At 64.4% G+C, this 55,804-nt stretch carries 56 protein-coding genes (2 of these 56 running past the window's edge); 38 read left to right on the top strand and 18 right to left on the bottom strand.

The features are described 5' to 3' along the window. From G572_RS25470 to G572_RS0111085, 11 genes are all read left to right on the top strand, one after another. Nucleotides 1–669: the 3' portion of a class I SAM-dependent methyltransferase gene (locus tag G572_RS25470; RefSeq protein ID WP_051242193.1), read on the top strand. It extends 129 nt beyond the left edge of the window; the window shows 669 of its 798 coding nt (coding positions 130–798); its start codon lies off the left edge, out of view; the stop codon is at nucleotides 667–669. Between the two features lie 183 nt (nucleotides 670–852). Continuing rightward, on the top strand, nucleotides 853–1,683 hold the full coding sequence (locus G572_RS25925) for an FkbM family methyltransferase (protein WP_084650050.1): 831 nt from the start codon (nucleotides 853–855) through the stop codon (nucleotides 1,681–1,683). A 358-nt stretch (nucleotides 1,684–2,041) separates the two neighbouring features. Beyond that, nucleotides 2,042–3,580 (top strand): ABC transporter substrate-binding protein, encoded by a 1,539-nt coding sequence (locus tag G572_RS0111045; RefSeq protein WP_029058528.1) that lies wholly within the window; start codon nucleotides 2,042–2,044, stop codon nucleotides 3,578–3,580. Between the two features lie 24 nt (nucleotides 3,581–3,604). After that, entirely contained in the window at nucleotides 3,605–4,612 is a 1,008-nt protein-coding gene (locus G572_RS0111050) for an ABC transporter permease (protein WP_029058529.1), read from the top strand. Continuing rightward, entirely contained in the window at nucleotides 4,609–5,520 is a 912-nt protein-coding gene (locus G572_RS0111055; RefSeq protein ID WP_029058530.1) for an ABC transporter permease, read from the top strand. Before G572_RS0111050 ends, G572_RS0111055 begins: the two co-directional genes overlap by 4 nt. Before the next feature lie 2 nt (nucleotides 5,521–5,522). Continuing rightward, nucleotides 5,523–6,527 carry an ABC transporter ATP-binding protein gene (locus G572_RS0111060; RefSeq protein WP_037546538.1) on the top strand — a complete coding sequence of 335 codons (1,005 nt, stop codon included), beginning with the start codon at nucleotides 5,523–5,525 and terminating at the stop codon, nucleotides 6,525–6,527. Next, nucleotides 6,524–7,561: an ABC transporter ATP-binding protein gene (locus G572_RS0111065; RefSeq protein WP_029058532.1), complete on the top strand. Its 1,038-nt coding sequence runs from the start codon at nucleotides 6,524–6,526 to the stop codon at nucleotides 7,559–7,561. Before G572_RS0111060 ends, G572_RS0111065 begins: the two co-directional genes overlap by 4 nt. Beyond that, nucleotides 7,558–8,661: a C45 family autoproteolytic acyltransferase/hydrolase gene (locus G572_RS0111070; RefSeq protein ID WP_029058533.1), complete on the top strand. Its 1,104-nt coding sequence runs from the start codon at nucleotides 7,558–7,560 to the stop codon at nucleotides 8,659–8,661. The genes G572_RS0111065 and G572_RS0111070 overlap by 4 nt, the downstream gene beginning before the upstream one ends. Then, entirely contained in the window at nucleotides 8,628–9,680 is a 1,053-nt protein-coding gene (locus G572_RS0111075; protein ID WP_245566203.1) for a sigma-54 interaction domain-containing protein, read from the top strand. Before G572_RS0111070 ends, G572_RS0111075 begins: the two co-directional genes overlap by 34 nt. 156 nt (nucleotides 9,681–9,836) lie before the next feature. Then, nucleotides 9,837–11,219, top strand: a complete 1,383-nt coding sequence (locus G572_RS23500; RefSeq protein ID WP_037546540.1) for an acyclic terpene utilization AtuA family protein — start codon at nucleotides 9,837–9,839, stop codon at nucleotides 11,217–11,219. Then, nucleotides 11,216–11,545: a DUF4387 domain-containing protein gene (locus G572_RS0111085; RefSeq protein WP_245566204.1), complete on the top strand. Its 330-nt coding sequence runs from the start codon at nucleotides 11,216–11,218 to the stop codon at nucleotides 11,543–11,545. Before G572_RS23500 ends, G572_RS0111085 begins: the two co-directional genes overlap by 4 nt. Nucleotides 11,546–11,596: 51 nt before the next feature. Here the strand turns inward: G572_RS0111085 and G572_RS23505 are convergent, their stop codons facing one another. Continuing rightward, on the bottom strand, nucleotides 11,597–12,514 hold the full coding sequence (locus tag G572_RS23505; protein ID WP_051242197.1) for a LysR substrate-binding domain-containing protein: 918 nt from the start codon (nucleotides 12,512–12,514) through the stop codon (nucleotides 11,597–11,599). Between the two features lie 135 nt (nucleotides 12,515–12,649). Here G572_RS23505 and gabT point away from each other — a divergent pair, with 135 nt between their 5' ends. From gabT to G572_RS0111140, 10 genes are all read left to right on the top strand, one after another. Continuing rightward, the gene (gene gabT / locus G572_RS0111095) at nucleotides 12,650–13,927 is read left to right on the top strand and encodes a 4-aminobutyrate--2-oxoglutarate transaminase (protein ID WP_037546650.1); all 1,278 of its coding nucleotides are present in this window, start codon (nucleotides 12,650–12,652) and stop codon (nucleotides 13,925–13,927) included. Nucleotides 13,928–13,946: 19 nt separating this feature from the next. After that, nucleotides 13,947–15,398 carry an NAD-dependent succinate-semialdehyde dehydrogenase gene (locus G572_RS0111100; protein ID WP_029058537.1) on the top strand — a complete coding sequence of 484 codons (1,452 nt, stop codon included), beginning with the start codon at nucleotides 13,947–13,949 and terminating at the stop codon, nucleotides 15,396–15,398. A 4-nt stretch (nucleotides 15,399–15,402) separates the two neighbouring features. Further along, nucleotides 15,403–16,149 (top strand): gamma-glutamyl-gamma-aminobutyrate hydrolase family protein, encoded by a 747-nt coding sequence (locus tag G572_RS0111105; RefSeq protein WP_029058538.1) that lies wholly within the window; start codon nucleotides 15,403–15,405, stop codon nucleotides 16,147–16,149. Between the two features lie 110 nt (nucleotides 16,150–16,259). Further along, entirely contained in the window at nucleotides 16,260–16,736 is a 477-nt protein-coding gene (locus G572_RS0111110; RefSeq protein WP_029058539.1) for a DUF3830 family protein, read from the top strand. Nucleotides 16,737–16,814: 78 nt separating this feature from the next. Continuing rightward, nucleotides 16,815–17,849 (top strand): ABC transporter substrate-binding protein, encoded by a 1,035-nt coding sequence (locus G572_RS0111115; RefSeq protein WP_029058540.1) that lies wholly within the window; start codon nucleotides 16,815–16,817, stop codon nucleotides 17,847–17,849. A 99-nt stretch (nucleotides 17,850–17,948) separates the two neighbouring features. Next, nucleotides 17,949–18,773 (top strand): ABC transporter permease, encoded by an 825-nt coding sequence (locus tag G572_RS0111120; RefSeq protein WP_029058541.1) that lies wholly within the window; start codon nucleotides 17,949–17,951, stop codon nucleotides 18,771–18,773. Next, nucleotides 18,766–19,569, top strand: a complete 804-nt coding sequence (locus tag G572_RS0111125; RefSeq protein ID WP_029058542.1) for an ABC transporter permease — start codon at nucleotides 18,766–18,768, stop codon at nucleotides 19,567–19,569. The genes G572_RS0111120 and G572_RS0111125 overlap by 8 nt, the downstream gene beginning before the upstream one ends. Nucleotides 19,570–19,572: 3 nt before the next feature. Beyond that, nucleotides 19,573–20,616: an ABC transporter ATP-binding protein gene (locus G572_RS0111130; protein WP_029058543.1), complete on the top strand. Its 1,044-nt coding sequence runs from the start codon at nucleotides 19,573–19,575 to the stop codon at nucleotides 20,614–20,616. Nucleotides 20,617–20,704: 88 nt separating this feature from the next. Then, a complete protein-coding gene (locus G572_RS0111135; protein WP_029058544.1) occupies nucleotides 20,705–22,138 on the top strand; it encodes an aminobutyraldehyde dehydrogenase in 1,434 nt (477 codons plus the stop codon). A 46-nt stretch (nucleotides 22,139–22,184) separates the two neighbouring features. Then, nucleotides 22,185–23,117: a LysR family transcriptional regulator gene (locus G572_RS0111140; protein WP_245566205.1), complete on the top strand. Its 933-nt coding sequence runs from the start codon at nucleotides 22,185–22,187 to the stop codon at nucleotides 23,115–23,117. Between the two features lie 15 nt (nucleotides 23,118–23,132). Here the strand turns inward: G572_RS0111140 and G572_RS0111145 are convergent, their stop codons facing one another. The 4 genes from G572_RS0111145 to G572_RS0111160 form a co-directional block, all read right to left on the bottom strand. Continuing rightward, nucleotides 23,133–24,179: a fatty acid desaturase gene (locus tag G572_RS0111145; RefSeq protein WP_029058546.1), complete on the bottom strand. Its 1,047-nt coding sequence runs from the start codon at nucleotides 24,177–24,179 to the stop codon at nucleotides 23,133–23,135. 194 nt (nucleotides 24,180–24,373) lie between these two features. Continuing rightward, a complete protein-coding gene (locus G572_RS0111150) occupies nucleotides 24,374–24,583 on the bottom strand; it encodes a cold-shock protein (protein ID WP_029058547.1) in 210 nt (69 codons plus the stop codon). A gap of 263 nt (nucleotides 24,584–24,846) precedes the next feature. Continuing rightward, nucleotides 24,847–25,110: a PilZ domain-containing protein gene (locus tag G572_RS0111155; RefSeq protein ID WP_029058548.1), complete on the bottom strand. Its 264-nt coding sequence runs from the start codon at nucleotides 25,108–25,110 to the stop codon at nucleotides 24,847–24,849. Nucleotides 25,111–25,212: 102 nt separating this feature from the next. Then, entirely contained in the window at nucleotides 25,213–25,554 is a 342-nt protein-coding gene (locus tag G572_RS0111160; protein WP_029058549.1) for a TraR/DksA family transcriptional regulator, read from the bottom strand. A 180-nt stretch (nucleotides 25,555–25,734) separates the two neighbouring features. Between G572_RS0111160 and G572_RS0111165 the strand changes: the two genes are divergently transcribed. From G572_RS0111165 to der, 4 genes are all read left to right on the top strand, one after another. Further along, nucleotides 25,735–26,310, top strand: a complete 576-nt coding sequence (locus tag G572_RS0111165) for an NnrU family protein (RefSeq protein ID WP_029058550.1) — start codon at nucleotides 25,735–25,737, stop codon at nucleotides 26,308–26,310. 209 nt (nucleotides 26,311–26,519) lie between these two features. Next, entirely contained in the window at nucleotides 26,520–27,194 is a 675-nt protein-coding gene (locus G572_RS0111170) for a tetratricopeptide repeat protein (RefSeq protein ID WP_029058551.1), read from the top strand. Further along, nucleotides 27,191–28,519 carry an outer membrane protein assembly factor BamB family protein gene (locus G572_RS0111175; protein WP_342664766.1) on the top strand — a complete coding sequence of 443 codons (1,329 nt, stop codon included), beginning with the start codon at nucleotides 27,191–27,193 and terminating at the stop codon, nucleotides 28,517–28,519. The genes G572_RS0111170 and G572_RS0111175 overlap by 4 nt, the downstream gene beginning before the upstream one ends. A gap of 90 nt (nucleotides 28,520–28,609) precedes the next feature. Beyond that, nucleotides 28,610–30,034: a ribosome biogenesis GTPase Der gene (gene der / locus G572_RS0111180; protein ID WP_037546545.1), complete on the top strand. Its 1,425-nt coding sequence runs from the start codon at nucleotides 28,610–28,612 to the stop codon at nucleotides 30,032–30,034. A 15-nt stretch (nucleotides 30,035–30,049) separates the two neighbouring features. On the opposite strand, the gene G572_RS26230 is transcribed toward der, so the two are convergent. The 5 genes from G572_RS26230 to G572_RS23515 form a co-directional block, all read right to left on the bottom strand. Then, the gene (locus G572_RS26230; RefSeq protein ID WP_156884561.1) at nucleotides 30,050–30,478 is read right to left on the bottom strand and encodes a hypothetical protein; all 429 of its coding nucleotides are present in this window, start codon (nucleotides 30,476–30,478) and stop codon (nucleotides 30,050–30,052) included. A gap of 36 nt (nucleotides 30,479–30,514) precedes the next feature. Continuing rightward, nucleotides 30,515–31,195, bottom strand: a complete 681-nt coding sequence (locus G572_RS0111185) for a LutC/YkgG family protein (protein ID WP_029058554.1) — start codon at nucleotides 31,193–31,195, stop codon at nucleotides 30,515–30,517. Beyond that, nucleotides 31,192–32,613, bottom strand: coding sequence for a LutB/LldF family L-lactate oxidation iron-sulfur protein (locus tag G572_RS0111190; protein ID WP_029058555.1), 1,422 nt, complete (start codon nucleotides 32,611–32,613; stop codon nucleotides 31,192–31,194). The genes G572_RS0111185 and G572_RS0111190 overlap by 4 nt, the downstream gene beginning before the upstream one ends. A gap of 62 nt (nucleotides 32,614–32,675) precedes the next feature. After that, nucleotides 32,676–33,494, bottom strand: a complete 819-nt coding sequence (locus G572_RS23510; protein WP_084650052.1) for a (Fe-S)-binding protein — start codon at nucleotides 33,492–33,494, stop codon at nucleotides 32,676–32,678. Beyond that, nucleotides 33,491–34,321, bottom strand: coding sequence for an FCD domain-containing protein (locus G572_RS23515; protein ID WP_037546553.1), 831 nt, complete (start codon nucleotides 34,319–34,321; stop codon nucleotides 33,491–33,493). The genes G572_RS23510 and G572_RS23515 overlap by 4 nt, the downstream gene beginning before the upstream one ends. Nucleotides 34,322–34,652: 331 nt before the next feature. Here G572_RS23515 and G572_RS0111205 point away from each other — a divergent pair, with 331 nt between their 5' ends. The 4 genes from G572_RS0111205 to G572_RS23520 all read left to right on the top strand — a co-directional run bounded on the left by G572_RS0111205 (nucleotide 34,653) and on the right by G572_RS23520 (nucleotide 39,797). Beyond that, a complete protein-coding gene (locus G572_RS0111205) occupies nucleotides 34,653–35,690 on the top strand; it encodes a TRAP transporter substrate-binding protein (RefSeq protein ID WP_029058556.1) in 1,038 nt (345 codons plus the stop codon). A gap of 336 nt (nucleotides 35,691–36,026) precedes the next feature. Next, nucleotides 36,027–36,989, top strand: a complete 963-nt coding sequence (locus tag G572_RS0111210; protein ID WP_208979088.1) for a TRAP transporter small permease subunit — start codon at nucleotides 36,027–36,029, stop codon at nucleotides 36,987–36,989. Nucleotides 36,990–37,005: 16 nt separating this feature from the next. Next, entirely contained in the window at nucleotides 37,006–38,382 is a 1,377-nt protein-coding gene (locus G572_RS0111215) for a TRAP transporter large permease (protein ID WP_029058558.1), read from the top strand. Between the two features lie 83 nt (nucleotides 38,383–38,465). Continuing rightward, nucleotides 38,466–39,797 carry a DUF3422 family protein gene (locus G572_RS23520; RefSeq protein WP_051242199.1) on the top strand — a complete coding sequence of 444 codons (1,332 nt, stop codon included), beginning with the start codon at nucleotides 38,466–38,468 and terminating at the stop codon, nucleotides 39,795–39,797. Between the two features lie 132 nt (nucleotides 39,798–39,929). Here G572_RS23520 and G572_RS0111225 read toward each other — a convergent pair whose 3' ends face one another. After that, nucleotides 39,930–40,331 (bottom strand): c-type cytochrome, encoded by a 402-nt coding sequence (locus G572_RS0111225; protein ID WP_029058559.1) that lies wholly within the window; start codon nucleotides 40,329–40,331, stop codon nucleotides 39,930–39,932. A 159-nt stretch (nucleotides 40,332–40,490) separates the two neighbouring features. Further along, nucleotides 40,491–41,441 (bottom strand): LysR family transcriptional regulator, encoded by a 951-nt coding sequence (locus tag G572_RS0111230; protein ID WP_037546555.1) that lies wholly within the window; start codon nucleotides 41,439–41,441, stop codon nucleotides 40,491–40,493. A gap of 197 nt (nucleotides 41,442–41,638) precedes the next feature. Here G572_RS0111230 and G572_RS0111235 point away from each other — a divergent pair, with 197 nt between their 5' ends. Together G572_RS0111235 and glcE are read left to right on the top strand one after the other, a co-directional pair. Beyond that, nucleotides 41,639–43,135: an FAD-linked oxidase C-terminal domain-containing protein gene (locus tag G572_RS0111235; protein ID WP_029058561.1), complete on the top strand. Its 1,497-nt coding sequence runs from the start codon at nucleotides 41,639–41,641 to the stop codon at nucleotides 43,133–43,135. Nucleotides 43,136–43,147: 12 nt separating this feature from the next. Continuing rightward, on the top strand, nucleotides 43,148–44,359 hold the full coding sequence (gene glcE, locus G572_RS0111240; protein ID WP_029058562.1) for a glycolate oxidase subunit GlcE: 1,212 nt from the start codon (nucleotides 43,148–43,150) through the stop codon (nucleotides 44,357–44,359). Between the two features lie 109 nt (nucleotides 44,360–44,468). Here the strand turns inward: glcE and G572_RS0111245 are convergent, their stop codons facing one another. Next, nucleotides 44,469–45,107 carry a hypothetical protein gene (locus G572_RS0111245; RefSeq protein ID WP_029058563.1) on the bottom strand — a complete coding sequence of 213 codons (639 nt, stop codon included), beginning with the start codon at nucleotides 45,105–45,107 and terminating at the stop codon, nucleotides 44,469–44,471. A gap of 145 nt (nucleotides 45,108–45,252) precedes the next feature. Between G572_RS0111245 and glcF the strand changes: the two genes are divergently transcribed. Then, complete coding sequence (gene glcF, locus G572_RS0111250; RefSeq protein ID WP_029058564.1) at nucleotides 45,253–46,611, top strand: glycolate oxidase subunit GlcF; 1,359 nt, start codon at nucleotides 45,253–45,255, stop codon at nucleotides 46,609–46,611. Nucleotides 46,612–46,625: 14 nt separating this feature from the next. Here glcF and G572_RS25475 read toward each other — a convergent pair whose 3' ends face one another. The 4 genes from G572_RS25475 to G572_RS0111270 all read right to left on the bottom strand — a co-directional run bounded on the left by G572_RS25475 (nucleotide 46,626) and on the right by G572_RS0111270 (nucleotide 49,739). Then, a complete protein-coding gene (locus G572_RS25475; RefSeq protein WP_084650054.1) occupies nucleotides 46,626–47,117 on the bottom strand; it encodes a c-type cytochrome in 492 nt (163 codons plus the stop codon). A gap of 79 nt (nucleotides 47,118–47,196) precedes the next feature. Then, nucleotides 47,197–47,871: a helix-turn-helix domain-containing protein gene (locus tag G572_RS25480; protein WP_029058565.1), complete on the bottom strand. Its 675-nt coding sequence runs from the start codon at nucleotides 47,869–47,871 to the stop codon at nucleotides 47,197–47,199. A 162-nt stretch (nucleotides 47,872–48,033) separates the two neighbouring features. After that, nucleotides 48,034–48,762, bottom strand: coding sequence for a L,D-transpeptidase (locus G572_RS0111265; RefSeq protein ID WP_029058566.1), 729 nt, complete (start codon nucleotides 48,760–48,762; stop codon nucleotides 48,034–48,036). Between the two features lie 242 nt (nucleotides 48,763–49,004). Beyond that, nucleotides 49,005–49,739 carry a DUF2927 domain-containing protein gene (locus G572_RS0111270; protein ID WP_208979089.1) on the bottom strand — a complete coding sequence of 245 codons (735 nt, stop codon included), beginning with the start codon at nucleotides 49,737–49,739 and terminating at the stop codon, nucleotides 49,005–49,007. A 249-nt stretch (nucleotides 49,740–49,988) separates the two neighbouring features. Between G572_RS0111270 and G572_RS0111275 the strand changes: the two genes are divergently transcribed. The 6 genes from G572_RS0111275 (at nucleotide 49,989) to G572_RS0111300 (ending at nucleotide 55,569) form a co-directional block, all read left to right on the top strand. Then, on the top strand, nucleotides 49,989–50,708 hold the full coding sequence (locus tag G572_RS0111275) for a protein phosphatase CheZ (RefSeq protein WP_029058568.1): 720 nt from the start codon (nucleotides 49,989–49,991) through the stop codon (nucleotides 50,706–50,708). A 203-nt stretch (nucleotides 50,709–50,911) separates the two neighbouring features. Then, entirely contained in the window at nucleotides 50,912–51,577 is a 666-nt protein-coding gene (locus G572_RS0111280; RefSeq protein ID WP_029058569.1) for a DNA-3-methyladenine glycosylase I, read from the top strand. A 164-nt stretch (nucleotides 51,578–51,741) separates the two neighbouring features. Further along, nucleotides 51,742–52,752, top strand: coding sequence for a TRAP transporter substrate-binding protein (locus G572_RS0111285; protein ID WP_029058570.1), 1,011 nt, complete (start codon nucleotides 51,742–51,744; stop codon nucleotides 52,750–52,752). 104 nt (nucleotides 52,753–52,856) lie between these two features. Beyond that, the gene (locus G572_RS0111290) at nucleotides 52,857–53,360 is read left to right on the top strand and encodes a TRAP transporter small permease (RefSeq protein ID WP_037546557.1); all 504 of its coding nucleotides are present in this window, start codon (nucleotides 52,857–52,859) and stop codon (nucleotides 53,358–53,360) included. A gap of 10 nt (nucleotides 53,361–53,370) precedes the next feature. Then, a complete protein-coding gene (locus G572_RS0111295; RefSeq protein ID WP_029058572.1) occupies nucleotides 53,371–54,645 on the top strand; it encodes a TRAP transporter large permease in 1,275 nt (424 codons plus the stop codon). A 54-nt stretch (nucleotides 54,646–54,699) separates the two neighbouring features. Then, nucleotides 54,700–55,569, top strand: a complete 870-nt coding sequence (locus G572_RS0111300; RefSeq protein WP_029058573.1) for an isocitrate lyase/PEP mutase family protein — start codon at nucleotides 54,700–54,702, stop codon at nucleotides 55,567–55,569. Between the two features lie 207 nt (nucleotides 55,570–55,776). Here the strand turns inward: G572_RS0111300 and G572_RS0111305 are convergent, their stop codons facing one another. Beyond that, on the bottom strand, nucleotides 55,777–55,804 hold the 3' portion of the coding sequence (locus G572_RS0111305) for an amidase (RefSeq protein WP_029058574.1). Its footprint extends 1,421 nt past the window's final position; 28 of the gene's 1,449 nt are visible here — the last part of the coding sequence; its start codon lies beyond the right edge, outside the window; the stop codon is at nucleotides 55,777–55,779.

Below are 55,804 nucleotides of genomic sequence, written 5' to 3' on the forward strand. Positions count from 1 at the left end.
CGTGAAGCAGGGCGGCGACACAGACGCGCACGGGATGATTTCAGACGGTCGTCGCGACATCTCGACTTCGACGACGACTGGTTCAGCGGAAGCGTTCCGACCTTGTTGCGCGCGGTCGACAAGGCCGGTCTTGGACAGCGGGAAGGCCTGAACTGTCTGGAGATCGGCTGCTGGCAGGGGCTTTCGACCAATTTCTTCCTGACGACCTTGAGCGGGTCGCGATGGACATGCGTGGACACCTGGGCGGGGTCCGACGAGCACAAGAGCGGTCGTTGCGCCACGCAACAGGTGCTGGCGCAGGTGGAAGACACCTTCGATGCCAACCTGTCCGGCTTCCGGGGCCGGTATGCAAAACACAAGGGGACGTCGCTGTCCTTCTACAGTCTTTCCGCAGAGAGGGGTCCCTATGACCTGATCTTCATTGACGGGTCGCATCACAGCGACGATGTCATCGTCGACGCGGTCAAGTGCTTCGAAATGTTGCGAGATGGGGGGCTTCTGATTTTCGACGATTACTTCTGGACGTACTACGAGCGCGAGATGGACAATCCGGCGGCCGCCATCAATGCGTTTCTGCGCCTGAAGCGTCAGTGTCTGGAGATCGTCTGCTTCGATTACCAGTTGATCGTGAGGAAGCTGTCGAGTTCCTCGCGTCGGGATTCGGGTTGAACCGTTGCACGTCTGCCCACGTGCAGCCGAACCGCCGGCATTTCGGCACGGGCCTTTCCCGGGCGCGCGGACCTTCCTCGCAGGCGGCGTGAAACGGCCGTGATCAGAACCACCTGAGTGGTCCGGATTGATTTTGCTGAAGGAGGCTAAAAGGCGCTCTTTCTAAAGTGGCGGGTCAAGAAAATGAAATACGATCCAAATCTAATTTACGATCTTGGGTTACATAAGGGCGAGGACACCGAGTATTATCTGAAGCGTGGCTTTAGAGTTGTGTCGGTGGAAGCTGACGAGGACTTGGTGAGGAGAAGCCAAGTTGAGTTTCGAGAGTATATAGAAGATGGGAGGCTTGTAATCATTCACGGCGCGATAAGTGATGCGGCGGAGGATTGGATTACCTTCTATAAAAATCCGAAAGTCTCTGTATGGGGAACTGTGGTTAAGAGTTGGGCGGAACGAAACTCAAATCTTGGTGCGGATTCTGTCGAGGTTACTGTGCGAGTTGTCAAACTCAAAAGGCTTTTTGAAGATTATGGAATCCCTTATTACTTAAAAATTGATATTGAGGGAATGGACTTATTTGCTCTTAAAACTCTTCTTCTGTGTGCTGAAAGGCCCAAGTATGTCTCTATAGAAAGTGAAAAGGTTGATTTCGACAAGCTCATTGAAGAATTCAAAGTGTTGGAAGAGTTGGGATTCGATTCGTTTTTCTTGGTTGAGCAATCTGGCGTCTCAAAACAAAAAATCCCAGAAAACTCCACTGAAGGAAAAATGATAAAATTCGAATTCAAGCAAGGATCGTCAGGTCTATTTGGAAGCGATCTGGGTGATGCATGGATCTCAAAGGAAGAAGCTGTCGATAGATACAGGGATGTATTTCGAATGTATCGAATTTTTGGCGACAGATCCTTATTTACAAAAGTATATCCATTGCGGGTTGCTAAGGGAATTCTGCAAAAGCTGATGCGGAAGCAAATACCTGGATGGTATGACACGCATGCAAGGTTGAGGGACTGAGCGTTTGAATGAGCGAATGGCGCGGTAATAAATGGCGCGGTAATAAAAAGACGCCCAACAGCCGTGCACGACCGCAGCTCGAGGACCTGGAAGACACCCGCTGACCTGTGATCCGACGTCCCGCCAGCCTTCGCTCGGCCGGCGCGTGGAGTTTTCACAGTCGCGTGAGAATCACGCATAACTTCCGGCCTTTCGGGTTCTGCTTCGGAAGCTTTCTTATAACTAGCTGATAAATAAGATAAAAAACATCCTGTTCTGGATGGTGGTATCTGGCATGCCGCTTGCTTTGATGGCGGTGCCGGCATAGTGAGGCCTGCCGAGGCAGGGCCGGATACGACAGGAACGGGAGGATGTTTTGATGGTTAGAGTAAGACGAGTTCTGTTTGCGACGGCGGCGGCCCTGGGTCTGTCGCTGTCGGCGGCGCAGGCTTCGGAGCTTCGCGTCGGTTTCACGCTCGATGCCATGACGCTGGATCCGGCCAATCACCGCAATCGCGAAACCGAGACCATCATTCGCAACATGTACGACGGCCTGGTCACCCGTGACGGCGACATGAAGGTCGTTCCCCAAATCGCCGAATCCTTCGAGATGGTGTCGCCGACGGTCTATGATTTCCGGATCCGGGAGGGCGTCACCTTTCACGACGGTTCGTCGCTGACGGCGGAAGACGTGCGCTTCACCTTCGAACGCCTGACGGCCGAGGGCGCAATGGGCGATGGCCAGACCAGTCCGCGCAAGAGCCTGCTCGGGCCGGTCGAATCCGTCGAGGTGCGCGACGGCAATACGGTGCGTATCACGCTGTCGGAACCCTGGCCGATCCTGCCGGCGATGCTGCCCTTCCAGGAGGTCGTGTCCAAGGCCTTCGTGGAAAAGGTCGGAACGCAGGGACTTGCGACGCAGGCGAACGGCACCGGCCCCTTCAAGCTGGTCGACTGGCGCAAGGGCGATGCCATCATCATGGAGCGGTTCGAGGACTATTACGGCGGCGCGCCCTCCATCGAGCCGGTCGGCGAGGCCTGCGTCGAGCGTGCCATCTTCAAGATCATTCCCGAATCGGCGTCGCGCGTGGCGGCGCTGCTTGCCGGTGATGTCGACATCATCAACGAACTGCCACCCTTCTCCGTCGAGCAGGTGAAGAGCAATCCCGGCACCGACGTGATGACCGTCAACGGCACCCGGAGCTTCTTCGTCGCCATGAACATGGAAGGCGATCTGTTCAGCGATCCCAGGGTTCGCCGCGCCGCGGCCCATGCGATCGACAAGGACCTGATCATCGATCGCATTCTCGGCGGCAACGCCGCGCGGATCGAGGGCATCCTGTCGCCGGACGCCTTTGCTGCCAGCACCGATCTTCCGGTTTATGAATACGATCCGGAAAAGGCGCGCGCGCTGCTCGCCGAAGCCGGATATCCGGATGGCGTCGAGATCACCATGGACACCGTCGGCGCCTACAAGGACATCGCCGAGGCGGTCGCATCGCTGCTGACCAAGGGCGGGTTCAACACAAGGGTCGCGGTCGGCGAGGGCGCGCAGATGACCCAGAAGTGGCGCACCAAGGGCGGGCCGAAGTCCGGTGACATGTATTTCACCTCCTGGGGCAACGGCTCGCTCGATCCCTTCGACATCTTCACCCCGACCCACCGGACCAACGACCGCGGCAACTCCGCCGGCTATGCCAACCCCGAGGTTGACCGGCTGCTGGACGCAGCTGCGATCGAACCCGACACGCAAAAGCGCGCCGCGCTCTACCGTGAGGCCGAGCAGATCGTCAATGGCGACCTGCCGTATGTCTACCTCTGGGTGCCCCAGGACATTTACGGCGTGTCCAAGCGCCTGACGGGATGGCGTCCGAGCGCGGACAGCCGCATCAACCTGCACGACGCTTGCGTCGACTGACCACAGAACGGACGGGACAAGCATATGTCGTTGGGCAAGCTCGCCGAAAGGCTGCTCCATCTCGTCCCCGTTTTGCTCGGTGTGAGCGTCATCGTCTTCCTGATGATGGCGCTGACCCCGGGCGATCCGGTGGACATCATGATCGGAGACCAGAACGTCACGCCGGAGCAGGAACAGGCGATGCGCGAGGATCTGGGCCTGGACCTTCCGGTCCATCGCCAGTTCTTCGTGTTCCTCGGAAACGCGGTGCAGGGGGACTTCGGCACCAGTTTCTACCATCGCCGGCCCGTGCTCGACGTTATCGTCGAACGGCTGCCCGCGACCATCGAGCTCAGTCTCGTTGCCCTGATCATCGCGCTGGTGACGGCGATCCCCCTCGGCGTCCTGGCCGCGATCCGGCGCAATTCCATCCTCGACAAGATGGCCACCGTGGGCTCGCTGCTCGGTGTCTCGCTGCCCGGCTTCTGGTTCGGCATCCTGCTCCTGATGCTCTTTGCCGTTCACCTGCAATTGCTGCCGGTCTCCGGCCGCATCGGCTTTTCCAGCGAGATCGAGCCGATAACCCATTTCCTGCTGATCGACACATTGCTGCGCGGACGCCCGGATGCGTTCTGGGATGCGCTGAAGCACATCCTGCTGCCGGCGATTACGCTGGGGCTGCCGATGACCGCCATCCTGATGCGGGTCACCCGCACCTCCATGCTTGAGGTGATGCGGCAGGACTACATCGTCTTCGCCGAGGCCAAGGGGCTGAAGCGCGGACGGATCCTTTTCCGCCATGCCCTCAAGAACGCGCTGATCCCGACCGTCTCCGTGGCCGCCATCGAGACCGGATCGCTGCTCGGCGGCAACATGATCGTGGAGACCGTGTTCGGCTGGCCCGGTCTCGGGCGGCTGGTGGTGGAAAGCGTCTTCCTGCGCAACTACCCGCTCGTTCAGGCTGCGGTGCTGTTCTACGCGGTGACCTATGTGCTGCTGAATTTCATCGCCGACATTCTCTACACGACGCTCAATCCGAGGGTGAAGCTGTGACGAGTGCCGCAATCCATTCCCCACCGGTCGCCAAGGCGTCCGGCGCCGGGCAGACGATCTTCCAACGCAACCTTCGACAGTTCGCCGCAAACCGCCTGGCGATGGCGAGCGTCGGGGTTGTTCTCCTCTTCGTGCTCCTGGCGATCTTCGCGCCCTTCATCGCGCCGCACGATCCCAACGAGACAGACCTCTTCCGCCGCCTGCAGCCGCCGGCCTGGCAGGCGGGCGGCGAATGGGCCTATCTGCTCGGCTGCGATGCGCTGGGGCGCGATATCCTCTCGCGCATCATCTACGGTTCGCGGATCTCCATCTTCATCGGCGCCGCCGTGATCTTCGTCGCGACCACCGTCGGCATCGCCGCGGGCCTCGCGGCCGGCTACTTCCGTGGCTGGGTGGATGTGGCGATCTCGCGCCTGGTCGATATCCTGCTGAGCTTTCCCTATCTGATCTTCGCCATCGGCCTGATGGCGATGATGGGGCCGGGCCTCGTCAACATCATCCTGGCGCTTGCCTACAAGGAATGGGTGATCCCCTGCCGGGTGGTGCGCGGCGAGACGCTGGCAACCCGCGAGCTGGAGTATGTCGAGGCCGCGCGGGCGCTTGGCGCGTCTTCCGCGCATATCATGGTCAAGGAGATCCTGCCCAACATCCTGTCGCCGGTGATCGTGGTTTCGACCATCCGCATCGCGCATGTGATTATCCTCGAGGCCAGCCTCAGCTTCCTCGGCCTCGGCGTTCAGCCGCCGACGGCTTCCTGGGGGTCGATGGTCGCCGATGGCCGCGCCTTCATTCTCGGCGCGTGGTGGGTCAGTACCTTTCCCGGTCTCGCGATCCTGCTGCTCGTGCTTGCCATCAACGTGGCGAGCCAGGGCTTGCGCGATGCCTTCGACCCGAGGTTTCAGGAGTGACCATGTCTCACAATGAAAATCTGCTTGAGGTCGACGGCCTGCGCACGGTCTTCGACACGAGCGAGGGGATGGTGCGCGCGGTCGACGGTGTCGACGTGACGGTCCGGCGCGGCGAATGCCTCGGCGTCGTCGGCGAATCCGGATCCGGCAAGAGCGTCACCTTTTCCTCCGTGATGGGGCTGGTCCGCTCTCCGGGGCGGATCGAGAGCGGCTCCATCCGCTTCGAGGGCCGGGATCTGACCCGCCTGTCCCCGCGCGAGATGCGCGCCATTCGCGGTCGCGACATCTCCATGACCATGCAGGACGCCCTGACGGCGCTCAATCCGGCGCTCACCGTTGGCGAGCAACTCTCCGAGATGCTGGACGCGCATGACGAGGATCTGCCTGCGCGCGGTGGGGCGCGCCGGCGGGCGATCCGCGACAAGTCGGTGGAGATGCTGCGGCTTGTCGGCATTCCCTCGCCCGACAGCCGTCTCGACCAGTATCCGCACGAGTTCTCCGGCGGCATGCGTCAGCGCATCATGATCGCCATCGCGCTTGCGCCCGGACCCAAGCTCCTGATCGCCGACGAGCCGACCACGGCGCTCGACGTGACCATCCAGGCGCAAGTGCTGGAACTGATCTCCGAGATTCGCGCAAGGCTCGGCATGAGCGTCGTGCTCATCACCCACGATCTCGGCGTGGTGGCCGAACATTGCGACCGCGTGATGGTGATGTATGCCGGGCAGGTCGTGGAGGAGGGGGCGACGGTGGATGTCATTTCCAATCCGCAGCACCCCTACACGCGCGGGCTGCTCGGCTCCATTCCGCGCCTGTCGCTGCGCGGCAAGCCGATCCGGCCGATCCAGGGGCAGGTGCCCAATCTCGTCGGGCTGCCGCCGCAATGCCGGTTCTATTCCCGCTGTCCCGACCGCACGGAGGCCTGTCTGCAGTTCGTCGAAATGCGCAATGTCGGGTCGGACCGCCGCGCGCGCTGCATTGCCCTCACGCAGGAGGAGGTCGCATGACATCGACGGCCAACCCGCTTTTGAACGTTGAAAATCTGTCCAAGGTCTACGAGGGGCGGCAAAGCCTCGCCAATCGGTTGGCCGGGGTTCAGCCCTTCTCGGTCCGCGCCGTCAACGACGTCTCGTTTCATGTCGAGCGCGGCGAGGTTCTCGGTCTGATCGGCGAGAGCGGCTGCGGCAAATCCACGCTCGGACGTGCGGTCCTGCGCCTGCACGAGCCGACCGCGGGCCGTGTGCGGTTCGATGGAGAGGACGTCACGGCGCTCTCCGCCGGTGCGCTGAAGGACATGCGCCGGCGCATGCAGATCGTCTTTCAGGACCCTTATGCCTCGCTCAATCCGCGCTCGACGGTCGCCGATATCGTCGGCCTGCCGCTCAGGCTTCACGGGCTGGCGAGAACCGGTGCCGAGGTACGCGAAAAGGTGGCGCGCATCCTGGAGCGCGTGGGCCTGAACGCGGCGCATCTCGACCGTTATCCGCATCAGTTTTCCGGCGGCCAGCGCCAGCGCATCGGCATCGCCCGGGCGCTGATCAGCCACCCGGAGTTCATCGTCTGCGACGAGCCGGTGTCGGCGCTCGACGTATCGATCCAGGCGCAGATCATTCAGCTTCTCCTGGAACTGAAGGACGAGATGGGGCTGACCTATCTCTTCATCTCCCACGACATTTCCGTGATCGGCTATCTCAGCGACCGCGTCGCGGTGATGTATCTGGGCGAGATCGTCGAGATGGGGCCGACGGATGATGTGCTCGCCCGGCCGCGCCACCCCTACACCCAGAGCCTGATGTCGGCTGTGCCCGATGTCGATGCCCCCGGCAAGCACCAGCGCGTGCGGCTCGCCGGCGAACTTCCCTCTCCGCTCGATCCGCCGAAGGGCTGCAAGTTTCATACGCGCTGCCCCCTGGCGATCGATGCCTGCAAACGCGAGGCGCCGGTCTCCGAGCAGGTCGCCCCGGGCCACCAGGTCGCCTGCCACCGGCTGGCGGAGGATCTCTCCGTCTGGGAGACCGGCGCCGAGGCGGGGACGCGATGATCGTGGCGATTGAGGAGGGCCAGGCGCGGGAGCTGCGCGGTGACGCCTGGCAACGCGGCCGCGCCCAGGCCTCTGCGCCGGGCAGCGATGCCGCGCGGGTTGCCGCCGCCACGGTGGCGCGCGTGATTGAGGCGCGCCGGGCCGGTGTCTTCGACGACAGGGCGCTTTCCTATCTGGCGGCGCAGCGGCGCTTCGTGGAGGAAAACGATCCTCACTCCCTGGCCGAGGTGTCCGGCATCGCCGAAGGGTTCGGGATGAAGGTGGACGATCTCTTCGCCCATCTGCATATGCGCATTGTCGGGGATCTCGGCGAGGGCGCGACGCTCGACGGCGCCCCGCTCGACGGCGACGGCTGCAGCGCCTTCGCGCTCGGTGCCGGCCGGGACGGGCCGCTCGTTGCCAAAAACCGGGATTTTTCCGGTGCGCATCTGGGAATCCAGACCGTGTTCCGCCACAGCGGGCCGGATATTGCCACCGGATCGATGCTTTGCGTCGGCAGCCTCGGCAGTCCGGGCGCCTATTCCAGCGGGATGAACGCGCGCGGGTTGATGCTGGCCGACACCCAGATCGGCGCCCGCACGCACCGCGTCGGCTGGCTGCGCTATTTCCTGATGACCCGGGTGCTGGCGCGTTGTTCGGATGTGGCCGAGGCGCTTGCCTTCATTCGCTCGGTCCCGCATGCCGGCGGCGGCTCGCTGATCCTCGCCGATGCCGCAGGCGCGGTGGCCGGCGTCGAACTGGGCGCCGCGTCGGTTGCGGTGGAAGAGGGCGAGCGCGTCCTGCGCACCAATCATTTTCTGTCCGAAGAGCTTGCCCGCGACACGCTGCCGCCGGACGACGACCGCATTGCCGCGAATTCCGAGCAAAGGCTTGCCTTCCTGTCGCACCGCCTGCCGGCACTGACCGGCGAGGTTGCCGAGGCGATGGAGCTGATGGCCCGGCACACGGATGACGCGGGAGAACCTGCACCCGTTTGCCAGCATGCACAGGGGGCCGACGCGCAGACCCTGTCCTCGGTGGTTTATTCCGGGCGCGATCGGTGTCTATATTTCCACGAGGGGACCCCATGTCTTGGGAAGTGGAAACGGTTCGCCCTGTGAGCGTCGCCGGCGCTCCCAAGGGAGCGCAAGGGACGTGCATGCCGGGCTACCAGAACGACCTGATCGGCGATCATCCGAGCATTCTGGCGCTGCGGCGCCTGATCGAGCGGGTGGCCCGCTCGCCGGCGCAGAACGTGCTGATCTACGGGCCGACCGGCACCGGCAAGGGGATGGTCGCGCGCATGTTGCACCGCCTGTCCGCGCGGGCGTCGAAGCAATTCGTCGACATCAACTGCGCCGCCATTCCCTCCAGCCTGCTGGAGTCGGAACTCTTCGGCCACGAGAAGGGCGCCTTCACCGGCGCGGTGGAACGCAAGGTCGGGCTGGTCGAGGCGGCAAACCACGGCACTATCTTTCTCGACGAGATCCGCGAAATGGAGCCGATGCTCCAGACCAAGCTGCTCAGCCTGCTCGACACCCACGAGTTTCGCCGGGTCGGCGCGGTGAAGACCACTTCCGTCGACGTCCGCTTCATCGCGGCGACCAACAAGGTGCTGCTGTCGGAGGTCGTGGCAGGCAATTTCCGCGAGGATCTCTATTATCGGCTCCAGGTCGTTGCCATCAACATTCCGGCTCTTTCCGAGCGCGGCGACGATGTCTTGAAGCTGGCCGACTATTTCATTTCCCGGTTCAACGAGCGCTACAAGCGCGCGATCAAGGGGCTGTCGGCGGAGGTTGCCGAGATTTTCCTGCAGTACCAGTGGCCGGGAAACGTTCGGGAACTGGAGAACCTGATCGAGCGCATCTTCATCCTGGAGGATGACGATGTCATCGAGCCGCATCACCTGCCGGACCGGATCCTGCGCGCGGTGCGCGGCGGCAGCGGCGCCGGGCCGGCCTCCGCGCACGCCGATCTGTCGCCGGGCTTTCGCGCGGCCACCGAAGCTTATCAGCGCAAGCTGATCGAACAGGCGCTCGCCACCTCGAAGAACAATCTCAAGGATGCGGCCGCCCTTCTCAAGATCAGCCGTCATGCGCTGCGCCACCAGATGCTCAAGCTCGGGATGATCGATGCGTGAGAACCGCGCATGAGCGCGGGCAAAAAGCGCGCGTTCCGCGCCTTGCGACGGTTGCTTTGAATAAGTCTATGTAATTACAGTTATTTTTTCTTATCGTGGGATTGGCATGCTCCCTGCATTCGGTCGGTTGGAACATTCAGACCGGAGAACTCAGACATGACGAACTCGCTCAAGGTCATTTGCCCGAACGGGCATCTGGGCTTCGCGCCGCTCAAGACGGAGAGCTTTCAAATCGCCGTCGAGGCCGGCACCGACTATATCGCCGCCGACTCCGGCAGCGACGACATCGGTCCGGTTCCCCTTGGCAGCGACACATGCGCCAGCCCCCGCGCCTGGCAGGAGCACGACCTGGAGGTCATGCTGCTGGCGGCCCGGCGGACCGGGAAGCCGATGATCATCGGATCGGCCGGCGACACGGGCACCAACAGCCGGGTCGACATGTATGTGCAGATCATCCGCGATCTCGCCCGCAAGCATGACCTCGCACCGTTCCGCCTCGGCTGGTTCTACTCCGAGGTCGACAAGGAGACCGTGCGCGCCAGCATGCTGGGCGGATCGCCGGTACGCGGACTGGACGGCCGTCCGGACCTCGACGAGGCCGAGCTTGACGCGACCGACCGCATCGTCGCCATGGCGGGCGTGCATCCGTTCCGCGTCCTGCTGGAGGAGGGGTGCGACGTCATTATCGGCGGACGCTCGTCCGACAGCGCGATCTTCGCCGCAGCCGCCCTGCACGAGGGCTTTCCCGACGCCCAGGCCTACTATCTTGGCAAGGTCCTGGAATGTGCGTCCTTCTGCGCCGAACCCTATGGCGCGAAGGAAACCGTGATGGGCGAGATCACGCCGGAGTTTGTCGAGGTGACCGCGATGCACCCCGGGCAGCGCTGCACCGTCGCCTCGGTCGCCGGACATGCCATGTACGAGCGCTCCAACCCGTTCCACGAGTATGTCGCCGGCGGTCTTCTCGACATGACCGACTGCCGCTACGAGCAGGTCAGCGAGAAGACCACCCGCGTCGCGGGAATGAAATTCGTCCCGGCGGAAGAGTTCCGCGTCAAGCTGGAAGGCTCGGGGCGGCTCGGCGAACGCTTCGTCGGCATGGCCGGCATTCGCGACCCCTACACGATCGCCAATGTCGATGCGGTGATCGAATGGGCCCGCACGCAGGTGCGCGAGCGCTTCGGCGACGAGGGCTGGGAGCTGCACTACAACGTCTTCGGCCGCAACGGCATCATGGGCGAAATGGAGCCGTTGAAGGACAAGCCGGCCCATGAGCTTCTGATCGTCGTGCAGGGCGTGGCGCCGACCCGCGAGATGGCCGAGGAACTGACGATCACCGGCACGCGGCAGCTGTTCTATGCCCGCCTGCCCGAGGTCAAGGGCACGGCCGGCGGCGTTTCCTTCGTCTTCGACGAGGTGATGGAGGCAAGCCCCGGCTGTCGCTGGACCCTGAACCACACCATGGCGGTCAACGACCCGCTCGCCCTCTTCCCCACCCACAGCGAGATCGTCGGCTCCGACGTTCTGGAGACTGCATGATGACGACGAAAAAGCTCTCCGAACTGGCCAAGACCATCCGGTCGAAGAACGCGGGCACGGACAAGATCACCTTCGACGTGATCTTCCGCGAGCGCGATGTCTACGAGACGGTGAAGCGTTCCGGCGCGCTGACGCGGGAAAGCGTCAGCGCCCTGTTCGGCATCGGTGACAACCGCATCACCGATTTCGTCGAATACGATCCGGCCTATGCGATCAAGTTCACCATCCTGCGTCCGCGCCCGAGCGGAAGCCCGGGCGATCCGGATATCTTCGGCGCGCAGCAATATGCGCCGCTGCTGGATGTGGACGTGAACGTCGACGCCTGATCGGGCGTTTGGGGACGAAATCCGGCGGCGCGGAAAGACCCCGCGCCGTCGTCAGACCGCGTCGCCGGCCGTTTCGCCGGCCGCGTCGCACTTCAGCTCTTCCGCCAGCCAGGCGCGAAAGGCCAAAACCGGCGACTTGTTCTTCCGTTCGGGCGCCGCGAGCAGATAGTAGCTGCCGGTCGAAATGTCGGTGTCGAAGAGTTCCACCAGCTGGCCTTCCCGGATCTCGCGCGCGACGGAAAGCTGTGTAGCAAGGGCGATGCCCTGATGGGCGGCGGCCGCGTCCAGCCCGAGGCTCGCGGTCCACAGTTTCGGCCCGGAGAACGGCGCGGCCGGGTCGACGCCGGCGGCTTTCAGCCAGCGCCGCCACTGGCCGTGATCGCGCTCATGGATCAGCGACTGGCGCGCAAGTGCGCCCAGGCTTGCCGGACGGCCGTTGCGGGCCAGCCAGAGGGGGCTGGCGACCGGAAACATCCGCGGCGTGACGAGGTGTTCCGCACCCGCAGGCAGCTCGTCGTCGTGGCCGTAGCCGATGAAGAGGTCGGCTTCATGCGCCGCGAAATCCGGAGGCGTTTCCGTCGCCCGGATCGAGACGTCGAGACCGGGCAGGAGCCGTTCGATCTCCGCAAGCCGGGGGCCGAGCCAACGCCCCGCGAGACCCGGCATCGCCCAGACCCTGAGGCTCGTCGGCGCGCCGCGCGGGGCGACGGTTTCGAAGGCGCCCGCCAGGGCGGCAAACGCCGTCTCGCTGGCTGAAAACACCGCCTGTCCCTCCGTCGTCAGCCGCGCGCCGCGAGGGCCGCGTTCGAGAAGTTTCGCCCCCGCCCAGGCTTCCAGCGCCCGCAGGTGCCGGCTTACCACCGTATGCGATACCCCGAGTTCGGCAGCGCCCTTGCGGATGCTGCCGGTGTGGCCGACGGCATGAAGCGCGCGCACGAGATGAAGCGGAGGCAGGGCGGGAAGCGGCATGGCGGAAGGATCCGGGTGGCAAGAGTGGAAACCCTAGTGCACCAGGGTGGCTGGCGCAATCGCGGCTCCGCTTCCTGTCGTGCGCTGCTATTGCGATAGGCGACCCCGTGTTCCCGCATGACCGATGGAGCCATCATGACCGCCAAGACCAATGCCGCCTTGCTTGCCCGCCGCAACGCCGCCGTCCCGCGCGGCATCGCCAATGCGACCGCGATCTACGCCGAGCGCGCGCTGAACAGCGAGGTCTGGGATGTCGAGGGCCGGCGCTATATCGATTTCGCCGGCGGCATCGCCGTCTTGAACACCGGCCACCTGCACCCGCGCGTGATCGAGGCCGCGCGCGCCCAGATGGACGCCTATACGCATACGGCGTTCCAGATCATGCCCTATGAGCCCTATGTGGCGCTCGCGGAGAAGCTGAACGCAGTCGCTCCCATCGATGGCGAGCTGCGCAGCGCGTTCTTCTCCACCGGTGCGGAGGCGGTCGAAAACGCGATCAAGATCGCCCGCGCGGCAACCGGTCGCCCCGGCGCGATTGCCTTCACCGGCGGCTTTCACGGCCGCACGCATCTGACGATGGGCCTGACCGGCAAGGTCGCCCCCTACCGCGAGGGACTGGGCATCGGGCCGGCCGGCATCCACCATCTGCCGTTTCCCTGCGCCGCCGAAGGTGTCAGCGTCGCCGATACGCTGGCGGCCCTCGACCGGCTGTTTCGCGCCGACATCGCCCCGAAGGACGTCGCGGCGATCATCATCGAGCCGGTGCAGGGCGAGGGCGGCTTCCATGAGGCGCCGACAGAATTGCTCACAGCGCTTCGCGAGATCGCGACCCGCCACGGCATCGTGCTGATTGCCGACGAGATCCAGTCGGGCATCGCGCGCACGGGCAAGTGGTTCGCCATCGAGCATTCCGGCGTCGCGCCGGACCTGATCACCGTGGCCAAGTCGCTGGCCGGCGGCTTTCCGCTGTCGGGCGTCGTCGGACGTGCGGAGATCATGGACAAGGCCGCCCCGGGGAGCCTCGGTGGCACCTATGCCGGCAATCCGGTCGCCTGTGCCGCCGCGCTCGCCGTGCTGGAGGTGATCGAAGAGGAAGGTCTTCTCAAGCGCGCCGACACCATGGGCGGGCACATCAAGGAGCGGATTTCCGCCTTCGCGAAGACGCCGGCGGGTGCGCGGATCGACGCTCTGCGCGGCCCGGGCGCGATGATCGCCTTCGATCTGGTGGACGCGGACGGAAAGCCGGATGCGGCGGCGGCCAAGGCTGTGGCCGCGCGGGCGCTCGACGCCGGGCTGCTGCTGCTCACCTGCGGCATTCACGGCAACACGGTGCGCATCCTCGTGCCGCTGACGGTTTCGGACGCCGTGCTCGACGAAGGCCTCGGCCTGCTCGAACGCGCCCTTGAATCCTGAACGAAACGGAGCTGACGCAATGGCTGACACATCCTATGCAAGCGTTCTGGAAACCCGTTGCCTGGTCGCAGGCGCTTGGGAGGGCGCGGGCGAGACTCCGGTCACGGACCCGGCGCGCGGCGAGGTGATCGCCCATGTGCCGCACCTGGGTGCGGAGGCGGCCGGGCGGGCCGTGGACGCGGCCTCCGCCGCACTCGATGGCTGGGGCGCCGAACCTGTGAAGGCGCGTGCGCGCGTTCTGCGGGCCTGGTACGATCTGGTGATGGCGAACCGCGATGCGCTTGCCGCTTTGCTGACCGCGGAGCAGGGCAAGCCGCTGGCCGAAGCGCTCGGCGAGATCGACTATGCCGCCTCCTACATCGAGTTTTACGCAGAGGAAGCAAAGCGCATCCTGGGCGAGGTGATCCCGGCGGCGGCGGGAAACGCCCGCGCGATGGTGCTGCGTCAGCCGATTGGCGTCGTCGCGGTGATCACGCCCTGGAATTTCCCGGCGGCGATGATCACCCGCAAGGTCGCCCCGGCGCTCGCCTCGGGCTGCACCATCGTGCTGAAGCCGGCGCCCGAAACGCCGCTGACCGCGCTGGCGCTTGCCCGTCTCGCGGAGCGCGCCGGCGTGCCGGCTGGTGTTCTCAACGTCATCACCGGTGACGCCCCGGCCATCGGCGATGTGTTCCTGTCGCATCCGGACGTGCGTCTCGTCGGCTTTACCGGCTCGACGGCGGTCGGCAAGCATTTGATGCGCGGAGCCGCCGACGGCATGAAGCGCGTGGCGCTGGAGCTTGGCGGCAATGCGCCCTTCATCGTCTTCGACGATGCCGATCTCGATGCGGCCGTGACCGGCGTGATCGCTTCCAAGTTCCGCAACATGGGCCAGACCTGCGTCTGCGCCAACCGGATCTACGTGCAGGCGGGCGTCCACGACGCCTTCGTCGAGCGGCTTGCCGCCGCCGTTCGTGCGCTCAAGGTCGGCGACGGGCGCGCGCCCGGCGTGCAGCAGGGGCCGTTGATCAACATGGCCGCGGTGGACAAGGTCGAGGCCCATGTCGCGGATGCGCTGGAAAAGGGGGCTACGCTCGTCACCGGCGGCAAGCGGCACGCGCTGGGCGGAACCTTCTTCGAGCCGACCGTGGTGACCGGCATGCGCGCCGACATGCAGGCGGCCTGTTCGGAGACCTTCGGTCCGCTGGCGCCGGTCTTTGCCTTCGAGAGCGAAGCCGAAGTGCTGGCGGCTGCCAACAACAGCGACGCCGGGCTTGCCGCCTATTTCTTCACCCGCGACCTGTCGCGGACCTACCGGATGCTGGAGCGGTTGCAGTTCGGCATGGTCGGATGCAACACAGGCGTGCTGTCGTCGGAGCTTGCACCCTTCGGCGGCGTCAAGCAGAGCGGAAATGCGCGCGAAGGCTCGCATCACGGCATTGCGGAGTTCACCGAGCTGAAATATGCGGTGCTCGGTGGCCTGGAGCTTTGAACCGATGATCAAGACAAAACCCGTGATCGCCGTTATCGCTTGCGTCCGCGAGGTCGAGGGCGAGGCGGCAAGCATCGTCAAGCGGCGCTATCTCGATGCTGTTGCCCGTTTCTGCGATGCCGTTCCGGTGATCGCGCCTGCGATGGGGTGCGCGGAGGATGCCGCCGCCCTCGTCGCGCGGGTCGACGCCGTGTTGCTGACCGGCTCGAATTCCAACATCGAGCCGTCGCGTTACGCGCCGGAGATGGCCGGCTCGCCGCCCTACGACCCTGAGCGCGACGAAACCTCCGCCGCGCTGATCGCGGCGGCGATGGCTGCAAAAAAGCCGCTTTTTGGCGTCTGCCGGGGCTTGCAGGAGATCAATGTCGCGCTCGGCGGTACCCTGGTCGACGAGCGGGCGGCCGGTCTCGGCGGCCCGTCGCATCACGCGCCCGACGGAGCCGATCTGGCGGAGATGTTTGCCTATGGGCACGAGGCGGTGGCCGAGCCGGGCGGTGTGATGGAAACCATCGCGGGGGCCAGGCCGGTCCGGATCAACAGCGTCCATTTCCAGCGTGTCGACCGTCTTGCGAGCGGATTGCGCGTCGAGGCGCGCGCGGCTGACGGCGTTGTCGAGGCGGTGTCGTCGACGCCGGGCGGTCCGCCCGTTCTCGCGGTGCAGTGGCACCCGGAATGGCAGCCCGAGGGACGGGCGCACGACATGGCCTTCTGGCGTCATGTCGGCCAGGTGACGCGTGCGGCCATGCGGTGAGCAATTCACCGTATCGATAAAAAAAATCTATCTCTCGAATTCCGCATTCGAATTGGACACATGGCCGCCGATGCCCTGAAATACTGGTATCTGATAACGGTGAAGGTGCTATGACAGACAAGAAGCTTTATCTCAAATTCATCGAGTCTGGCGTTCAGGGGATCATTTCCCTTTATTGGGAAAACGCTCCGGAGACCTGCAAGGCGATCTGGGGTGCGCTTGAGACCCCGATCCAGGTTCCGGCAAGCCACGCCATCTTTTCGGGTCCCGAAATCATGATGGGTCTGCCTGAAAGCGCCCGCACGTTCGACCCCACGACACTTCCGCCGGAAAACCAGACCGTCTACCCGGAGCCCGGCGACATGCTGTGGTTCTATCAGCCGAAGAACTTCTTCAAGATCGATCCCGACGAGTTTTGGGAAATCGGCATGTTCTACGGTGTTGGCGGTCGCACGTTCGGCCCCACCGGCTGGATCCCTTGCACCTATTTTGCCCGGATGACCGAAGGCCTCGACGCCATCGCCGAGCAGTGCAAGCTGATCCGCAAGGAAGGCATGAAGACGATCGAACTCGGTCGCCTCGTGTAATCTGGAAGCGGATGCGGCCCGACTGTGCCGGGCCGCATCCCTCTCGACTGCAAAAAAAAACCAGAGAGGACCTCTGCCATGAAGGTGATTACGACATTTGCCGCTTCCGGCATCGCGGCGTTGATGGCAACCGGGGCTCTTGCCGCCGGCGAGACCATCACGATCAATTCCTTCGGCGGCGCCTACGAAAAAGCGCATCGTCAGTGCATCATCGATCCGTTCGAGAAGGAAACCGGCGCTTCCGTCCAGATCGTGACCGCCTATTCCGCGGATGCCTTCGCCCAGCTTCGTGCCCAGAAGGACGCTCCGCAGTTCGACGTCATCCATTTTTCCGGCGGTCAGGAGATCGTCGGCGCCAAGGAAGGCCTGCTGTCGCCGATCGATCCGGCCAGCCTGTCGAACGCGGCAAACCTCTACGACATCGCCAAGGCGAACCTTGCCGCAGGCGAGGGGCCGGCCTATTCGATCGCCGCAATCGGCCTTGTCTACAATGCCGAGACCGCACCCGCCAAGCCGGCCAAGTGGACCGACCTCTTCGACGAGTCCTATGCCGACCACATCGTGCTGACGGATATTTCCAATGGCTACGGCATGCTGGGCTTCCTGATGCTCAACAAGGTGCGTGGCGGCACGCTGGATGACATCCAGCCGGGTCTCGACGCCGTGACCGAGCTGCTCGACAATGGCGCCATCGTCGTGTCGACCTCGCCGGAAATCCAGCAGGAGTTCGCCCAGAACGACGCCTGGGTCGCGCCTTATGCCTCCGACTATGCCTTCACGCTGCGCAAGGCCGGTCTGCCGTCCGCCTTCGTGCAGGGCGAGGAAGGCACGCCGGCGAGCTTCATCACCGCCAACCTTGTCGCCGGTCGCGAAAATCAGGACCTGGCGCTGAAGTTCATCGACATGTCGATCTCGCGCGAGGCACAGGAGTGCTTTGCCGGTGCGCTGCGCTACTCGCCGACCAACAAGACGGTGGAACTGTCCGATGACGTCGCAGCCGATGTCGCTTACGGTGAGGAAGCCGTTGCCGGTCTGCTGCGGTTCGATCCGACGGCAATCGAGGCGAAGCGCTCGCAATGGGTCGATGCCTGGAACCGGACCATCGCCCGTTAAGACCAAATCACACCGCACCGCCGCGTGGCCGCCTGGTCATGCGGCGGTGGCTGTTTCAACGACCGACCGGCGCGAGCCGGCGCAAGGCAAGGGACCCCGATGAACGATCGCGCGGAAAACACGCTGCTGGTCTTGCCTGGCCTGGCTTTGCTGGCCCTGGCGTTCTTCGTCCCCATCACCCAGATGCTGATCCTGTCGGTATCCGGCGATGACGGGCCGACGCTGGCCCATTTCACCCGCTTCCTGGGTGACCCCTATTATCTCGGCGTGCTGTGGCGCACGGTGCGCCTGTCCGTCCTGATCACGCTGATCTGCGCGGCAATCGGCTTCCCGCTCGCCTATATCATGGCGCGCGTCGGCCCCCGGTTGCGGCTCTGGCTGATCGTGCTGGTGATCCTCCCGCTGATGACCAGCGTCGTGGTACGCACCTTCGGATGGATGGTGCTCCTGTCGCGCTCCGGGTTGATCCCCGACATGCTGCGCGACCTCGGTCTCGTCGGGCGCAATTTCGCGATCATGCAGACGGAAACCGCCATTGTCATCGGCATGGTTCAGGTGCTCCTGCCCTTCATGACGCTGTCGATCCTGGGTATCGTCACCCGCATCGATCCGCGTCTGGAAGAAGCCGCGCGCACCATGGGCTGCTCCTTCCTGCAAAGCTTGCGCACCGTGGTGCTGCCGTTGGCCGTGCCCGGCATCATCGCCGGATCCCTGCTGGTCTTTACCTTGTCGGCGAGCTCCTTCGTGACGCCCAACCTGCTCGGCGGCGCACGCATCCAGGTGCTGGCGGCCTCCATCTACCGCTCGGTGACGCAGACGCTCGACTGGCCCTTCGCGGCCGCCCAGGCGGTGATCCTCTTCGTCGGCATCCTGCTCATTCTCGTCCCTTACGCCCGTCTCGCCGGAGGTCGGTCAAATGGTTAAGTCCATCTCGACGCCGCTGCGCATCGCCACGATGGTGTTCGTGGTGTTCACGGCGATCTTCCTGCTGGCGCCGCTTGTCGTCGTCGTTGGCGTATCGGTCTCCGAAAGCCAGTTCATCGCCTTCCCGCCATCCGGCTTTTCGCTGCGCTGGTACGAGGAGGTCCTCGGTTCGGATGCCTATGTGGGGGCTGCCTGGATCAGCCTTCGGGTGGCGATCCTGGTCACGATCACCGCGACCGTTGTCGGCGGTGCGGCTGCGATTGCCCTGCACCGGCGCAAGCTGCCGTTTTCCAGCGCGCTTGCAACCTTCTTCCTGTCGCCGCTGGTGCTGCCGACGATCATCTACGCCATCGGCATGCTGATGCTGTGGAGCGCGATCTTCGGTCCCGTCTCCATCGTCACGCTCTGGCTGAGCCACACGGTCGTCACCATTCCCTATGTGGTGCGCACGACACTCGCCGTCCTGTCGGAATCCAATCCGTTCCTGGAAGAGGCGGCGCAGACAATGGGCGCAAGCCGTCTCCAGCGGCTCTGGCTGGTGGTCGTGCCGCAGTGCCGTCCGGGGCTGATCGCGGGTGCCTTCTTCGCCTTCAACATCTCCTTCGACGAGGCGGTCCTGGCGTTGTTCCTGCGCAAGCCCGGCCTGACGACCCTGCCGGTGCAGATCTATGGCCAGCTCGAGTTCAGCCCCGACCCGTCGGTCGCCGCTGTCTCCACCATCATGATCGCCCTAACCATCACCTTGATCCTGGTTATCGACCGCATGCTCGGTGTCCAGAAATTCGCGAGTGCCTGACCCATGGCTGACGTCCGTCTCACACAGATCAAGAAGTCTTTCGGCCAGGTCGAGGTTCTTCACGGGATCACGCTCGACATCGTGTCGGGCGAATTCATCAGCCTGCTCGGCGCCTCGGGCTGTGGCAAGACCACGCTGCTGCGCATTGTCGCCGGCCTTGAGGGCGTGACCAGCGGCACGGTGGAAATCGCCGGCCGCGACGTGACGGAGCTTCCCCCGGAAAAGCGCGACATCTCGATGATGTTCCAGTCCTACGCGCTTCTTCCGCATCTCTCCGTTTCCGAAAACGTCCGCTTTCCCCTGCGCATGCGCAAGATCGGCAGCCGTGACGAGCAGGCGGAGAAGGTTCGCGACGCGCTGGAGACCGTGCAACTCGGACATCTCGCCGACCGCAAGCCCCGCCAGTTGTCCGGTGGCCAGCAGCAGCGCGTCGCGCTGGCGCGTGCCATCGTCTCGCGCCCGCAGGTCCTTCTTCTCGACGAGCCGCTGTCCAATCTCGATGCACGGCTGCGCGAAGACATGCAGGTCGAACTGATCGAGATCCACAAACGTCTCGGCCTGACGTCGATCTTCGTCACCCACGACCAGGAAGAGGCGCTGAGCCTTTCCGACCGGGTCGTGCTGCTCAACGGCGGCAAGGTCGAGCAGGAAGGTGCGCCGAGCGAGATCTATTCCAACCCGGCGACGGGTTTCGCCTCGAACTTCCTGGGCGCGGCAAATCTCCTGCCCGCGACACTGTCGCAGACCTCCGGCGGACGGGCGGCGAAGCTGGAGGACGGTCAGGTCATCCCGATCGAGGCGGGCGAGGACGGCGACGTCACGCTGTCCCTGCGCCAGGAGGATGCGACCCTTTGCGCCGACGGTGAGGGCGCGCTCTCGGGTGTGGTTGCCGCACGCATCTATCTCGGCGCGCGCAACCGCTATGTCGTCAAGGTCGCGGGCCATGAGGTGCGCGTCCTGACCGGCACGGAGGATGTGTTCGAAAGCGGTACGCGTGTCGGTCTGAAGATCGACCCGGCCCGCGTGCGCGTCCTGCCCCGCGACTGACCCACCTGCCGCCGCCCCATTTCAGACCTTGCCGATGCGCATCACGCGCGGCGGGTGCCGCACGACCTCAAGACGGAGACAACCGATCATGATCGCTTTCGAGACCGGCCTGTTCATCGATGGTGCCTTTGTTGCCGGGGAGGGCGCTTGCGAGCCGGCGCACGATCCCGCGCGCGGAACGCTGCTTGCCGATGTACCCTCCGCAAGCCCGGCGCAGGTCGATCGTGCCGTTGAGGCCGCTCACGCGGCTTTCGCCACGTGGCGCCGGACAACGCCCAAGGAGCGCAGCCGCCTGCTGTGGTCGATTGCCGATGCGGTGGAGGCGAATGCCGACACGCTGGCGGAGGTGGAATCGCTGAACGCCGGCAAGCCGCGCCGCTTCGTCGCCCTGGCGGAACTGGCGAATGTCGCCGATGTCTTCCGCTTCTTCGCAACCGCCGTGCGCAACATGCCGGCGGTCGCCGCAAACGGCTACCGCTCCGACACGATGACCTCGATGCTGCGGCGCGATCCGATCGGCGTGATCGCCTCGATCGCGCCCTGGAACTATCCGCTGCTGATGGCGGCCTGGAAGCTGGCGCCGGCGCTTGCCGCCGGCAACACCGTGGTGATCAAGCCCTCGGAAAACACCCCGCTCAGCCTGCTCACCTTTGCCGGCATCCTCGGCGAAATCCTGCCCAAGGGCGTGGTCAACGTGATCTGCGGCAATGGCCCGGATGTCGGCCAGCGGCTGATCACCCACGATCTGGTGCGGATGATTTCGCTCACCGGCGACGTGCGTACCGGCCGCGCCATCCTGAAGGCGGCGGCGGGCGATTCCATCAAGCGCACCCATCTGGAGCTTGGCGGCAAGGCGCCGGTGATCGTGCTGAAGGACGCCGACCTCGACGCGGTTGTCTCGACGATGCGCGAGGCGAGCTTCTACAACGCCGGCCAGGATTGCACGGCGGCCTGCCGGGTGCTGGTCGACGCCTCGGTCGCCGACGAGCTTGCGGCGAAACTGGCGGAAATGGTCGGCAGCCTCGTCTACGGCGAACCGGAGCGCGACGACGTCGAGTTCGGCCCGCTGATCAGCCGGGCCCAGCAGCAGCGCGTCGCGGGCTTCGTCGAACGCGCCCGCGCGGCCGGGGCGGAGGTCCTTGCCGGCGGCAACATCGTAGAGGGACCGGGCTTCTTCCACGAGCCGACACTGGTGCGCGCGCCGATCGACGCGGAGATTGTCCAGAAGGAGGTCTTCGGTCCGGTGGTGACGCTGACGCCGTTCGACACGCCCGAACAGGCGCTCGCCTTTGCCAATGCGTCGGAATACGGGCTTGCGTCTTCCGTGTGGTCGCGCGACGGACAGGCCGCGATGAATATCGCCAACGCGCTGGAATACGGCGTCACCTGGGTGAACACGCATGGCGTTTTTGCCACGGAGATGCCGCATGGCGGCATGAAGAATTCCGGCTATGGTTCGGATCTTTCCATGCAGTCCCTGCTCGACTACACCCAGGTGCGCCATGTGATGATCGCGTCCTGATCTTTCCGCCCGGGCGGGCGTCTGCGAAAGGCGATGGATCCGTGATATGAATGGACGCATGCGCCTGCTGGACATGAAAACCTTTGTCGCGCTCGCCCGCAACCGCCATTTCGGGCGTACGGCGGAAGAGCTGAACACGACCCAGCCGGCCATCTCCAGCCGGCTGGCCTCCATCGAGCGCGAACTGGGCTGCCGGCTTGTCATCCGCGGCGACGGGCGCTTTGCGCTGACCGGCGATGGCGAACGGGTCCTGCAACATTTCGAAACGGTCCTGGACGATATCGATGCGCTGAAGGATTCGCTGGCGGGCGCAAATCATCACAGCCACGAGCCCTTGCGCATCGGCGCAATCGATTCGGTGTCCTCGACCTGGATGCCGCAGCTGATCGAGGCGCTCCACACGCAGTTTCCAGGTTTGAAAATCGAGCTGACGGTGGATGGCACCAAGCCGCTTGTCTCCGGCATGCGCAAGGGCGAATTCGATCTGATCTTCTGCCTGCACCCGGTGCTCGACGAGGGATTTCGCAGTTACACAGCCTGCGTGTTCCAGATGAGCTGGGCCGGGTCGCCGAAGCTGATCGATCCCGACCGGGTCTATTCGGTGGCGAGTCTCGCGGACTTGCCGATCATCTCGTTTCCGAAAAATTCTCCGCCCTATCAGATGGTGGCGCCCTACTTCCACGACGAGCAGGCGCTCGCGTCAAAGCTGACGAGCTGCAATTCGCTGTTTGCGATCATCAACTTGCTGATCGACGGCTTCGGCGTTGGCGCTGTGCCGACGGTTACAATCTGGCGGGAGCTGGAAATGGGGCTTTTGAAGACGATCACCGTCACCAAGCGCTTCCCGCCGATGCCGATCATCGCCTCCTACCAGGCAAGCCTGCGACAGGAGTTCATCGGACAGATCGTGCGTCAGGCGAAACACTGCGCCGCCGACTATTGCGCCAGTGTCACGCCCGACATGGTGTGGCTCGATTGATGCGATGCGCGCCCGTCAGGCCGTTGCGGCCTGCGCGCGTGCCAGGCGGGCCTCGCGAAAGGAGACGAGCCGGTTTTGTGCCTCGTCCCAAAGCGCGAGCTTCACGCAGGAAAAACTCTGCCACAGCGTGATGCGGCCGATGTCGCCAAGTTCCGGATGGTCGCGCAGGATTTCAGGCAGCCGGTAGAACGGCACCTTCGAGCACAGGTGGTGCACGTGGTGGATGCCGATGTTGCCGCTGAACCAGCGCAGGACGGCCGGCAGGTCATAATGCGAACTGCCGTGCAGGGCGGCGTGCTGGAATGTCCAGTCGTCCGACTGCGACCAGTGGGTGCCCTCGAACTGGTGCTGGACGTAGAACAGCCAGACGCCACCGGTGGCGGCCATCAGCGTGATCGGGATCTGGACCATCAGGAAGGGACCGAGGCCGATCAGCCAGATCAGGACGGTAACAGGAAGCGCCACGGCCAGATTCGTGGAGATCGTCGAAACCCACGGACGCGGACCGGCGCGCATCAGGCCGATCGGCAGCCGGTACTGGCATACGAACAGCCAGGCGGGTCCGAGGCCGAACATCACGAGGGGATGGCGATAGAGGCGGTAGCGCAGTTTCGCGAATCGCGACAGCGCCTGGTATTCGGCGACCGTGAGCGTGTCGACATCGCCGATGCCGCGCTGGTCGAGATTGCCGGCCGTCGCATGATGGACGGCGTGGGTGTGCCGCCAGTAGTCGTAAGGGGTCAGGGTCAAGACGCCGATCACCCGGCCGACCCAGTCGTTGGCGGAACGCCTGGAAAACAGCGATCCGTGTCCGCAGTCGTGCTGCAGGATGAACAGGCGCACCAGAAACCCGGCGGCGGGGATCGTCAGCAACAGCCCCCACCAGTGTCCATGGATCGCGGCAAGCGCGCTAAGCGCCCAAAGACCGGCGAAGGGCACGGCCGTGAGGGCGATCTCCAGACAACTGCGCAACGTGCTCGGCGCCCTGTATTTCATCAGGACCTTGCCCCAGGCACGGGCCTCGGCGGCCTTCATGGCGTGATCGGTGGAAGCTGCGTGCATGGATACCTCGAGAGCGGGACGACGACCCCGATGTGGTCCGTCGGCACGTTGCGATCAAGACGGGCCTGCCCGATATCTCGGGCGGGGCCTGAACAAACCGCGCATGAACGAAAAAAGGCCGGGCGATGCCCGGCCTTTCTGGATTCCCGACGATCGCGCCCACCGGAAAACGGTCGCGGATCGAAGTCGGTAAATCAAGCTTCCTGCAGGTTGTCCGCAGCGCTCTTGCCCGAACGGCTGTCCTTGACGACGTCGAAGGACAGCTTCTGGCCTTCCACGATCGTGTGCAGGCCGGCGCGCTCGACGGCGGAGATGTGAACGAAAACGTCCGGGCCGCCGTTGTCGGGCTGAATGAAGCCGAAGCCTTTGGTGGTGTTGAAGAACTTAACGGTACCAGTGTTCATGACGATTTCCTTTCAATCGGTCATAAAAAATGCCTGCCACGCGAAAGCCGCGCGGCCAGCGGTTAGGATCGACATTGAGAAGGAAGTTCGTCGTAGCGCCGAAGCACGGTAACAAAGTTCTACCAGCAAGATCGATAGAGAGCTTATAGCCGCAATCGGTGTTCAAAATAAGATGCTAAAAAAAATAAATTTGCGGAGCCGGATTGCACGCGGTCGGGGCCGTCTCGGCGGGCCCGCCCGATGAAGGATACCCGCGTTTTTCCTCACTCGGCGGGTTTTTCGAACTGGACCCCGAGTTCCGTACCGGTACGCCAGCGCACCATGGCAAGGACCTGGATGTCCTCGTTGACGATGCGCAGCTCGAAGCGGTCGGGAATGTCGAGCGTGCTCGGCAATTTCAGCAGGGCGCCGTCTTCCGACAGGTTTCGCACGCGACAGTCGTAGACAATTGTGTGATTGCCGAGCACGATCTTGCCGCTCTTCAGGGTGCGGTGACGCGGACTGCTGCGCCGGTTCTTGTCGGTCATCGTGCGTTGGCCTCGTTCCGCTTGCTCGTCAATTGTCACCATTCCCGATCATCCTCTCCGTCTTCGGCCTGATTGTGCCGTCAATCGGGCAATTTCGCGCCCCTAACCCGACGCAGATGCGGCACAGGATATGCACAGCGATGCGGCCGGGTCAGCCTTGAGCCGCCCGTGCGAGATGTCTTCGTCGCAGGACAGGCAGCTGCCGTAGGTTCCTGAATCGATGCGGTGAACAGCGGCGTCGATTCGGGCCAGGTCGGCCGCGCGCTGGCGTTCGGAGGCCTGCGCCATGGCCTGTCCCTGCAAGGCATCCATCCGTGACACCCGCCCCACGGATTGCTGGTCCAGTGCGACGACGTCACGCGCGTCGCGTGTCAGCCCACTCAGCTCGGCGATCTCGCGCTTGCGCGCAAGCAGCGCCTGACGTGCCTCTTCCGGATCGATCATCGATGTGGTTCCCACTGCACCCGACGGCGCAAAGGTTCCACAGCCGCCGCGTTCGCGCAATGGGGTGATCGCAAGGGCGCCCCGCGGGACGCGACGAAAGCGGGCGCTTGACCGCCGGGCCCCGGGCAGGCATGTCCTTTGTTCCTGCGTCTCTGTCGACCGCAAGGGTGGAGTGAAACCATGACGATGCTGATAGCCGGACTGATCATCTTTTTTGGGGTCCACACCCTGCCCATGAAGCCGGAGCTGCGCGGGCGGATGCGCGCGCGTCTCGGCGATCTCGGCTACAAGGGCGCCTTCGCCCTCGTGTCGCTGCTGGGTCTCGTGCTCATTGTCTACGGATACGGCATGGCGCGGGCCGCCGGGCCGGTTCTCCTGTATTCGCCGCCCGTGTGGATGAGCCATATCACCATGCTGTTGATGCTGCCGGTGTTCGTGTTGCTCGTCGCGGCCTACGCGCCCACCGGCCACATCAAGGCCCGGGTCAAGCATCCGATGATCCTCGCCGTGAAGGTCTGGGCGCTGGCCCATCTTCTCGCGAACGGCGATCTGGCCTCCGTCGTCCTGTTCGGTGGCTTCCTGGCCTGGGGGGTGGTTGATCGCATCTCCTTGAAGAAGCGCGGTGACATCGGCGGGGCGGGCGCGCTGCGCAAGTCGGTCGCGGGCGACGCGATTTCGGTCGTGGCCGGCCTCGGTCTCTATGCCGCCTTCGTCGTCTTTCTGCACATGTGGCTGATCGGCGTTCCCGTCATCTAGGGCGGGCGGCGGCGGCATCGCGTTTGCGGCCGCCTCACTTGTGCCATCAAGACGCGCAACGCAAGCGGCTGAAGCGGGCTGAAACCGGTTTGTTCGCTGGCTTGGACGGTCCTCAAAGGCCGTTTGCCAGTGTCAGGTCAAATGGATAAGGTGGCGCCGCGCGGCACGGGTCGCGCGCTCCATGGAATTTTTTCGGGAAAACGCAGCGTATGTCGGACATTTTTCGCGAGGTCGACGAGGAAATCAGGCACGAGCGCTACAAGCGCCTCTGGGACCGGTTCGGCCCCTATCTGATCGGCCTCGCCGTGTTGATCGTTGTCGGAACCGCCGCCTTCCGCGGCTGGGTCTACTGGCGCGAAACCCAGGCGCAGGCCTCCGGCGATGTCTTCGTTCAGGCCGTGCGCCTGGCGGAGGACGGCAAGTTCGCGGAAGCCGAGGCCCGCTTCGGCGAGCTCGCGGACGCCCCCGGGGGCTATCCGACGCTGGCACGGCTGCGCGTGGCCGGCCTTCAGGCGCAGGCCGACGATCCGGCCGCGGCGCTTGCCAGCTTCGACGCGGTGGCCGCCGACAGCGGCGTAGACAATGCGCTGCGCGACATCGCGCGCCTGCGCGCCGGATATGTCGCGCTCGACACCCAGGATTTCGCCGGCGCCGCCGATCGGCTCGAGCCGTTGGCGGGTGACGACAACGCCTTGCGCTTCCTCGCCCGCGAGGCGCTCGCGCTTGGCGCCTGGAAGGCGGGCAATGCACAGGACGCGCGGCGCTGGATCGCGGGCATCCTCGAGCAGGAAGGCGCACCGAGCGATGTCGCCACCCGCGCCCAGACCGTGCTCGACCTGCTGAACGCCGCCGAGGGAACCCCCGACGACAAGGCTGACTCATGATGACAGTGCCCGCGTTCAAATGGGCCGCGCTTCTGGGCGCGGCACTCGCGCTTTCCGCATGCGAGACGGTCTCCGACCTCAACCCGTTCTCCAAGGAAGACATTCTTCCCGGTGAACGCGAGGCGCTGTTCGACAATGCCGATCCGCTCGCTGGCGAAACGGCGCGCAATGCCAGCGTCGGCGGGGCGTCTTCCGTGACCTGGAGCCAGGGCGCGGGCGATGCCGCCAACAACCCTGGGAATGTCGCGGTCACTATTTCCGGCGGACGCTCGTGGCGCTCGTCGGTCGGCAGCGCCGGCGGCGGTTTGTTCTCCGGAAGCGTGCGCACGGCCGCCCGCCCGGTCTCCGCAGGCGGACGGATCTTTGTCTACAAGCAAAATGGCGACGTGGTCGCGCTGTCGGCCAACGGCGGTCGGCTGTGGAGCCGCTCGCTGCGCCCCGAGGGCGAGCGTGACGTGGCCTCCGGCGGTGGCGTTGCCGCCGACGGCGGGCGCGTGTTCGCCGCGACCGGCTACGGCCAGCTTGCAGCGCTCGACGCCGCGTCCGGCCGGGTGCTGTGGTCGAAGGACATCGGCGCGCCGGCACGTCAGGCGCCCGCGGCGTCCGGCGGAAATGTATTCGCGGTGACCCAGAACGGTGAAATCCATGCCCTCAAGCAGGGCGATGGCGAGGAAAGCTGGACCTATACCGGGATCGCGGAAAACAGCGGCCTGCTCGCCTTCGCAAATCCGGCGGTTGCCGGCGGGATGGTGATCGTGCCCTTCACCTCGGGCGAGGTGATGGCGCTCGACATCAAGAGCGGCGAGCCGAAGTGGATCGAGGGCGTGACCCGCTCCTACCGCACGCGCGCGGTCTCCGGCTTTTCCGATGTCGCCGCAAGCCCGGTGGTCTCCGGCGGCGTTGTCTATTCCTCCGGCGTGTCGGGCCGTCTGGTCGCGAGCCGCCTGAAGACCGGCGAGCGGGTGTGGGAGCAGGACGTCGGATCGCTGCACACGCCGGTCGTCTCCGGCAACGCCGTGTTCCTGATCGACATCGAGGACCGTATGGTCGCGCTCGACCGCAAGACCGGCGATCCGCTGTGGCGCACGGTGCTGCCGAATGTCGAAGGTCGCAAGAAATCGCGAATCAACTGGGCCGGCCCGGTGCTTGCCAACGGCGTTCTCGTCGCCGTATCGAGCGACGGACGGCTGGTGCGCGTCGATGCGACGTCGGGACGGGTGCTTGGAACCTCCGAGACGTCGGAAGACATTTATGTTACGCCGATCATCGCCGGTGGCCGCATGATCACCATCACTTCGAAAGGCGACGTCGTCGCCTTCAATTGACGCGCGGATCGCGTTCCATTCCCGGCTATCGCCTAGGGCGCCGCCCGGGGGTGGGGCGGCCGCTTACCGGATGACGCACCTGTGCCTGCAATGATCGCCATTATCGGACGGCCGAACGTCGGCAAGTCCACCTTGTTCAACCGCCTCGTCGGCAAGCGTCTGGCGCTTGTCGACGACACGCCCGGCGTAACCCGCGACCGGCGGGCCGGCGACGCCCGCCTCGGCGATCTGCGTTTCACGATCCTCGACACCGCCGGCCTTGAGGAGGCGGAGGCCCGCACGCTCGAGGGCCGCATGCGCGCCCAGACGGAAGAAGCGATTGCGGATGCCGACGCGGTCATCTTCGTGGTCGATGCGCGCGCCGGCATCACGCCCAGCGACAGTCATTTCGCCAATCTGCTGCGCCGGACAGAGACGCCGGTGATCCTGGTCGCCAACAAGGCGGAGGGCCGTGCGGGCGAGCACGGGCTTTATGAAGCCTTCGGTCTCGGCTTCGGCGAGCCGATTGCGCTGTCGGCCGAGCACGGCGAGGGGCTCTCCGATCTCTACGATTCGCTTTTGCCGATCGTCGATGCGGCGGATGCCGAGGCGGAGATAGAGGCCATCGCCGAAGCCGACGTGAACGTCGATCTCGATCCGGATGCGGAAGAAGAAGACAAGGGGCCTGCGGCCGGCACCGTCGAAAAGCCGTTGCGCGTTGCCGTCGTCGGGCGCCCCAATGCGGGCAAGTCGACCCTGATCAACCGCCTGCTTGGCGAGGAACGCCTGCTCACCGGCCCGGAGGCCGGGATCACCCGCGACAGCATTTCCGTCGACTGGGTCTGGCGCGACCATCATGTGAAACTGTTCGACACCGCCGGCATCCGCCGCAAGGCGCGCGTGCAGGAAAAGCTGGAAAAGCTCTCCGTGGCCGATGCGCTCCGCGCGATCAAGTTCGCGGAAGTGGTCATCGTCACGCTGGATGCGACGATGTCCTTCGAAAAGCAGGACCTGCAGATCATCGAGCTGTGCGCGCGCGAAGGCCGGGCCATCGTGATCGCGATCAACAAGTGGGATCTGATCGAGGACCGCTCGGAAGCCATGCAACGGCTGAACGATGCGGCGGAACGCTATCTGAACCAGATCCGCGGCGTCCAGATCGTGACCCTGTCCGGCCTGCACGGGCGCGGCCTCGACAAATTGTTCGAGGCGGCGTTCAAGGCCTACGAGATGTGGAACCGGCGCATTTCCACCTCGCGTCTCAACCGCTGGCTCGACGGTGTTCTGGTGCACCATCCGCCCCCCGCCGTTGCCGGGCGGCGTATCAAGCTGCGCTACATCACCCAGGCCAAGGCACGTCCGCCGCATTTCATCGTATTCTGTTCGCGTCCCGAGGCGTTGCCTGAAAGCTACACCCGCTATCTGGTGAACGGTCTGCGCGAGCGCTTCGAAATGCCGGGAACGCCGATCCGCCTCAGCTATCGCAAGGGCGAGAACCCCTATGCGGCCAAGGCGAAGAAGCGCAACATCCAGTAGGTCACGTAAAGCGGTCTAGCTAATAGACTTTGTGAAGCCGCCTAGAATAGATCCAACAAATGAACCGACTTTAATGTAATTCGATATACTTGGGGGTGTTTCTTCGCTCTTGGACAGAAGGTGTTCGATGTTTTTAACACCAATTTGTTCGGTCGAATTTACTCTTATGATGCTTATGCACTTCGATGTCAATTGTACATTAATGAAACTTGCTGATCCATCCAACGTTTCGTAAGTATTGGAAGTTCTTATCAAGCCTTCTGAAATCATCCAGAATATAACATCAACGATATCTTGTTTAAAATTTTTACCTTCAGAGTTATCTAGACCAAGATACTCTGAGGCAGTTTCGCTGTCTAATTCAACCCTTGAAAGGCCTTCATTAAATAGCTTTGAAATTACTCTTCCGACGATTTCGTAATGAAACTCCATTTTGGAAGTCATTGAATGCGTCCTATCTGGAACTAATCTCAATACTTTTCATGTTCTTTCGACGATGACGATGTGCAGCGCGCGCGGTCCGTGCGCGCCAAGCAGCAGTGTCTGCTCGATGTCGGCGGAGCGCGACGGGCCGGTGATCATGTTCACCGTGCGCGGCATGACGCCCTTGCCGAACCGCTCGCGGATGCGCGCCCACACGCTTTCATAGTCGCCGGCGATGTCGGCTTCCTCCAGCACCACGATGTGGTGCTCGGGCAGGAAATTGAGCGTCGTCGGATTGTCCGGGCCGGACACCAGCATCAAGGTCCCCGTCTCCGCGACGCCGCCGAGCGCATGCGAGACGGTGGCGAGATCGGCGTTTTCCGCGCGGCCTGTCAGGGTTTCCATGTGCTTTTGTGCCGACCACGGCATCTCCGAAAGGCGTGGGTCCTCGCCCATGCGCACGGTCGCCGGCAGGTTCTTCGACTTCAGATAGGCGGCAACCGCCTCCGGCACCCCCTCGCGCGATCCGACCCGCACGACGCTTGCCTGAACCGCCTCCGCCATCTTCCGGAAAAGGGCTGTGCGCTCCGCGCCGTCCACCTGGCCGCGCGCCGGGATCGGGCCGCGGGGGCTTCGTTGCAGCCGGTCGGCGACGGCCGCCTTGCGGTCGATGTCATCGGCCTTTCGGCCCATGGCGCTGCGCATTTTTGCAAGGATCGCGCGTCGGGCGTCGCTCATGCGGCGTGTCTCCGTTTCGCCCACTGTGCCTGAAAGGTCCCGCCTTCGGGGGCGGGAAGATCGCGGTATTTCGTCCAGCCGCCGGCAAGCGGCATTGCGGAAAACCGCCCCTTGCCGCGTCCCAGCCGCCCGAGAACGGCCATCGCCACCCGGGTCGCCGCCTGATAGAGCGCCGGGCGTTTGGCAAAGAACACCCAGGCACCGAGCCCGTAGCGGGCGGTTGCCGGCGTGAGATTTCGGGAGAACTCGCGCTCGCGCCAGTGCCGCATCATCTTCGGCAGCGGAATGCGCATTGGACATACGCTCTCGCAGCGCCCGCAAAACGTCGAGGCGTTCGGCAGGTGCCCCGACTGGTCCACGCCCATCAGCGAGGGGGTGAGCACCGCGCCCATCGGCCCGGGATAAACCCAGCCATAGGCGTGCCCGCCGACCGCGTGATAGACGGGGCAATGGTTCATGCAGGCGCCGCAGCGGATGCAGCGCAGCATGTCCTGGAACTCGGTTCCCAGCATCGACGAGCGTCCGTTGTCCAGCAGGACGACGTGATAGTCCTCCGGCCCGTCGGGGTCGATGTCGCGTTTCGGGCCTGTCGAAAACGTCGTGTAGACCGACATGTCCTGGCCGGTCGCCGAGCGCGCCAGCACGCGCAGGATCTGCGACACGTCATCGAGCGTCGGGACGATCTTCTCGATCGAGGCGACGACGACATGCGTCTTCGGCAGGTTCTGCGTGAGGTCGCCGTTGCCCTCGTTGGTGACGATCACCGAGGTGCCGGTCTCCGCGATCAGGAAGTTGGCGCCGGTGATGCCGACGTCGGCCTCGAAGTACTTCTCGCGCAGCACGCCGCGTGCCTCGCTGAGGAGCGTGGTCGGTTCCTCCAGGTTGCGCGCCGGATCGAGATGCGTGTGCACCCGGCGGAAGTCCGCCTCCACCTGGTCCTTGTTGACGTGGACCGCCGGGGCGATGATGTGGCTGGGGTGCTCGCCGCGAAGCTGGATGATGTATTCGCCCAGATCCGTCTCCACCGGTGCGACCGCATGCTCCTCGAGAAAATCGTTGAGGCCGATTTCCTCGGTGATCATCGACTTGCCCTTGGTCACCGTGCGGGCGTTCTTGTCGCGGCAGATCTGGAGAATGATGCGCCGCGCATCGTCCGCCGTTTCCGCCCAGTGGACATGGCCTCCGGCGGCCTCCACCTTTTCCGCATAGGCCTCGAGATAGAGATCGAGATGCGCCAGCACGTGATCCTTGATGTCGCGCGCATTGTCGCGCAGCACGTCGAACTCCGGAAGGGCGGTGGCTGCCTTGGCGCGTTTTTCGATGAAGCCCTTGCGCACATTGCCGAGCGCGCGTTGCAACGGCGCGTCGTCGAGAGCCGTTCGGGCATTCTGCTTGAACCCGGGCGATGTGATCTGCATCTTCGCTTCGCTCCTTCGCGCGCCCTTTCAGGGCCGCGTTCACGCATTCGCAGGCGGGGCGTCTAGCGTCGGCCGCCACCGATTGCCGGCTGGTTCGTTATGCCGGCGAGCACTTCCGCCACATGGCGGGCCTCGATGGTCGCCCCCTCGCGCTTCAGCTTTCCGGCCATGTTCATCAGGCAGCCCAGGTCGCCGGCGAGCAGCAGGTCGGCGCCCGTGTCGGCAATGGTCCTGGTCTTTTCGCCGACGATCTTGTTGGAAATGTCGGGGTATTTGACGCAGAAGGTTCCGCCGAACCCGCAGCAGACGTCGCTGTCGCGCATTTCGGTGAGCTCCAGCCCGTCAACCGTTGCCAGCAGTTTGCGCGGCTGGCTCTGGATGCCGAGCTCGCGCAGGCCCGAGCAACTGTCGTGATAGGTTGCGGTCCCGTCGAAGCGGGCCTCGACGGCGGAGACGCCGAGTACGTCTGTCAGGAAGCTGACCAGTTCGAATACCCGAACGGAGAACGCCTCCGCGCGTGCCTTCATCGCCGGGTCGTCCTCGAACAGCTCGACATAGTGCTTCTTCAGCATGCCGGCGCAGGAGCCCGATGGCGCAACCACATAATCAAAGCCCTCGAAGGCACGGATCACCGATGCCGCGATGGCGCGTGTGTCGTCCCGGTCTCCGGAGTTGAAGGCCGGCTGTCCGCAGCAGGTCTGCGCCGCCGGCACCTCGACCGTGCAGCCGGCGTCTTCCATAAGCTTGACGGAAGCAAACCCCACGCTGGGCCGGAACAGGTCGACAAGGCAGGTGACGAACAGGCCGACCCGAGGTCCGCCAGGCGCCCCGCCGTTCTGGACATCGGCATGGGGCGGGTCCTGCGGCGCGGAAGATGTCATGGGGTCGTCGCTTCCTCTGAGGGGCGGCGGGAGGCACGCCGCCGCCGCGTATCGTCCTGTTTGGCATCGAGCCTTTGCTCCAGGCGCATGGCCGACACGCTGTTCCAGTTGCCGGTGCGCGCGACTTCATGCACCACCTGCTCGACGTAGTCTATATGCGCGGACGCCGCTTCGGTGGCGGCTTCCGGATCGCCGTTCATCACCGCAGTGTAGATGGCACGATGCTGGCACAGCAACTGCTCGCGCGAGCCCGGATTGCGATAGAGCTGAGCCCGATTGTAAAAGACACCGTCGGCGAGCAGGCGATAGCAGGAGCGCAGTGTGTGCAGCAGGACGATGTTGTGCGCGCTTTCGCCGATGGCCTGGTGAAACTCGACGTCGAGCTCGGCCTCTTCGGCAAAATCCGCCTTTTCGTGGGCTTCTTCCATCTTGCGGAAAATACGGGTGATGATCTCACGATCGGCCTCGGTCGCGCGCATTGCCGCAAAGCGGGCCGTGGTGCGTTCGATCTCCCGGCGGTATTCCAGATAGTCCGCGATCGCGGGCGGATGCCGGCGCACGAGTTCCACCACAGCGTCCGAGAACACGGTCCCGATCACGTCCGCGACAAAGGTGCCGCCGCCGTGTCGGGTCGCCAGCAGCCCGCGTTCCTCGAGCGTCTTGAGCGCATCGCGCAAAATCGGGCGCGAGACGTCCACCTTCTTCGCCAGCTCGCGCTCGGACGGCAGCCGGTCGCCCGGCCGCAGCACGCCCTGAAGGATGAGTTCTTCAACCTGATCGACAACCGCATCTGCCGTGCGATTGTGCTGGATCTTCTGGAATACCATTTTTCCGTTCGATTATATTGCAGTGCGTCCAAGTAATTATTGCGTCGCAACATGAAGAGCTTGCGCCAATCTTGTTTCGGGCAATCTATTCCGTGTTGCGTTGAGTGGTCAATATTGTTATCCAATTAACCGGAGCGGTTGTCTCGGTTGGGAGGCCGAGCCTTTGGTTGCATTTAGACGGCGTCACCGACCAATTCGTGTATCGGAAGGCGCCCGGAGCAGGCAAGGGGAAGAAATCGTTTCGTTGAATGCGTGAGACGCGAATGTGTCACGTTGGGGAACTGTCGGCGATCACTTTCCGGCAAGCCTTTTCGATGGGAGGACAGGTGCAGTGAAGAAAATTTTATCGACGATTGCCGTAACGGCGTCGCTTGTCACGGCGACGCCAGCCATGTCTCTGGACGATCTGAACTGGGACATGCAGTCCACATATCCGGGGTCGCTCACCCAGCTCGGCACGCTGGGCAAGGTCTTGTCGGAGCGCCTGACGGCGGTTTCCGGCGGGTCGATCAATCTGAAATTCCAGGAGCCGGGCGCGATCGTTCCGGCGCTTGAGACCTTCGATGCGGTCGCTTCCGGCGCCGTGCAGGCCGGCTGGTCGACACCGGGCTACTGGACGGGAAAGGACACCGCGCTCGCACTCTTTGCGGCGGTTCCCTTCGGCCCGCGCGCGTCGGAATACATCGCCTGGATGAAGTTCGGCGGCGGCAACGAGCTGTTCGACGAAATTTATGCGTCTTACGGCATCAAGTCTCTCGCCTGCGCTGTCATCGCGCCCGAGGCATCGGGCTGGTTCCGAAACGAGATCAACTCGGTCGACGATCTCAAGGGCCTGAAGATGCGTTTCTTCGGCCTCGGCGCCAAGGTCATGCAGAAGCTCGGGGTGTCCACGCAGCTGCTGGCCGGGGGCGACATCTTCCCCGCGCTCGAGCTTGGCACGATTGACGCGACCGAATTTTCCATGCCGGCGATCGACCTCAAGCTCGGCTTCTACCAGGTCGCCAAATACTACTACTTCCCGGGCTGGCACCAGCAGTCGACGATCTTCGAGCTGATGCTCAACAAGGACGAGTGGGACGCGCTCGACGACCAGACCAAGGCCGTGTTCGAGACCGTCTGCGACGCCAATATCACCTACGGCATTGCCGAGGGCGAGGCGATCCAGCCGGCCGCGATCGCGGAGCTGAAGGAAAAGGGCGTCAACATCCAGCAGTGGGATCCGGAAATCCTGGACGCGCTGCGCGTCGCCTGGCTCGAGGTGGTCGAGGAAGAAAAGGCAGCCAACCCGAACTTCGCCAAGGTCTGGGAATCGCTGACAAACTTCCGCGAGCAGTATGAAGGGTGGTCGGAGCTCGGCTATCTGAAGTAAGCGACGGTCACGAGACCGGGATTCGCGAAACATGTGCACGCCCCGCGCTGCCCTTCGGGACAAGCGGGGCGTGGTCATCCCGGGATCGATGGTGCGCGTGCAATCGCGGACCCGGTTCCGGCCTTTCGCGGCGACCGCATGCCGCCGGCGCGCTGCGCTCCCGCGGCTTTGGCTCGATGCCTCCGGTCAGGCCCGTACGCTTCCCCGGTTTTTCATGTCCAGCTCTCGCGCGCCCCGGCTGTCGGGTCGGGGTGCGGCCTTTCAAAATGCCCTCGTGCAGATGATTCCGCGGGTGGACGCGGGGTCGGGTGTCTCGGTCCGGGAGAAGAGCCTTTCATGTCGACGCTGCTCTGTTTGATTGGTATTGCGCTCGCGGCGCTTGCACTGGTGGGGGTCGGCGTGCCGGCCTATCTGTTGTGCGCCGTCGGTTTCGTCCTTTGCGTGATCGGCGGACTGGCGCGTGCGCGCCTCTCCGTTGCGATCGCGGGGATGGTCTTCACGATCTTCGCCTTCGCCATTGCGCCCGACGGGTTTTCCGCCGTGCTGCAGACGGCCGACGTCAACCCGAAGCGCTTTTTCAAGTTGTATGACGGTCTGTCCGGGCTGATCGGGTCGGTCACGGTCCTGGTGCTGACACTGGCGATGGTGCGTCGCAACGCGCCGCAATCCGCCGAGACGATGCTGGGCGCGTCGGACGATTTCGACAAGGTCGTGAACGGGGTCGGAAAACTGGCGTCCTGGTTGTTCATTCCGTTGATGGTCGTGATCTTCTACGATGTCAGCCAGCGCAAGATGCTGGATTTCGACAACAACATTATCGATTCCGCCTTCTATTTCGACAGCACCAAGCTGCAGGAACTCGAGTGGCACCTGCACTCGGTCCTGTTCCTGCTCTGCCTCGGCTTCGCCTACCGTTATGACGCCCATGTGCGTATCGAACTGGTGCGCGACCGCATGGCGCAACGCTCCCGGGTGTGGATGGAGCTTTTCGGCATCGTCTTCTTCCTGCTGACCTATTGCTACCTGATCGTCGAGTTCGGCTGGGTCTTCGCCAACAACTCCTTCAAGATTGGCGAGGTCTCGGCAGCACAGACCGGCCTGACCCATCGCTGGATCATCAAGGCGATGTTGCCGTTCGGTTTTGCGCTCCTGTTCACGGCCGGACTGTCGGCCGCGTTCCGCTGCGTCGTCTATCTGTTCGGCCCCACCTACCTCAACGACCGCGCCGGCGATTATGCCGGCACCCATCACGCGGATCTGCCGGAAGACGTGGCCATCAAGGGCCCGGTAACGGATTGATCGGGGAAAACGCACCATGACATTTGTGGAACTTCTGCCGATCTTCATGTTCCTGGCGCTCGGGCTTTTGCTCTTCACGGGCTTTCCCGTCGCCTTCATCCTCGGCGGCATCGGTCTCGGCTTTGCCTTTCTCGCGCAGGAACTCGGCGCCTTCAACGTCGCCCGCCTCGTCATCATCCCGAACCGCATCTTCGGCGGGACCATGGAAAACCCGGTCCTCGTCGCGATCCCGATGTTCATCTTCATGGGGACGATGCTGGAGAAGTCCGGCGTCGCCAAGGACCTGCTCAATTGCCTGCAGGTGCTGACCCGCCGGGTGCCGGGGGGGCTTGCACTTTCCGTCACGCTGATGGGCACAATCATGGCGGCGACCACAGGCATCATCGGCGCCTCGGTCGTCATGATGACGCTGCTGGCGTTGCCGGTGATGATGGAGCGCAACTACAATATTCCGCTGGCCACCGGCACCATCGCCTCCTCCGGAACGCTCGGCATCCTGATCCCGCCGTCGATCATGCTGGTGATCATGTCGGACCTGATGTCGATCCCGGTGGGCACGGTGTTCGTCGCCGCCATCGTCCCGGGGCTGTTGCTGGCCTCGCTTTACGCGCTCTATATTCTGGTGTTGTGCCACTTCAAGCCGCAGCTGGCGCCGCCGCTCCCGGACGACATCGGCCCGAAGACGCCGTCGGAATTCTGGATCATGATCCTGAAGAGTTTCATTCCGCCGGTCTTCCTTATCGTCATCGTGCTCGGCTCGATCTTCGCCGGCATCGCCACCCCGACGGAAGCCGCCGGCGTGGGGGCCGTCGGGGCGACGTTGCTCGCGTTGCTCAATCGCAAGCTGGCGTTCAAGGTGCTGCGCGACGTGTGTCACCGCTCGGCGCTGACGACCGCCATGCTCTTCGGCATCTTTTTGGGTGCGACCTGTTTCTCGCTGGTGTTTCGCTGGCTCGGCGGCGAGGTGCTGATCGACGAGTTCATCGCCTGGGCCGGTGTCGGATCATGGGGCATCCTGTTCGTGCTGATGGGCATGATCTTCTTCCTCGGCTTCTTTTTCGACTGGGTCGAGATCACGCTGATCGTGCTGCCCGTGTTCGGCCCGATTGTCGCCAAGCTCGATTTCGGCATGCATCTGGCCGGTTTCGACGGCGTGGGCGAGGTCGCCCTGATCTGGTTCACGATCCTGGTGTCGACCAACCTGCAGACCTCCTTCCTGACGCCGCCGTTCGGCTTCGCGCTGTTTTACATGAAGGGTGTGGCGCCGCCGGAGGTGAGCATTCAGCAGATCTACAAGGGCATCATTCCCTTCGTGCTGCTGCAGCTCATCGGTCTCGGCCTTTGTATTCTGTTTCCCGGCATCGTCCTGTGGCTTCCCAACGCATTGCTTTGAAAGGCCGTGCGTGACGTAATGCCGGGAGACCGCAAGCGGGCGGACGGATTCCGCCCGCGGTCAATGCAAGATGGGCGGCAGCGATGTCTGAGACGGACGACAGCGGCGCGCGGGGCGGAGGCCTTCCCGCTTTCGAGGCGCATCCTTCCCGTGCCCTTGTCATTGGCGAGGTGCACGCGCGCCCGTTCCATCCGCTGGCGGGACCGCGTGTGTTCCTGCGCTACGGCTTCATCGCCGACGAGACGGCGGCGGAGGCCGACCGCGACTGGTTCGGCCGCTACTGCCAGTCGGTAGGCGAGCAGGGACCGGGCAAGGCCTCCCGGCATCATCTGGTGCGCATCGGCGAAAGCGTGTTGCGCCGCGAGCGCCATGGCGAGTTCATCACCTACACCTGGGACGGGCCGCTGGAAGCTTCGCAGGATCTGGCCGGCGATCCGCCGGACCATCCCTTCGGCGCGCGCTTCCGCGCTCCCGGTCCGCTGATGGTCGCCGTGCGTTGCGATTTCCTGCCGGCCGACAGTGCCGCCTTCCAGCGCCAGTTCGACCGCTTCGACCAGACCAGCCTGTCGGTCTCCGATGTCGACCAGCAGGCGGCGATCATCGCCACCGACTTTCGCCAGGATCGCGACGGGCTGACCCGCATCCTGATCGGCGACCGGACGCTCAACCAGGTGCAGGCCGGCGCGCTGACACAGCGTCTTCTGGAACTCGAGACCTACCGCACCTTCGCCATGCTCGGTCTGACCGAGGCGAACCGGCAGGCGCCGAAGGTGTCGATCATCGAGACAGGACTGCTCGGCATCGCGGAGCGCATGCGCGCCAGCGAGGGACTGGAGGCCAACCGGCTCCTGCTCGACGAACTGACGCGGCTTGCGGCGGATCTGGAGGCGGGGGCGGCCGCAAGCGCCTATCGGCTGGGGGCGAGCCGCGCCTATTACCTCATTGTGCAACAACGCCTCGAAGCACTCGGCGAACAATCCCGCGACGGACATTTCACCTTCACCCAGTTCCTGACCCGGCGTCTGGCGCCGGCCATGCGCACCTGCGAAACGCTGGAGACACGCCAGGCCAACCTGTCGCGCAAGCTGGCACGTGCGGCAACGCTGTTGCGAACGCGCGTCGATGTGGAATTGCAGGAGCAAAACCGCGGGCAGCTCGCCGGGATGAACCGCCGTGCGCGCTTGCAGCTTCGCCTGCAGCAGACGGTGGAAGGTCTGTCGGTCGCCGCCGTCAGCTACTATGTCGTCGGCCTGTTCGCCTATCTTGCCAAGGCGCTCGCCGGCAGTCGGATCGGCGCTTACCTGCCGTCGCCGGGGGTGATGACCGGCCTTGCGGTTCCGGTGGTGCTGATCACGGTCTTTGTGCTCGTGCGCCGCATTCGCCGTCATCACGACGAGCGCGAGGGCGACGAGTGAGACCGTGCCGGACCATCGGCGGGCGCGACGGCCGTCTTCGCGACGCGTCGATCGTGCGCCGGGCAAAAAAAAGAGGCCGGACATCTGTCCGGCCTCCCTGGAATCGATTGTCTCCGCGCGGGGCGGACATCGTCACTTCGTGCTGCCGTCGGCGTTGTACTGCGACAGATAGGCGATCACGTCCGCGCGGTCGTCGTCCTTGCGCAGGCCGGCGAATGCCATCTTGCCCTTGGGAATGACGTCCTTCGGCTTTTTCAGATAGGCGTCGAGGGTTTCCATGTCCCAGGTCTTGCCCTCTTCCTTGCCCTTGAGCAGGGACTTGGAATAGCGATAGTCCTCGACTTCGCCCCAACCGCGTCCAACGACGCCGTTCAGCGCCGGGCCGACCTTGTTGCGGGCGTCCTCGCCAACCGCATGGCAGGCCATGCACTTGCGAAACACTTTCTCACCGGCGGCTGCATCGCCTTCCTCGGCGACTGCATTCGCCGACAGGGCCATGACGGCAGCTCCGGCAAGCAAAAAAATCCGTTTCATAAGCTTCTCTCCCGAGACTCTCGTGTGCAACAGGTGGGACCGATCGTGCCCGCGTTCCTGTGTTCAATACCGGCGAACACTACCACGATCCCTCGCGACGTCACCCCTGACGGGCACTTTGTCGCATTTGAATCCCGCCACAATGCGGCTGGCAAACGCTCATTCCGCGGCAGCCGGCTCGGCTTCCGGCAGCGTCAGCCAGTCGTCCAGCCCCTGATCCCAATAGGGGGCCGGCCCATAAAGCTTGGCGAGAAAGTCGATGAAAACCCGAACTTTGGCCGGCAGGAACCGCCGGCTCGGGTAGACCGCATGCAGTCCGACGTTTTTCGAAGCGCGATACTGCGGCAGCACGATGCGCAGCTTCCCCTCGCGCAGCTCCGGACCGATGTCCCAGGTCGAGCGCAAGGCCACGCCGAGCCCGGCCAGAAGCGACTCGCGCACCACCTCGCTCGAGTTGGTGCGGATCGGTCCGCCGGTGCGAAGCATCTCGGTGCCCTGCGGTCCCGAAAGCCGCCAGACGTCCTGCTGGGTGGTGGCCAGACAGGCGTGATTGGTCTGAAGATCTTCCACCGAGGTCGGTGCGCCGGCACGCTTGAGGTAGTCCGGCGCGGCGCAGAGGATGCGATGGACCGGGGCCAGGCGGCGCGCCACAAGGCTGCTGTCTTCGAGCTCGGCGATGCGAATCGCCAGGTCGTAGCCTTCGCCGACGATGTCGATGAGTTCGTCGGAGAGGTCGAGATTGACCGACAGGTCAGGATTGTCGGCAAGAAACGCCGCCAGATGCGGTGCGATATGCATGCGCCCGAAGGACGTCGGCGCGCTCACCTTCAATGTGCCGCGCGCCATTGCCGAGCGGCGGGTGACGAAGGCTTCCGCCTCTTCGACGGAGGCGAGAATCGCAACGACGCGTTTGTAGTAGCCTTGGCCGGCCTCGGTCAGCGCGAGCTGTCGGGTGGTGCGTTGGAGAAGCCGGGTGCCGAGCCGGTCTTCCAGCCGGCGCAACCGTTTCGAGACGACCGCCGGCGACAGGCCCATTTCCCGGCCGGCAGCGGACATGCTCCCGGCTCCCACCACCCGCGCGAAGATTTCCATGTCGGGAAAACTGCTCATTTTCAACGCACCGGAATTTGTTTTTCTCTGTCTTCAACGATTTATGGATGCCGTTCCGTCTGCCAAATTCGTGGACGCACACGTGCTCGACGCGGCCCGGCAAATGTCCATACTGTGCTCTATTGTGTCTGTACGCGCACAAAATGCGGGCGGATTTGTTTTCGTCGCAGCAAATGCAAATCAGGGAGGATCGCTCGATGAGCGGGATAGTCATGCCCAGGCCCGACGGCGACGTTCTCGAGCGGCGGGGCGAGATCGTGGCCGCTCTCAAGCGACTGGTTCCGGGCGAGGGGGTGATCGATGCCGCCGTGGAGATGCGCGCCTATGAAAGCGATGCGCTGACGGCCTACCGGCAGCTTCCGCTGGTCGTCGTTCTGCCCGAGACCGTGGAACAGGTCTCCGCCGTGCTGCGCTATTGCCATGAAAACAGCGTCAAGGTCGTGCCGCGCGGCGCGGGGACTTCGCTGTCGGGTGGGGCGCTGCCGGTTGGCGATGGCGTGCTTCTCTCCATGATGAAGTTCAACCGGGTGCTCGACATCGATCCCGCCAACCGGGCCGCCGTGGTGCAGCCCGGTGTCACCAACCTGGGCATCACCCGCGCGGTGGAACACCTTGGCTTTTATTATGCGCCGGATCCGTCCTCGCAGATCGCCTGTTCGATCGGCGGCAACATCGCGGAAAACTCCGGCGGCGTGCACTGCCTGAAGTACGGTCTGACAACCAACAATGTTCTCGGGCTGGAAATGGTGCTCGTGACCGGAGAGGTGATCCGCCTCGGCGGCAAGCATCTCGATGCCGAGGGCTATGACATTCTGGCCCTGATGACCGGCTCGGAAGGACTTCTCGGCGTCGTCACCGAGGTTACCGTGCGCATCCTGCAAAAGCCGGAAACCGCACGTGCCGCGCTGATCGGCTTTCCCACAAGCGAGGACGGCGGGCAATGCGTCGCAGACATCATCGCCGCCGGCATCATTCCCGGCGGAATGGAGATGATGGATGAACTGGCGATCAACGCGGCGGAGGATTTCGTCAACGCGGGATATCCGCGCGACGCCGGTGCGCTCTTGATCGTCGAACTCGACGGGCCGGAGGCCGAAGTCGATTACCTGCTGGGAGAGATCGAGGCGATTGCCCGGCGCAACAAGGCCAGTTCGCTCAGGGTGTCCACCAGCGAGGAGGAACGCAACACCTTCTGGGCCGGGCGCAAGGCGGCCTTTCCGGCGGTCGGGCGCATCTCGCCCGATTACCTGTGCATGGACGGCACCATTCCGCGCAAGGCCCTGCCGGACGTCCTGACCCGCATGCGCGCGCTCGGCGAGACCCACGGGCTGCGTTGCGCCAACGTCTTCCATGCCGGTGACGGCAACCTGCATCCGCTCATTCTCTACGATGCCAACGAGCCGGGGCAGCTTGAGGCGGCCGAGGCCTTCGGCGCGGATATCCTCAAGCTCTGCGTGGAGTTCGACGGTGTCCTCACCGGTGAGCATGGCGTTGGGATCGAGAAACGCGACCTGATGCCGGAAATGTTCACCGAGGACGACCTGAAGCAGCAGCAGCGGGTCAAATGCGCTTTCGATCCCAAGCAATTGCTCAATCCGGGAAAGGTCTTCCCCGTGTTGCACCGCTGCGCCGAGCTTGGCCGCATGCATGTGCACAAGGGGCAATTGCCGTTTCCCGACATTCCCCGTTTCTGAGGGTTTCATTCGATGTCAGACAGACTGTCACCGCGCAGTGCGGAAGAGGTTCGCGATGCCGTGCAATGGGCGGCGGCCGAAGAGCAGCCGCTGGAAATTCTCGGGACCGGATCCAAGCGTGCGCTCGGGCGACCGGTTCAGGCGGCCCATGCGCTGGATCTCTCGGCGCTCTCCGGCATTGTGCTTTACGAGCCGGCCGAACTGGTGATTTCGGCGCTTGCCGGCACGCCGCTCGCCGAGATCGAGGCGGCGCTTGCGGAACACAACCAGGAGCTTGCCTTCGATCCTCTCGACTATGGACCGCTGCTCGGCCAGACCCCGGGCGCGGGAACCGTGGGCGGCATGATCGGCGCCAATCTCGCCGGCTCCAAGCGGCTGAAATTCGGCGCCGCCCGCGATCATATCCTTGGCATGGAAGCGGTTTCGGGCCGGGGCGAGATCTTCAAGTCCGGCGGCCGTGTCGTCAAGAACGTGACCGGCTACGATCTGCCGCGCACGCTGACGGGCTCCTGGGGAACGCTTGCGGTCGCAACCCGGATCACGCTGAAGGTCCAGCCGACGGCGGAAACGGAAGCGACTTTCGTCCTTTCGGGATTGAACGCCAGCGCGGCGACTGAGGCGATGACCGCGGCGATGGGGTCGTCCGCGGAGGTGTCCGCCGCTGCCCATCTTCCGGCCGACATCGCCGCCGTTTTGATGTCGCACGGCCATGCGCTGGGCGGGCCCGCGACGCTTCTGCGCCTGGAAGGCTTTGCCACCTCCGTCGACTATCGCTTCGCCGCGCTCAAGGCCCTGCTGCAGGGCAACGGGACGGTGTCGCGTCTCGAGGCGGAGGCCTCGCGCGCGCTCTGGCGCGACGTGCGCGATTGCCGGGCGTTTTTTGAAACGGACGAACCGGTCTGGCGGATATCCGTCGCGCCGACGGCGGGTGCGGACTTCATCGTGCGGATGCAGGCGGCGTTTGCCTGCCGTGCCTATTGCGACTGGTCGGGCGGCCTGGTCTGGCTGGCGCTTCCTGGAGCGGATCCGCAGGCAGACGCGGTGCGCGCGTTCGTTGCCGACGTCGGCGGCGGGCATGCGATGCTGGTGCGCGCGCCCGCGCCGGTGCGCGCCTCCGTCGACGTGTTCCAGCCGCAACCGGCGGGGCTTGCGGCCCTGTCCGCGCGCATCAAGGCGCAGTTTGATCCGCATGGGGTTCTCAACCCCGGACGGATGGGGCCGTGACGGCATGACGCCGCTGGCGGTGCTTTCGTCACGGCCGTTCCGGACGGCGCAGGGCGCTCGCTCCGGAACGGGGTGGGAGAACGCGTTGGCGCGGATCGCGCGCCGGGCGCTAGGAGTTCTTCTTCAGCCCGGCGTTGCATTTGACCGGAACCGTATAGGTCATGCCGTCGCGCTGATTGGTGGTGTTCTTGATCGACCACTTGTTGTTCTTCGCCTTGTTCTTGCGCGCGGCGACCGCGTCGAGTTCGAAATAGGCACGCGCGTTGATGCTCCAGGTCTTGGCGAGCACGGCGGACTTGCGCATGCCCTTGGCCCTTTGCTTGGCGAGGTTGGCCTCGCAGGCCTGTTTCGGCGACGGACCCTGCCAGGCGATCCTGGCCGTCGGGACCACCGGGTTGGCATTGATGCTGACGGTGCGCCTGGTGCCCGACCCGACATCGCGATTGGCGAAGGACTTGCTCCAGAGCCCGCCGTCGCTTTCGAAGTAGCGCACGCCCTTGAAGGCGCCGACCTTCATCGCGACGATACGTTCGCCGCTGGTCGCGCGGGCATGGAGCTTCAGCAGGAACCGGTGGCTGGCGCTCTTGATCTTGGTGTAGCCGCCGGCGTTGGCGGAGACTTCGATCGGGACGGCATCGATGCCGTCCCTGGTCAGTTTCACGGTTTCGATCCAGTCCTTGGCGGAGGCCGCGGTTGCGAGCGAAACGAAGAGCGTGGATGCGATCAGGATCTTCTGTGTCGTGTTCATTTTGAAAACTCCAAGGCGTGTGTGTGCCTCGCCTTGGGAAGAAGCTTTAGGGCAAGCCGGCTGAACGCACTGTGACGCAGGTCTCAATCTGGCGTTCATGTTCGACGGGACGCCGCAATCGCCGATGGAAAAGGAACCGGGTCGGATGCAGACGAATTTCTCGATTCACCAGCTGGCCGATCCGCATGTCGCGGAATCCGAGAAAATCCTGCGCAAATGCGTGCATTGCGGCTTCTGCACGGCCACCTGCCCGACATTCGCGCTTCTGGGCGACGAACTCGACAGCCCGCGCGGGCGCATCTACCTGATCAAGGAGATGCTGGAAAACGACCGTCCGGCGGACGCGCGCACGGTGAAACACATCGACCGCTGCCTGTCGTGCCTGTCCTGCATGACGACCTGTCCCTCGGGGGTGCACTACATGCATCTGGTCGACCATGCCCGCGCGCATATCGAGCAGACCTACCGCCGGCCGCTGGCCGACCGGGCGCTGCGCGAGCTGCTCGCTTTCGTACTGCCGAAGCCCGGCCGGTTCCGTCTGTCGTTGATCGCGGCGTTCTTCGCCCGTCCCTTCGCCGGCGCGTTGAAGGCAGGCGGCGGTCCGCTGAAGCAGATGGGCGCGATGCTGGAACTGGCGCCGGCCCGCGCGCCGGTACGCTCGACCATGGAAGGTCCGGCGACATTTCCCGCAAAAACGCCGGCCCGTGCCGGGCGCGTCGCGTTACTGTCCGGCTGCGCCCAGCCGGTGCTTGCCCCGCATATCAACGACGCAACCATCCGGCTGCTGACGCGAAAAGGAGTTGAGGTGGTGCTGCCGAAGGGCGAGGGCTGCTGCGGCGCGCTCGTCCATCACATGGGCAAGGAGGAGCGCGCGCTCGCCGATGCACGGCGCAACGTCGATGCCTGGACGGCGGAGATCGAGGCGGGCGGACTGGACGCGATCCTGATCACGGCGTCGGGGTGCGGCACCACGGTGAAGGACTACGGTTTCATGCTGCGCGAAGATCCGGCCTATGCCGACAAGGCCGCGCGCGTGTCGTCGCTTGCCATGGACATCACCGAGTATCTGGCGACGCTTTCGCTCGGCGAGCCGGAACGGATACCCGCTCTCACGGTCGCCTATCACTCGGCCTGTTCAATGCAGCACGGGCAAAAGATCACGCGCCAGCCGAAAGAGCTCCTGAAAGCCGCCGGATTTGCGGTGAAGGATGTTCCCGAAGGTCATTTGTGTTGCGGCTCCGCCGGCACCTACAACATCCTTCAGCCGGATCTGGCCCGCCGGCTGCGCGATCGCAAGGTGGCCAACATCGAGGCGACGGCACCCGACCTGATCGCAACGGGAAACATCGGCTGCATGACGCAGATCGGCGGTGGAACCGCGCTTCCCGTGGTGCACACGGTTGAATTGCTTGACTGGGTCTATGGCGGGCCGGTTCCCGAACCGCTTGCCGAGACGCCTCTCGCCGGCCGCACGGAGCGGCGCGTGATGGAGGCGGCCGGATAGCGCGGACGGTCGCCTCAGTTCTTCTTGAGCCGGTAGCTTTCATGGCAGGACTTGCAGGTCCGGCCCATCCGCTTCAGCGCTTGCGCCAGCGCTGTGCGGTCGAGGCTTGCCGCGTCGCGCTCGGCCAGCGCGGCGGCCGCGGTCGCAAGGTCTGCGGACTTGTCTTCGAAATCGGCGAAATCCGTCCAGATTGTGTCTCGGGCCTCGCTCACGTCCGACAGGCTGCCTTCGGGGAACTGATCGGGAACCCTTCGCGCGTCCTCTGCGACCCGCGCGCCGATTTCCTTTGCGGCCGTGCCGTCGACCTCGTTGGACTTCACCATGGCGGCGAGCGTCTTCAGTTCCCTGGCAATCGCCGACATCGTCTCCATTCGCTCCTTGACGATGCCGGTGGCACCCTGGTGGGCAACCGCGGTCACGGTCGCGAGAATGACTGTCGTTGCAATGACGCAGGCGCCAAGGCGCGCCGGCCGCATTCGGCAGGTCGAAAAGGGAGAAAATCGCATTCTTCGCAGAACTCCATGGGTTGATGGGGAACTCCATGCAAGTGACGTAACGGAAGATTGCGTGAATTCAGTCAGTTTCTCAAGGGGTGGCCGACGCGATGGACGACATCTCGCCGGAGGAGGTCATTGTTGAGTGCACCAGGTGGGTGTAGGCAACGCTCAGCATGGAAACCGCAATCAGGAGTGCGATGACGACGCCCAGCGACACGGGTGCGCGGAGCTTTTGCTTTAGACGGTCGAATGTCGTCGCGCGGACGGCGGGCGTCGGCGCGGCGCGAGGCGCTTCGGGAGGGGCCGGGACCGAAGCTGTCTCGTTTGCAGGGTGCGGAAGGGGGGCGGTTGCATCGACGGCGACTGCGGGGGGGCGACGGTGGATCTCAAGCGCATAGCCGATCCTGGCCAGATGGATGTGCACCGGCTCGCCCGCGCCCGCGCCGGCGAAGTGCTTGCGAAGCACATTGCGCAGCCGGGAAGCATTCACGCGCACGATCGGGTTCGACCGCGGATTGAAATTGTCATGCTGGTCGAAGACGGCCTCCGCCACGACCGCCTCGCTCAGGGCGTCGGGGTCCGCGTCGAGATGCGCCTCGACGAGATAGACGAGCAGACGGCTGATTTTCGGGGCGCGTGCCAGAGCCGGCACCGCCAGCAGACGCTGCAGGGCTGCGCGGACGTCGTCGGCCGCGAGCGGATTCGTTTCGATCGTGACAGGCGTGGACGCCTGCCGATCGCGTTCTGCCCCATGCGTCGCCATAGGCTCCCCGATAATGGCGTAAAGCTGCCAACTGCGATTGGCGTCGAGCGACTATAGGGGTTTTTTACAAGGGTGCAAATCGCCAGACGCGCGACGCGTCTGGCTCGCTTTAATGGGCCGCCTGCAGAGCGGGGGCGGTCCGGACATTTGCGCGTCGAAGTCCTAGATGACCTTGACCCGGGCGCCGACCGGCACGCGGTTGTAGAGGTCGGTCACATCCTCATTGCGCATGCGGATGCAGCCCGAGGAGACGGCCCGGCCGATGGTCCAGGGCTCGTTCGAACCGTGGATGCGGTAGAGCGTGGACCCGAGATACAGCGCGCGCGCGCCGAGCGGGTTGCTCGGTCCGCCGGGAACGAAGCTTGGCAGGTTCGGCTGCCGCTTGCGCATTGCCGCGGGAGGACGCCAGTCCGGCCACTCCGCCTTGCGCGACACGGTATGGGTGCCGGCCCATTCGAAGCCCGGTCTGCCGACGCCGACGCCGTAGCGGCGGGCAAAGCCGCCCTTTTCGACGAGATAGAGATAGCGCTCGCGCGTGTCGATAACGATCGTGCCGGGCTTTTGCCGCCCGTCCCAGGCGACCGTTGTCGGCAGGAAGCGGGGATCGATGCTGCGTTTCGCCGCGCGGCGCGGAGTGGCGACCGTCGGAGCCGAGGCCCGCACGGTGCCTCGCCGGACCTGGCGCCCTTGGCGGGGCAGGGGGCGGCTCGTCACCGCCGGCCGCATCGCGCGGCGGTTCGGCTGAAGCTGCAACACCCAGGGCTCGGTAAGGTCGGGACTGAGGAGAAGCGGCGGCGCGCCGGCGCCGCTTCGGAAATCCGCTTGCGCGGATGAGACGAACGGGGCGCAGGCAAGCGCCAGCGCCATCAGGACTATTCTGGATCGGTGCATCGACGTACTTGCAACCTCTTCGCCGGGACACGGGGCGCGCATGTGTGACCCCCCTGTCGAACCCGGTCGAACAAGACCGGCGGGGCCCGCGCGTGCCGCAAGGATAGGGCCGGCGAAAACAGCAATCGTGAATCAGGGTGCGGTTCGAAGGGGCTTTTTGTCCGCGTGGTTAGCGCGCGGTTTCCAGACGTGGTCAACGAAATCTGAAGACCGCCGGTGAGGCGCGCGCTGCCGTTAACCCCTCAGTTCACCAGCGGCCGGATCTCGCGGACGATGGAGGGCAGCAGCGGCTCGACCTGGGCGGGGCGCATCCCGGGGCGGATGCGCCGGTGGTAGAGCATGTTGAGGATGTATTTGTCGAAGGAGGTGAACCGGCTGTGGCGCGAGCGGTCGTTGAAGACCGAATGGGCAAGGGCGGGATCGTCGTTCATCGGTCCCAGGCCCTGCAGAACCTCTTCGACCAGGCAGCGGCGAAACAGAAAGTCGCCCTCGTCCGAGACGATCACGGCGGCCGACTGCGAGATGCCGCTGCTGTCGGACACGACCCTTACGAGACAGCGGCCCGGAACATCGGCGCGCGGATCGTTGTAGATCCGGTTGCGCACCACATCGCCGTACTGGCTGCGGTCGACGATATAGATGTGAAAGTTTGCGTCCTCGGGCCGCGACACGATTGTCGTTGCCAGGCCGCGCACGCTGCGCCCCAGCGTCCCGATGAACCGGTAGGCGACGGGCTTGCGGTCGCGCCGCGCCAGATTGTGGACATAGAAGCGCACCGGGCCGACGTATTTCTTGACCAGATAGGGTTGCCAGCTCCACGACCGGTACTCCAGCCCGAAGACCGTTTTCATGAAGCCGCCGATCAGTTCCTCGGTCGAGAACGTATAGGAGGCCGCTTCGGTCCGCACGACCGGCGCCGACAGGCCCAGGAACAGGCTGACAATGAGGACCGACACGGCGGTTCTGACGATGCGCAAGGGCTGTTTCCGGCTCCGGGTCACGCGATGATCGGCGATCATCGTCGCTTGAGACCATACAAAAAGGAACGGCGCAGCGGAACGGGAAATCGCCGTGCGCGGATCGAGGCTTGTGGCCGGCGGCGGTCCGGCGTCGCCTGCGGTATTGCGCAAGTGCGAGGCGCGGGAACATTTCCTTAAACCTCGTCGTCTATACAGGTTTTCCATGCACGGTGGCGCCCGGCCCGAGATGTGGAGACGGACAAAACAATGACGGCGACAAGAAGAGCTTTCAGAGCCGAAAGCCTATTGCACAAGTCGGATGCCGCGCGCCTCGGCGACGGAGCCAGCGGTCAGCAGCATCAGGAACTCATGGCCGAGATCGCATCGATCAAGGCCCTGATTCGCCCCACCGAAGAGGTCGGGCAGACGATGCTCGAGAGCTTCAAGTCGGAGCTTGGCGAAGCGTTCAAGCTCAAGGCCGAACTCGACTCCATGTATGAGGCCATTGCCAAGACAAAACGCGAGATCGCGACCCTGCACAACACGGCAGGATCCGAGAGCCAGGACATGACCCGCGTCACCAACGAGCTCGATGCCGTTGTGATGGGAACGGAAGGGGCAACCGAAGGCATCCTCTCGGCAGCCGAGTTTATCGACGAGACCGCGAACACCTTGAGCGCGCGCCTCTCGGGTCAGGACGCGGAGCTGGCCAGCGACATCCAGGAGAAGGTCGTCCAGATCTTCGAATCCTGCAACTTCCAGGATCTGACCGGTCAGCGCATCACCAAGGTCATCAACACGCTGCGCTTCATCGAGGACCGCATCATCTGCATGATGGATATCTGGGGCGGGATCGAGACCTTCAAGTCGATCGAGCCGGACAGCCGGCCGGAGGTCGAAGGCGACGCGGCGCTGCTCAACGGCCCGTCACTCGATATCGATGCCGGCGTTGCCAGCCAGGATGACATCGACGCGCTCTTCGCGTGATCCCGTCACGAGACCGAATACGTTGCGCTGGGTAAAGGCTTCCCCGCTCCGACAGCGCGACGCAGCTCTCCAATGCCCTTGCTTGATTGCACGGGCATTGGAGTCTAGCATGAACAAAACGGGAACTCTTGAGGGTCGATGCGCGCGATCGTTCGTAAGGCCCGCGCGGTCCGCGCATTTGAACCGAAACGGACGGAGACGGAATGACCGACGGGGAACTGGGCAAGGGGTTGTTGCGCGGCGAGGACGGGCTGGTGCGCTGCTGGTGGCATGGCAACAAGCCGGATTATCTCGCCTATCACGACGCGGAGTGGGGGCGGCCGATGGCCGATGACCGCCGGTTGTTCGAGAAGGTCTGCCTCGAGGGCTTTCAGTCGGGTCTGTCGTGGCTGACGATCCTGCGCAAGCGCGAGAATTTCCGCTCAGCCTTCGCCGGGTTCGACGTTGACCGGGTCGCGGAGTTCGGGGAGGCCGACATTGCCCGGTTGCTTGGCGATGCAGGCATCGTGCGCCATCGCGGCAAGATCGTCTCCACCATCAACAATGCGGCGCGCGCCCGCGAGTTGCGGGACGAATTCGGCTCGCTCGCGGCCTATTTCTGGCGCCACGAGCCCGGGCCCGAGGACCGTCCGGAACGCTGCGACCATGCCAGTCTCTCGGTCCTGGCGCAGACACCGACGTCCAGGGCGCTGTCGAAGGATCTCAAGAAACGGGGCTGGAGCTTTGTCGGCCCGACAACGGTCTATGCCTTCATGCAGGCCATGGGGCTCGTCAACGACCATCTCGAGGGCTGCTGCATGCGCGCGACGGTTGAGGCGCAGCGAAATGCGTTCCGACGGCCGGGTCGTCTCCCCGGGGGCGGTTTGTAGTACGAAATGCCCAAAACATTGCGTTCGCGATTTTTATTCGGCTATTTTGACCTCTGGATTCGGTCAGGACGTCTTTGCCTCCCGCCGGGGCATGCGTCTGGAGCCGGACCGCAAAACAAACAACAGGCGCTGTAAAACAAGGCGCCCCTAGGGGAGGTTCCACGATGAAACTTGCGCGCATCGCTGCCGGTCTGGCGGTTGGCGTCGGCCTTGGCATGGCATCGCTCATGTCGTCGGCCCTTGCGGAAGAGACCACGCTCCGCATCACGCTGCAGCTGCCGATGAAGAGCCATCTCGGCCAGAACGTGGCCCTCTTCAAGGAGAAGGTCGAGGCGCTGTCGAACGGCGACGTCTCCGTCGAGATCTATGATTCCGCCCAGCTCTACAAGGACAGCGAAGTCCCGCAGGCCGTCGGCTCCGGCGCGATCGAGATGGGCGTGGCATCGCTTACCCGCTATGTCGGCGACGTCCCGGCCGTCGATTTGTTCTACATGCCGTTCCTGCTGAACAACGAAGAGCTTGTTCGCAAGGCCGTTGCGCCGGACAGCCCGGTGCGCGCGCCGCTCGACGAGGCGATCCTGGGCACCGGCAGCCGCGTGTTGTGGTGGCAGGCCTATGGCGGTGTCGTGCTTCTGTCCAAGGACGCGCCGCTGAAGACACCGGCCGACATCGAAGGCAAGAAGGTGCGTGTCTTCGGCAAGACGCTCGGCGAGTGGATCAAGGCCGCCGGCGGCGCGCCGACGCTGATCTCCGGCTCCGAGCAGTATATCGCCTATCAGCGCGGCACGGTGGATATCGGCATGACCGGCGTGTCCGGCGTGAAGAGCCGGCGCCTGTGGGAGGTGATGGACACGATCACGGTCACCAACAACGCCGACATCGAGTTCATCGTCGTCGTCAACGAGGACTTCTGGCAGGGCCTGCCCGAGCAGCACCGCGCGTGGATCACCCAGGCGGCGCGCGAGGCGGAACAGGATGTGCGCGACCGCATGGCCTCCATCGAGGCGGAAGCCTATGCAATGGCCGAGGAGAACGGCATGGCCGTCTACGAGCTGAGCGACGCGGAAGTCACGGCCTGGAAGGCGGCGGCCCAGCCGGTCTACGACCAGTTCGCCGCCGATGCCGGCGATCTCGGTCAGCAGGTGCTGGACGCGGCGCGCAAGCTCGCCGAATAGGCAAAGCAGGCTGTCCCGTGCCGGAGCGGCGTTGCCGCTTCGGCCGGTTCCTTGCCGGGGCGGCGCGTCCGCTCGGGCCGCCCCCTGTGACGGACCACTCACTCATGTTGCGGATCATCGACAGCGCTTCGCGCTTTGCCGGCCTGATTGCGGGCTGGGGCTATTTCCTCATCGCATTGATGCTCGGATACGAGGTTTTCATGCGCTATCTCGGCGACCCAACCATCTGGGCGGAGGAGCTGTCGCGCATGTTCCTGATCTGGGCGACGTTCGGTGGCGCCGCGCTGTTGCTGCACCGGCGCCAGCACATCGTGATCACGCTTCTGACCGACAACCTGTCGCCGGGCGCGCGGCGGGCGCAGGAACTCTTCGTGCTTGCCTTCATCGTCGCCCTGTCGGGCGTCGTCGTCTATTTCGGGTCGGGCATCGCCTACGATTCCTTCGCCCGCGGACGCACCACCGGCTCGATGCTCGACGTGCCGGCCTGGTGGTCGCAGGTCTCCATTCCCGCCTGTTTCGCGCTGCTGGGCCTCCAGGCCCTCGCCGAGGCCGTGCGGGTTGCGCTCAACGGCATCGACACCGCCGCGCCGCAGCGCATCGATCACTGAGGCCGCCGACATGACATCCCTGCTCATTCTCGCGGCGCTCTTCGCGCTTCTTCTGGCCGGTATCCCCGTCGCCTTCGCGCTGACCGGCCTCGGTTTCGGCCTGCTTGCAGTCGGCGGCTTCTCGCCGCTGATGGTGCCCCAGGGCCTGCTGTCTTCCGCCGACAGTTTCGTGCTGGTCGCCGTGCCGCTGTTCCTGTTGATGTCCAACGTGCTCTTGAAGGGCGGCGTCGGGCGCGATCTCTTCGCCGCGGTCCAGGCGTGGGTCGGGCACTGGCCCGGCGGGCTGGCCGTCGCCACGATCCTTTCGTGCGGCATCTTCGCGGCGATTTCCGGCTCCTCGGTCGCCACCGCCGCAACAATCGGCACCGTCGCGATCCCGGAGATGACCCAGCGCGGCTATCCGCGCCGCTTCGTGCTCGGGCTTCTGGCCGCCGGCGGCACGCTCGGCATTCTCATTCCGCCCTCGATCCCGATGATCGTCTTCGGTGTGATCACCGAGGAATCGATCATCTCGCTGTTTCTGGCCGGCATCGGTCCGGGGCTCTTGCTGATGGCGCTCTTCATCGGGTGGTCGGTGCTTTATGCAAGCTTTGCGTCCGATTACCAGCCGAGCCCCAGGTCGAGCTGGGACGAGCGTCGCCGGACCGCGATCCGCGCCTTCCCGACGGTCGTTCTGGCCGCCCTCGTGATCGTGGGTATCTACACCGGCCTGTTCACGCCGACGGAGGCTGCGGCCGTCGGTTTCATCGGCGCGCTTGTCGTCGTCGGCGTCATCCTGCGCACGCTCGACTGGTCGAAGTTGCGCGATGCGGTCGCCGAGGCGATGACGACGACGGTCGCGATCCTGCTGATCGTTGCCGGCGCCAAGGTCTTCGGCAAGGCGATCACGCTCTACCGGATCCCGCAGGACATCTCGATGTTCCTGTCGGAGCATATTTCCTCCGCCGGCATGTTCGTGCTTCTGGTGGCGCTGGTGCTTCTGGTGATGGGCCTGTTCCTGGAGGCGCTGTCGATGATGCTGATCATGGTGCCGGTCCTGTCGGGGGCGCTCTTCGCGCTCGGCATCGATCCGATCTGGTTCGGCGTCTTCTTCGTCGTCATGGTCGAATGCGCGCTGATCACCCCGCCGGTCGGGCTCAACCTCTATGTTATCCAGGCGGTCGGCAAGGCCACCATGGGCGAGGTGTCCTCCGGCGTCTGGCCCTTCCTGGCGATCATGCTGTTCAGCGTTTTGCTGATCTTCTGGTGGACCGACCTGGTGCTCTATATCCCCTTCAAGATGTAATCCTGTCCGGGCGCGCGGGATCTGCCGGCGCGCCCGCCACGAAAGGCAAAGACGATGACAACCCCCGCCGCGCGCCTGCGCGCCCATCTGGCCGCGACCCCGCTGACCGTGATGCCCTGCTGCTTCGACGGCCTGTCCGCGAGGCTGATCGGCGATGCCGGCTTTCCCGTCTCCTTCATGTCGGGCTTCTCGGTGTCGGCCGCGCGCATCGGTGCGCCGGACACGGGGCTGATTTCCTATGGCGAAATGGTCGACCAGGGCCGCAACGTCTGTGCGGCGACCTCTGCGCTGATCATCGGCGACGGCGACACCGGCTATGGCAACGCCCTCAACGTCAAGCGCACGGTCAAGGGCTATGCGCAGGCGGGTTTCGCCGCGGTCATGATCGAGGACCAGCTTGCGCCCAAGCGCTGCGGCCACACCAAGGGGAAGCTTGTCGTCTCGCGCGAGGAGGCCGTCGACCGTATCAAGGCGGCGGTGGACGCGCGCGAGGAAGGCTCCGACATTCTCATTCTGGCCCGCACGGACGCGCGCCACGGACACGGGTTGGACGAGGCGCTGGAGCGGGCGAGGGCGTTCAGGCAAGCCGGTGCCGACCTCCTCTTCGTCGAAGCCCCGCATGATGTCGCCGAGATGGAATTGATCTGCCGCGAGGTGCCCGGCTGGCACATGGCCAATCTGGTGGAAGGCGGCGCGACGCCGATGTTGCCGCATGCCGAACTGGAACGGATCGGCTACCGGCTTGCGGCCTATCCGCTGACGCTGCTTTCAACCGCGATCAAGGCGATGCAGGCGGCTTTGGCCGAAATGGCGGCCGGACGTCACCCCGACGACGCGCTTCTGCCTTTTGCGGATCTGCGCAAGGCCGTCGGTTTCGATGCCTATTACGCTGAAGAAAGCCGCTACGCCGACAAGCGTGATTGACGGGCCGGGCCGCAATCCTGGAAGAAACGCACGCCGGCTGATCCGCTGCGTTTCACCTTGCGTAATGTTTTCTGAAAGCCGGAGGACGACGGCCGTTCCCGATCCGCCGTCAACCACCCGAATCCGGCTTTTCGGGCGGTCCACCCCGATCGGCCACCCGTTTTGGAGGTCGCTCTCCCCCGGAGCGGCCTCCTTTTCAGGTGCGCTTCAGCCGCCGCCAATGGCCATCGGCGGG

Origin of the sequence: Stappia stellulata DSM 5886, from assembly GCF_000423705.1 — a bacterium.
GTDB lineage: Bacteria > Pseudomonadota > Alphaproteobacteria > Rhizobiales > Stappiaceae > Stappia > Stappia stellulata.

Coding starts and splice junctions, on each gene's coding strand:
- G572_RS0111135 (WP_029058544.1), top strand. CDS start 20,705: ATGATCGCTTTCGAGACCGGCCTGTTCATCGATGGTGCCTTTGTTGCC.
- G572_RS0111130 (WP_029058543.1), top strand. CDS start 19,573: ATGGCTGACGTCCGTCTCACACAGATCAAGAAGTCTTTCGGCCAGGTC.
- G572_RS0111065 (WP_029058532.1), top strand. CDS start 6,524: ATGACATCGACGGCCAACCCGCTTTTGAACGTTGAAAATCTGTCCAAG.
- G572_RS0111125 (WP_029058542.1), top strand. CDS start 18,766: ATGGTTAAGTCCATCTCGACGCCGCTGCGCATCGCCACGATGGTGTTC.
- G572_RS25480 (WP_029058565.1), bottom strand. CDS start 47,871: ATGGCGACGCATGGGGCAGAACGCGATCGGCAGGCGTCCACGCCTGTC.
- G572_RS0111175 (WP_342664766.1), top strand. CDS start 27,191: ATGATGACAGTGCCCGCGTTCAAATGGGCCGCGCTTCTGGGCGCGGCA.
- gabT (WP_037546650.1), top strand. CDS start 12,650: ATGACCGCCAAGACCAATGCCGCCTTGCTTGCCCGCCGCAACGCCGCC.
- G572_RS0111140 (WP_245566205.1), top strand. CDS start 22,185: ATGAATGGACGCATGCGCCTGCTGGACATGAAAACCTTTGTCGCGCTC.
- G572_RS25925 (WP_084650050.1), top strand. CDS start 853: ATGAAATACGATCCAAATCTAATTTACGATCTTGGGTTACATAAGGGC.
- G572_RS0111285 (WP_029058570.1), top strand. CDS start 51,742: ATGAAACTTGCGCGCATCGCTGCCGGTCTGGCGGTTGGCGTCGGCCTT.
- glcF (WP_029058564.1), top strand. CDS start 45,253: ATGCAGACGAATTTCTCGATTCACCAGCTGGCCGATCCGCATGTCGCG.
- G572_RS0111215 (WP_029058558.1), top strand. CDS start 37,006: ATGACATTTGTGGAACTTCTGCCGATCTTCATGTTCCTGGCGCTCGGG.
- G572_RS0111265 (WP_029058566.1), bottom strand. CDS start 48,762: ATGCACCGATCCAGAATAGTCCTGATGGCGCTGGCGCTTGCCTGCGCC.
- G572_RS25475 (WP_084650054.1), bottom strand. CDS start 47,117: ATGCGATTTTCTCCCTTTTCGACCTGCCGAATGCGGCCGGCGCGCCTT.
- G572_RS0111070 (WP_029058533.1), top strand. CDS start 7,558: ATGATCGTGGCGATTGAGGAGGGCCAGGCGCGGGAGCTGCGCGGTGAC.
- G572_RS0111165 (WP_029058550.1), top strand. CDS start 25,735: ATGACGATGCTGATAGCCGGACTGATCATCTTTTTTGGGGTCCACACC.
- G572_RS0111280 (WP_029058569.1), top strand. CDS start 50,912: ATGACCGACGGGGAACTGGGCAAGGGGTTGTTGCGCGGCGAGGACGGG.
- G572_RS0111120 (WP_029058541.1), top strand. CDS start 17,949: ATGAACGATCGCGCGGAAAACACGCTGCTGGTCTTGCCTGGCCTGGCT.
- G572_RS0111185 (WP_029058554.1), bottom strand. CDS start 31,195: ATGAGCGACGCCCGACGCGCGATCCTTGCAAAAATGCGCAGCGCCATG.
- G572_RS0111155 (WP_029058548.1), bottom strand. CDS start 25,110: ATGACCGACAAGAACCGGCGCAGCAGTCCGCGTCACCGCACCCTGAAG.
- G572_RS0111050 (WP_029058529.1), top strand. CDS start 3,605: ATGTCGTTGGGCAAGCTCGCCGAAAGGCTGCTCCATCTCGTCCCCGTT.
- G572_RS0111115 (WP_029058540.1), top strand. CDS start 16,815: ATGAAGGTGATTACGACATTTGCCGCTTCCGGCATCGCGGCGTTGATG.
- G572_RS23515 (WP_037546553.1), bottom strand. CDS start 34,321: ATGGTATTCCAGAAGATCCAGCACAATCGCACGGCAGATGCGGTTGTC.
- G572_RS0111235 (WP_029058561.1), top strand. CDS start 41,639: ATGAGCGGGATAGTCATGCCCAGGCCCGACGGCGACGTTCTCGAGCGG.
- G572_RS0111275 (WP_029058568.1), top strand. CDS start 49,989: ATGACGGCGACAAGAAGAGCTTTCAGAGCCGAAAGCCTATTGCACAAG.
- G572_RS0111075 (WP_245566203.1), top strand. CDS start 8,628: ATGTCTTGGGAAGTGGAAACGGTTCGCCCTGTGAGCGTCGCCGGCGCT.
- G572_RS0111225 (WP_029058559.1), bottom strand. CDS start 40,331: ATGAAACGGATTTTTTTGCTTGCCGGAGCTGCCGTCATGGCCCTGTCG.
- G572_RS0111060 (WP_037546538.1), top strand. CDS start 5,523: ATGTCTCACAATGAAAATCTGCTTGAGGTCGACGGCCTGCGCACGGTC.
- G572_RS23500 (WP_037546540.1), top strand. CDS start 9,837: ATGACGAACTCGCTCAAGGTCATTTGCCCGAACGGGCATCTGGGCTTC.
- G572_RS0111295 (WP_029058572.1), top strand. CDS start 53,371: ATGACATCCCTGCTCATTCTCGCGGCGCTCTTCGCGCTTCTTCTGGCC.
- G572_RS23510 (WP_084650052.1), bottom strand. CDS start 33,494: ATGACATCTTCCGCGCCGCAGGACCCGCCCCATGCCGATGTCCAGAAC.
- G572_RS0111170 (WP_029058551.1), top strand. CDS start 26,520: ATGTCGGACATTTTTCGCGAGGTCGACGAGGAAATCAGGCACGAGCGC.
- G572_RS0111210 (WP_208979088.1), top strand. CDS start 36,027: ATGTCGACGCTGCTCTGTTTGATTGGTATTGCGCTCGCGGCGCTTGCA.
- G572_RS0111160 (WP_029058549.1), bottom strand. CDS start 25,554: ATGATCGATCCGGAAGAGGCACGTCAGGCGCTGCTTGCGCGCAAGCGC.
- G572_RS0111105 (WP_029058538.1), top strand. CDS start 15,403: ATGATCAAGACAAAACCCGTGATCGCCGTTATCGCTTGCGTCCGCGAG.
- G572_RS23520 (WP_051242199.1), top strand. CDS start 38,466: ATGTCTGAGACGGACGACAGCGGCGCGCGGGGCGGAGGCCTTCCCGCT.
- G572_RS0111045 (WP_029058528.1), top strand. CDS start 2,042: ATGGTTAGAGTAAGACGAGTTCTGTTTGCGACGGCGGCGGCCCTGGGT.
- G572_RS0111100 (WP_029058537.1), top strand. CDS start 13,947: ATGGCTGACACATCCTATGCAAGCGTTCTGGAAACCCGTTGCCTGGTC.
- G572_RS0111085 (WP_245566204.1), top strand. CDS start 11,216: ATGATGACGACGAAAAAGCTCTCCGAACTGGCCAAGACCATCCGGTCG.
- G572_RS0111290 (WP_037546557.1), top strand. CDS start 52,857: ATGTTGCGGATCATCGACAGCGCTTCGCGCTTTGCCGGCCTGATTGCG.
- G572_RS0111300 (WP_029058573.1), top strand. CDS start 54,700: ATGACAACCCCCGCCGCGCGCCTGCGCGCCCATCTGGCCGCGACCCCG.
- G572_RS0111145 (WP_029058546.1), bottom strand. CDS start 24,179: ATGCACGCAGCTTCCACCGATCACGCCATGAAGGCCGCCGAGGCCCGT.
- G572_RS23505 (WP_051242197.1), bottom strand. CDS start 12,514: ATGCCGCTTCCCGCCCTGCCTCCGCTTCATCTCGTGCGCGCGCTTCAT.
- G572_RS0111190 (WP_029058555.1), bottom strand. CDS start 32,613: ATGCAGATCACATCGCCCGGGTTCAAGCAGAATGCCCGAACGGCTCTC.
- der (WP_037546545.1), top strand. CDS start 28,610: ATGATCGCCATTATCGGACGGCCGAACGTCGGCAAGTCCACCTTGTTC.
- G572_RS0111110 (WP_029058539.1), top strand. CDS start 16,260: ATGACAGACAAGAAGCTTTATCTCAAATTCATCGAGTCTGGCGTTCAG.
- G572_RS26230 (WP_156884561.1), bottom strand. CDS start 30,478: ATGACTTCCAAAATGGAGTTTCATTACGAAATCGTCGGAAGAGTAATT.
- G572_RS0111245 (WP_029058563.1), bottom strand. CDS start 45,107: ATGAACACGACACAGAAGATCCTGATCGCATCCACGCTCTTCGTTTCG.
- glcE (WP_029058562.1), top strand. CDS start 43,148: ATGTCAGACAGACTGTCACCGCGCAGTGCGGAAGAGGTTCGCGATGCC.
- G572_RS0111230 (WP_037546555.1), bottom strand. CDS start 41,441: ATGAGCAGTTTTCCCGACATGGAAATCTTCGCGCGGGTGGTGGGAGCC.
- G572_RS0111150 (WP_029058547.1), bottom strand. CDS start 24,583: ATGAACACTGGTACCGTTAAGTTCTTCAACACCACCAAAGGCTTCGGC.